Source organism: Halorubrum sp. DM2 (assembly GCF_901686465.1).
GTDB lineage: Archaea > Halobacteriota > Halobacteria > Halobacteriales > Haloferacaceae > Halorubrum.
The window spans coordinates 2,679,773-2,734,973 of record NZ_LR594487.1 but is presented as its reverse complement, the minus strand read 5'-3'; the positions used below and the strand labels follow the sequence as shown (position 1 = coordinate 2,734,973).

The 55,201-nt window shown below is 69.4% G+C and carries 57 protein-coding genes and 3 tRNA genes (2 of these 60 cut by a window edge); 30 read left to right on the top strand and 30 right to left on the bottom strand.

From position 1 onward, the window contains the following. The 3 genes from QOL69_RS13715 to QOL69_RS13705 form a co-directional block, all read left to right on the top strand. On the top strand, window positions 1-142 hold the 3' portion of the coding sequence (locus QOL69_RS13715; protein WP_283403615.1) for a glycine zipper domain-containing protein. 92 nt of this gene lie to the left of the window's left edge; the window shows 142 of its 234 coding nt (coding positions 93-234); its start codon lies off the left edge, out of view; it ends in the stop codon at window positions 140-142. 71 nt (window positions 143-213) lie between these two features. Further along, the gene (locus tag QOL69_RS13710) at window positions 214-1,167 is read left to right on the top strand and encodes an NOP5/NOP56 family protein (RefSeq protein ID WP_283403614.1); all 954 of its coding nucleotides are present in this window, start codon (window positions 214-216) and stop codon (window positions 1,165-1,167) included. Continuing rightward, on the top strand, window positions 1,160-1,798 hold the full coding sequence (locus QOL69_RS13705) for a fibrillarin-like rRNA/tRNA 2'-O-methyltransferase (protein ID WP_283403613.1): 639 nt from the start codon (window positions 1,160-1,162) through the stop codon (window positions 1,796-1,798). The genes QOL69_RS13710 and QOL69_RS13705 overlap by 8 nt, the downstream gene beginning before the upstream one ends. 18 nt (window positions 1,799-1,816) lie before the next feature. On the opposite strand, the gene QOL69_RS13700 is transcribed toward QOL69_RS13705, so the two are convergent. The 3 genes from QOL69_RS13700 to QOL69_RS13690 all read right to left on the bottom strand — a co-directional run bounded on the left by QOL69_RS13700 (window position 1,817) and on the right by QOL69_RS13690 (window position 2,905). Further along, entirely contained in the window at window positions 1,817-2,011 is a 195-nt protein-coding gene (locus QOL69_RS13700) for a helix-turn-helix transcriptional regulator (protein ID WP_283403612.1), read from the bottom strand. A gap of 7 nt (window positions 2,012-2,018) precedes the next feature. Continuing rightward, on the bottom strand, window positions 2,019-2,435 hold the full coding sequence (locus tag QOL69_RS13695) for a DUF2178 domain-containing protein (protein ID WP_048077364.1): 417 nt from the start codon (window positions 2,433-2,435) through the stop codon (window positions 2,019-2,021). Window positions 2,436-2,596: 161 nt separating this feature from the next. After that, window positions 2,597-2,905: a cyclin family protein gene (locus QOL69_RS13690; protein ID WP_283403611.1), complete on the bottom strand. Its 309-nt coding sequence runs from the start codon at window positions 2,903-2,905 to the stop codon at window positions 2,597-2,599. A gap of 113 nt (window positions 2,906-3,018) precedes the next feature. Here QOL69_RS13690 and nth point away from each other — a divergent pair, with 113 nt between their 5' ends. From nth to QOL69_RS13675, 3 genes are all read left to right on the top strand, one after another. Continuing rightward, window positions 3,019-3,717, top strand: coding sequence for an endonuclease III domain-containing protein (nth, locus tag QOL69_RS13685; RefSeq protein WP_283403610.1), 699 nt, complete (start codon window positions 3,019-3,021; stop codon window positions 3,715-3,717). A gap of 483 nt (window positions 3,718-4,200) precedes the next feature. Continuing rightward, window positions 4,201-4,285 (top strand) — tRNA-Leu (locus tag QOL69_RS13680). Window positions 4,286-4,475: 190 nt separating this feature from the next. Beyond that, window positions 4,476-5,402: a universal stress protein gene (locus tag QOL69_RS13675; RefSeq protein WP_283403609.1), complete on the top strand. Its 927-nt coding sequence runs from the start codon at window positions 4,476-4,478 to the stop codon at window positions 5,400-5,402. 381 nt (window positions 5,403-5,783) lie between these two features. Here QOL69_RS13675 and QOL69_RS13670 read toward each other — a convergent pair whose 3' ends face one another. The 4 genes from QOL69_RS13670 to QOL69_RS13655 form a co-directional block, all read right to left on the bottom strand. Continuing rightward, on the bottom strand, window positions 5,784-6,683 hold the full coding sequence (locus QOL69_RS13670; RefSeq protein WP_283403608.1) for a hypothetical protein: 900 nt from the start codon (window positions 6,681-6,683) through the stop codon (window positions 5,784-5,786). A gap of 383 nt (window positions 6,684-7,066) precedes the next feature. Beyond that, window positions 7,067-8,089, bottom strand: a complete 1,023-nt coding sequence (locus QOL69_RS13665; protein WP_283403607.1) for an NADP-dependent oxidoreductase — start codon at window positions 8,087-8,089, stop codon at window positions 7,067-7,069. Between the two features lie 101 nt (window positions 8,090-8,190). Then, window positions 8,191-9,327, bottom strand: coding sequence for a CapA family protein (locus QOL69_RS13660; protein WP_283403606.1), 1,137 nt, complete (start codon window positions 9,325-9,327; stop codon window positions 8,191-8,193). Between the two features lie 64 nt (window positions 9,328-9,391). Then, window positions 9,392-9,592, bottom strand: coding sequence for a VNG_1110C family protein (locus tag QOL69_RS13655; protein WP_283403605.1), 201 nt, complete (start codon window positions 9,590-9,592; stop codon window positions 9,392-9,394). 178 nt (window positions 9,593-9,770) lie between these two features. Between QOL69_RS13655 and QOL69_RS13650 the strand changes: the two genes are divergently transcribed. Both QOL69_RS13650 and QOL69_RS13645 read left to right on the top strand, forming a co-directional pair. Beyond that, window positions 9,771-10,880 carry an OBG GTPase family GTP-binding protein gene (locus QOL69_RS13650; protein WP_048077361.1) on the top strand — a complete coding sequence of 370 codons (1,110 nt, stop codon included), beginning with the start codon at window positions 9,771-9,773 and terminating at the stop codon, window positions 10,878-10,880. Between the two features lie 211 nt (window positions 10,881-11,091). Continuing rightward, window positions 11,092-11,280, top strand: coding sequence for a hypothetical protein (locus QOL69_RS13645; protein ID WP_048077360.1), 189 nt, complete (start codon window positions 11,092-11,094; stop codon window positions 11,278-11,280). Between the two features lie 139 nt (window positions 11,281-11,419). Here the strand turns inward: QOL69_RS13645 and QOL69_RS13640 are convergent, their stop codons facing one another. Then, window positions 11,420-11,782, bottom strand: a complete 363-nt coding sequence (locus QOL69_RS13640; protein WP_283403604.1) for a hypothetical protein — start codon at window positions 11,780-11,782, stop codon at window positions 11,420-11,422. 174 nt (window positions 11,783-11,956) lie between these two features. Here QOL69_RS13640 and QOL69_RS13635 point away from each other — a divergent pair, with 174 nt between their 5' ends. From QOL69_RS13635 to QOL69_RS13615, 5 genes are all read left to right on the top strand, one after another. Next, window positions 11,957-13,144 carry a redox-regulated ATPase YchF gene (locus QOL69_RS13635; protein ID WP_283403603.1) on the top strand — a complete coding sequence of 396 codons (1,188 nt, stop codon included), beginning with the start codon at window positions 11,957-11,959 and terminating at the stop codon, window positions 13,142-13,144. An 89-nt stretch (window positions 13,145-13,233) separates the two neighbouring features. After that, complete coding sequence (locus QOL69_RS13630; protein ID WP_283403602.1) at window positions 13,234-14,064, top strand: amidohydrolase family protein; 831 nt, start codon at window positions 13,234-13,236, stop codon at window positions 14,062-14,064. A gap of 76 nt (window positions 14,065-14,140) precedes the next feature. Then, window positions 14,141-14,635, top strand: a complete 495-nt coding sequence (locus QOL69_RS13625; protein ID WP_283403601.1) for a DUF371 domain-containing protein — start codon at window positions 14,141-14,143, stop codon at window positions 14,633-14,635. A 312-nt stretch (window positions 14,636-14,947) separates the two neighbouring features. Beyond that, window positions 14,948-15,139, top strand: a complete 192-nt coding sequence (locus tag QOL69_RS13620) for a hypothetical protein (RefSeq protein ID WP_283403600.1) — start codon at window positions 14,948-14,950, stop codon at window positions 15,137-15,139. Between the two features lie 647 nt (window positions 15,140-15,786). Further along, window positions 15,787-16,011, top strand: a complete 225-nt coding sequence (locus tag QOL69_RS13615; protein ID WP_283403599.1) for a hypothetical protein — start codon at window positions 15,787-15,789, stop codon at window positions 16,009-16,011. Between the two features lie 27 nt (window positions 16,012-16,038). Here QOL69_RS13615 and QOL69_RS13610 read toward each other — a convergent pair whose 3' ends face one another. Continuing rightward, entirely contained in the window at window positions 16,039-16,638 is a 600-nt protein-coding gene (locus QOL69_RS13610; protein WP_283403598.1) for an NUDIX hydrolase, read from the bottom strand. Window positions 16,639-16,795: 157 nt separating this feature from the next. On the opposite strand from QOL69_RS13610, the gene proS reads away from it, so the two are divergent. The 3 genes from proS to QOL69_RS13595 all read left to right on the top strand — a co-directional run bounded on the left by proS (window position 16,796) and on the right by QOL69_RS13595 (window position 20,885). After that, complete coding sequence (gene proS, locus QOL69_RS13605) at window positions 16,796-18,271, top strand: proline--tRNA ligase (protein ID WP_283403597.1); 1,476 nt, start codon at window positions 16,796-16,798, stop codon at window positions 18,269-18,271. Window positions 18,272-18,409: 138 nt separating this feature from the next. Beyond that, a complete protein-coding gene (locus QOL69_RS13600; protein ID WP_283403596.1) occupies window positions 18,410-19,525 on the top strand; it encodes a hypothetical protein in 1,116 nt (371 codons plus the stop codon). A 106-nt stretch (window positions 19,526-19,631) separates the two neighbouring features. Then, window positions 19,632-20,885, top strand: a complete 1,254-nt coding sequence (locus QOL69_RS13595) for a helix-turn-helix transcriptional regulator (RefSeq protein ID WP_283403595.1) — start codon at window positions 19,632-19,634, stop codon at window positions 20,883-20,885. 36 nt (window positions 20,886-20,921) lie between these two features. On the opposite strand, the gene QOL69_RS13590 is transcribed toward QOL69_RS13595, so the two are convergent. From QOL69_RS13590 to btuC, 7 genes are all read right to left on the bottom strand, one after another. Beyond that, window positions 20,922-21,020, bottom strand: a complete 99-nt coding sequence (locus tag QOL69_RS13590; RefSeq protein ID WP_283403594.1) for a rubrerythrin-like domain-containing protein — start codon at window positions 21,018-21,020, stop codon at window positions 20,922-20,924. A 335-nt stretch (window positions 21,021-21,355) separates the two neighbouring features. Then, window positions 21,356-21,428, bottom strand: a tRNA-Thr gene (locus QOL69_RS13585). Window positions 21,429-22,006: 578 nt separating this feature from the next. After that, entirely contained in the window at window positions 22,007-22,396 is a 390-nt protein-coding gene (locus tag QOL69_RS13580; RefSeq protein WP_283403593.1) for a peptide ABC transporter ATP-binding protein, read from the bottom strand. Further along, on the bottom strand, window positions 22,383-22,604 hold the full coding sequence (locus tag QOL69_RS13575) for a hypothetical protein (protein ID WP_048077354.1): 222 nt from the start codon (window positions 22,602-22,604) through the stop codon (window positions 22,383-22,385). Before QOL69_RS13575 ends, QOL69_RS13580 begins: the two co-directional genes overlap by 14 nt. Before the next feature lie 132 nt (window positions 22,605-22,736). Beyond that, window positions 22,737-23,732: a class I SAM-dependent methyltransferase gene (locus QOL69_RS13570; protein ID WP_283403592.1), complete on the bottom strand. Its 996-nt coding sequence runs from the start codon at window positions 23,730-23,732 to the stop codon at window positions 22,737-22,739. A gap of 65 nt (window positions 23,733-23,797) precedes the next feature. Further along, window positions 23,798-24,949, bottom strand: a complete 1,152-nt coding sequence (locus QOL69_RS13565; RefSeq protein WP_345782500.1) for an ATP-binding cassette domain-containing protein — start codon at window positions 24,947-24,949, stop codon at window positions 23,798-23,800. A gap of 104 nt (window positions 24,950-25,053) precedes the next feature. Further along, entirely contained in the window at window positions 25,054-26,217 is a 1,164-nt protein-coding gene (btuC, locus tag QOL69_RS13560; RefSeq protein WP_283403590.1) for a vitamin B12 ABC transporter permease BtuC, read from the bottom strand. A 62-nt stretch (window positions 26,218-26,279) separates the two neighbouring features. On the opposite strand from btuC, the gene QOL69_RS13555 reads away from it, so the two are divergent. Further along, window positions 26,280-27,503: a PGF-CTERM-anchored ABC transporter substrate-binding protein gene (locus QOL69_RS13555; RefSeq protein WP_283403589.1), complete on the top strand. Its 1,224-nt coding sequence runs from the start codon at window positions 26,280-26,282 to the stop codon at window positions 27,501-27,503. Between the two features lie 29 nt (window positions 27,504-27,532). Here the strand turns inward: QOL69_RS13555 and QOL69_RS13550 are convergent, their stop codons facing one another. Both QOL69_RS13550 and QOL69_RS13545 read right to left on the bottom strand, forming a co-directional pair. Then, window positions 27,533-28,780, bottom strand: coding sequence for a pyridoxal-phosphate dependent enzyme (locus tag QOL69_RS13550; protein ID WP_283403588.1), 1,248 nt, complete (start codon window positions 28,778-28,780; stop codon window positions 27,533-27,535). A gap of 205 nt (window positions 28,781-28,985) precedes the next feature. Further along, window positions 28,986-29,351: a hypothetical protein gene (locus QOL69_RS13545; RefSeq protein ID WP_283403587.1), complete on the bottom strand. Its 366-nt coding sequence runs from the start codon at window positions 29,349-29,351 to the stop codon at window positions 28,986-28,988. A gap of 201 nt (window positions 29,352-29,552) precedes the next feature. On the opposite strand from QOL69_RS13545, the gene QOL69_RS13540 reads away from it, so the two are divergent. Then, entirely contained in the window at window positions 29,553-29,969 is a 417-nt protein-coding gene (locus QOL69_RS13540) for a hypothetical protein (RefSeq protein WP_283403586.1), read from the top strand. 257 nt (window positions 29,970-30,226) lie between these two features. Further along, entirely contained in the window at window positions 30,227-31,549 is a 1,323-nt protein-coding gene (locus QOL69_RS13535; protein WP_283403585.1) for an NAD(P)/FAD-dependent oxidoreductase, read from the top strand. 16 nt (window positions 31,550-31,565) lie between these two features. On the opposite strand, the gene QOL69_RS13530 is transcribed toward QOL69_RS13535, so the two are convergent. The 4 genes from QOL69_RS13530 to QOL69_RS13515 form a co-directional block, all read right to left on the bottom strand. Further along, on the bottom strand, window positions 31,566-32,705 hold the full coding sequence (locus QOL69_RS13530; protein ID WP_283403584.1) for a thiamine pyrophosphate-dependent dehydrogenase E1 component subunit alpha: 1,140 nt from the start codon (window positions 32,703-32,705) through the stop codon (window positions 31,566-31,568). Window positions 32,706-32,756: 51 nt separating this feature from the next. Next, on the bottom strand, window positions 32,757-33,236 hold the full coding sequence (locus tag QOL69_RS13525) for a hypothetical protein (RefSeq protein ID WP_283403583.1): 480 nt from the start codon (window positions 33,234-33,236) through the stop codon (window positions 32,757-32,759). A 129-nt stretch (window positions 33,237-33,365) separates the two neighbouring features. Further along, on the bottom strand, window positions 33,366-34,763 hold the full coding sequence (locus QOL69_RS13520) for a hypothetical protein (protein ID WP_283403582.1): 1,398 nt from the start codon (window positions 34,761-34,763) through the stop codon (window positions 33,366-33,368). Window positions 34,764-34,833: 70 nt separating this feature from the next. Continuing rightward, on the bottom strand, window positions 34,834-35,874 hold the full coding sequence (locus QOL69_RS13515) for an NAD(P)-dependent alcohol dehydrogenase (protein ID WP_283403581.1): 1,041 nt from the start codon (window positions 35,872-35,874) through the stop codon (window positions 34,834-34,836). A 158-nt stretch (window positions 35,875-36,032) separates the two neighbouring features. Here QOL69_RS13515 and QOL69_RS13510 point away from each other — a divergent pair, with 158 nt between their 5' ends. After that, window positions 36,033-37,094: an amidohydrolase family protein gene (locus tag QOL69_RS13510; protein ID WP_283403580.1), complete on the top strand. Its 1,062-nt coding sequence runs from the start codon at window positions 36,033-36,035 to the stop codon at window positions 37,092-37,094. Further along, the gene (locus tag QOL69_RS13505) at window positions 37,094-37,999 is read left to right on the top strand and encodes an iron-sulfur cluster assembly protein (protein ID WP_283403579.1); all 906 of its coding nucleotides are present in this window, start codon (window positions 37,094-37,096) and stop codon (window positions 37,997-37,999) included. Before QOL69_RS13510 ends, QOL69_RS13505 begins: the two co-directional genes overlap by 1 nt. 7 nt (window positions 38,000-38,006) lie before the next feature. Here the strand turns inward: QOL69_RS13505 and QOL69_RS13500 are convergent, their stop codons facing one another. From QOL69_RS13500 to QOL69_RS13485, 4 genes are all read right to left on the bottom strand, one after another. Next, a complete protein-coding gene (locus QOL69_RS13500) occupies window positions 38,007-38,210 on the bottom strand; it encodes a hypothetical protein (RefSeq protein ID WP_283403578.1) in 204 nt (67 codons plus the stop codon). 32 nt (window positions 38,211-38,242) lie between these two features. After that, a complete protein-coding gene (locus tag QOL69_RS13495; RefSeq protein WP_283403577.1) occupies window positions 38,243-39,028 on the bottom strand; it encodes a metallophosphoesterase in 786 nt (261 codons plus the stop codon). After that, a complete protein-coding gene (locus tag QOL69_RS13490; RefSeq protein ID WP_283403576.1) occupies window positions 39,025-39,786 on the bottom strand; it encodes a J domain-containing protein in 762 nt (253 codons plus the stop codon). Before QOL69_RS13490 ends, QOL69_RS13495 begins: the two co-directional genes overlap by 4 nt. Window positions 39,787-39,893: 107 nt before the next feature. Continuing rightward, entirely contained in the window at window positions 39,894-40,151 is a 258-nt protein-coding gene (locus tag QOL69_RS13485; protein WP_048077348.1) for an MTH865 family protein, read from the bottom strand. Between the two features lie 1,130 nt (window positions 40,152-41,281). Here QOL69_RS13485 and QOL69_RS13480 point away from each other — a divergent pair. Further along, entirely contained in the window at window positions 41,282-42,340 is a 1,059-nt protein-coding gene (locus tag QOL69_RS13480) for a M42 family metallopeptidase (RefSeq protein ID WP_283403575.1), read from the top strand. A 27-nt stretch (window positions 42,341-42,367) separates the two neighbouring features. Here QOL69_RS13480 and QOL69_RS13475 read toward each other — a convergent pair whose 3' ends face one another. Next, window positions 42,368-43,669: an MFS transporter gene (locus QOL69_RS13475; protein WP_048077346.1), complete on the bottom strand. Its 1,302-nt coding sequence runs from the start codon at window positions 43,667-43,669 to the stop codon at window positions 42,368-42,370. A 220-nt stretch (window positions 43,670-43,889) separates the two neighbouring features. Between QOL69_RS13475 and QOL69_RS13470 the strand changes: the two genes are divergently transcribed. After that, window positions 43,890-44,930: a hypothetical protein gene (locus QOL69_RS13470; protein ID WP_283403574.1), complete on the top strand. Its 1,041-nt coding sequence runs from the start codon at window positions 43,890-43,892 to the stop codon at window positions 44,928-44,930. 38 nt (window positions 44,931-44,968) lie between these two features. Here the strand turns inward: QOL69_RS13470 and purN are convergent, their stop codons facing one another. Then, window positions 44,969-46,573, bottom strand: coding sequence for a phosphoribosylglycinamide formyltransferase (gene purN / locus QOL69_RS13465; RefSeq protein ID WP_283403573.1), 1,605 nt, complete (start codon window positions 46,571-46,573; stop codon window positions 44,969-44,971). 167 nt (window positions 46,574-46,740) lie between these two features. Between purN and purB the strand changes: the two genes are divergently transcribed. The 6 genes from purB (at window position 46,741) to crtI (ending at window position 52,768) form a co-directional block, all read left to right on the top strand. Then, on the top strand, window positions 46,741-48,240 hold the full coding sequence (gene purB / locus QOL69_RS13460) for an adenylosuccinate lyase (protein WP_283403572.1): 1,500 nt from the start codon (window positions 46,741-46,743) through the stop codon (window positions 48,238-48,240). A gap of 60 nt (window positions 48,241-48,300) precedes the next feature. Next, on the top strand, window positions 48,301-48,636 hold the full coding sequence (locus QOL69_RS13455; RefSeq protein WP_283403571.1) for a zinc ribbon domain-containing protein: 336 nt from the start codon (window positions 48,301-48,303) through the stop codon (window positions 48,634-48,636). A gap of 76 nt (window positions 48,637-48,712) precedes the next feature. Further along, a complete protein-coding gene (locus tag QOL69_RS13450) occupies window positions 48,713-49,621 on the top strand; it encodes a sensor domain-containing protein (RefSeq protein WP_283403570.1) in 909 nt (302 codons plus the stop codon). A 42-nt stretch (window positions 49,622-49,663) separates the two neighbouring features. Then, entirely contained in the window at window positions 49,664-50,326 is a 663-nt protein-coding gene (locus tag QOL69_RS13445) for a hypothetical protein (protein ID WP_283403569.1), read from the top strand. Continuing rightward, complete coding sequence (locus tag QOL69_RS13440; RefSeq protein WP_283403568.1) at window positions 50,327-51,007, top strand: metal-dependent hydrolase; 681 nt, start codon at window positions 50,327-50,329, stop codon at window positions 51,005-51,007. A gap of 135 nt (window positions 51,008-51,142) precedes the next feature. Then, window positions 51,143-52,768 (top strand): phytoene desaturase family protein, encoded by a 1,626-nt coding sequence (crtI, locus tag QOL69_RS13435; protein ID WP_283403567.1) that lies wholly within the window; start codon window positions 51,143-51,145, stop codon window positions 52,766-52,768. A gap of 103 nt (window positions 52,769-52,871) precedes the next feature. On the opposite strand, the gene QOL69_RS13430 is transcribed toward crtI, so the two are convergent. After that, entirely contained in the window at window positions 52,872-53,408 is a 537-nt protein-coding gene (locus tag QOL69_RS13430) for a PAS domain-containing protein (protein WP_283403566.1), read from the bottom strand. Between the two features lie 135 nt (window positions 53,409-53,543). On the opposite strand from QOL69_RS13430, the gene QOL69_RS13425 reads away from it, so the two are divergent. After that, window positions 53,544-55,106: a matrixin family metalloprotease gene (locus tag QOL69_RS13425; protein WP_283403565.1), complete on the top strand. Its 1,563-nt coding sequence runs from the start codon at window positions 53,544-53,546 to the stop codon at window positions 55,104-55,106. An 82-nt stretch (window positions 55,107-55,188) separates the two neighbouring features. Here QOL69_RS13425 and QOL69_RS13420 read toward each other — a convergent pair. Beyond that, window positions 55,189-55,201: transfer RNA gene (locus QOL69_RS13420), tRNA-Ala, on the bottom strand (it continues 129 nt past the right edge of the window).

Here is a 55,201-nt window from a genome sequence, read left to right as displayed (position 1 = left end):
GAACGCGGCGAGCACGGGCGGCGCGCTCGGCGGACTAGCCGGCGCGACGCTCGCCGAACTGAAGTCCGGCGCGGGCGGCGTGTTCGCGGACGACGAGGACGAGCCGGACGACGCGGGCGGCGAGGCCGACGCGGCCGCGTGAGCGGCCCGTCGACCGAGCGCCGTCAGCCGCATCGGGAACGTCTATACCGGCGGGCCGAGTAGCCGCCGGCAATGAGTGACACCGACGACCCGGACGCGAGCGGGGCGTCCGACGGCGGGGGCGGCTGGTTCGAGGCACATTCGTCGGAGGCGGCCGACGGCAACGTGGAAACGGCGAGCGACGACGCCGCGGCCGCCGCGTGGGTCCGCGACGGGAGCGCCGCGACACCCGCCGACTGGCCCGCGCGCGCGGTCGAGGCCGGGTTCGCCGGCGATGCGGACGAGTACTACGACCGGCTCAAGGCCGTGACGACGCGCGCGACGCGGGAGGCGGTCCGCGAGCGCGAGCGCGCCGACGACGCGCAGCTGATCCACGCGGTCCGGGCCATGGACGACTGCGAGCGCGTCGCCAACGAGCTCAGCGAACGCGCCGTCGAGTGGGCCGGAAGCCTCTTCGACGAGGTCGATCCCGGAATCGAGGGGGCCCGGGCGGTCGCCGCGCGCGAGCCGGAGAGAGAGGTCGAGCGGCGGGCCGTCTCCCTCGCCGAGCGCGCCGCGGAACTCGACGACGAGCGGGCGGCGCTCGCGGACACCATCGGTCGGATCGCGCCGGCCGTCGCGCCGAACCTCACCGAGATGGCTGGCCCGGAACTGGCCGCGCGTCTCATCGCGCTCGCCGGCGGACTGGAATCGCTCGCGAAGAAGCCGTCCGGGACCGTACAGGTACTCGGCGCTGAGGACGCGCTGTTCGCGCACCTCTCGGGGCGTGCCCCCTCGCCGAAACACGGGATCATCTACACCCACGAGTTCGTTCGGGGGACGCGGCCCGAGGACCGCGGCTCCGCGGCGCGGGCGCTGGCCGGGAAGCTCTCGCTCGGCGCGCGGGCGGACCACTACGCCGGCGAGCGTCGGGAGCGACTCCACGACGACCTCCGCGAGCGGATGGCGACGATCCGGGCGCGGGCGGACAGCGAGGAGAACGGAGCGGCGTCCGACGACGGAGCGGAGGTGACCGACGATGAGTGAGCCGACGCTTCCGAACGGGGTCGAGCGCCAAGAGATCGACGGCGAGCGGCGGCTGGCGACCCGCGGCGAGCCAGTATACGGCGAGCCGACCGCAGACGGCTGGCGCGCGTGGGACCCAAAGCGCTCGAAGCTCGGCGGCATGCTCGAACTCGGACTGGAGACGGGGCTCGCGGGCGGCGAGACCGTCCTCTATCTCGGTGCCGCGAGCGGGACCACGGTGAGTCACGTCGCCGACTTCGCGGGCCCGACGTACGCGGTCGAGTTCGCGCCGCGTCCGGCGCGGGACCTGCTCGACGCCGCGGAGCCACGCGACCGACTGTTCCCGCTGCTGAAGGACGCCCGGAAGCCGGAGACGTACGCGCACGTCGTCGAGAGCGACGTCGACGCGGTCGTTCAGGACGTCGCCACGCGCGGACAGGCCGAGGTGGCCGTGCGCAACGCCCGATTTCTGGCGGACGACGGCCGGCTACTGTTGGCGATCAAGGCGCGCAGCGAGGACGTGACCGCCGCGCCGGCGGACGTGTTCGACGGGGCGCTCGACCGGCTCCGCGATGCGTACGAGATTCTGGAGACGCGGCGGCTCGACCGCTACCACGAGGACCACCTCGGCGTCGTGGCGACGCCGAAGTAGTCGCACCGCGGCAGTCGGTCACTCTTCGGGGTCGAACAGGTCTTCGACGCGGCAGTCGAAGTGGGCGGCCAGATCGAAGGCGAGCTCCAGCGACGGGTCGTAGCGCTCGCGTTCGATCGCGTTGATAGTCTGGCGCGTCACGCCGACCGCAGCGGCGAGGTCGGCCTGACTCTCGCCGGTCTCGGCGCGCCGGTCGCTGAGGTCGTTTCTCATGTGCGGTTCACAGCCGATACTTGTAGTAGATCACGAACGCGCCGTACGCGACGAAGAGCGCGAACAGCGTCCACATCGAGCCGTAGAACTCGCCCGGGAGCGTGACGATCCCGCTCTCTTCTAACACCAGTCCGCCGGGTGCGCCGAGGACGAACACGTACGCGAACACCTTCATCGTGTAGTGGCCGGCCTCGCGCTCGATGGTCGTGTCTCGCTCGTCGTACAGGTCGACGGGGCTGAACCGCTGGACGAGCCCCATCCCGATACCGCCGGCCCAGTAGAGGGCGACGCCGAGGACGAACCGGTCGAGCGCGATGGCGATCCACAGCGCGAGGATGCCGACGCCGAGCAGTCCGTAGGCGATTCGCTTGTACCGTTTCCGCGTGGAGGGTCGAGTCGTCGCGGGGGTAGTGTGTTCGCTCATGGTGGTGGGTAAAGCGAGCGCGGACCGAGTGTAAAGCTCGCTTTACAGTAAAGGAGACTTTACACATCATTTTAAATCCATCGGCGACACCCACGGTCGGAGCCGTCGCTGGCGGAAACGGGTGCGAGGGGCAGTGAAAACGGATGGTGAGCGTCCGAGACTCACCACGACGGCGGCGAGAAGCCGGCGTCTTCGAGAATGGGTTTCCACCGCTTTTGAACCGAGAGCCGAGAGACGTCCATCACGTCAGCGACGGCGGACTGCGAGCGCTCTTCGCCGCGGATCAGCCCGGCAGCGTAGAGGCTGGCTGCGGCCGCGACGCGCTTGCCGCGGTCGTCGTCGGGGGCGCGAGAGAGGAACAGGTCGACCGCGGTCGAGCGCGTCTCCTCGTCGAGGTCGAGCGCGGCGCACGCTTCGTCGAGCAGTTCGATCCACGCCTCGTTGTCGACCCGGTCGCTCGCTCGGTACACGGGCACGGGTAGTCGGTGGGGGTACATAAGCGGCCGCGTCCGTCGAGTCGCGGGCGCACCGGGCTCGCCCGCGCATCCGCCGCCCTGAAGTCGCCCGCGCACGTAGCGCGCGTATGTCGACGCAGACGTGGGACGAGACGCGGGTCCGGGCGCTTCACGACGACCTCGTGTCGCTGTACGAGCCGGTCGACCGAGCCGCCGAACACGGGGCGGACCCGACCGCCGAGCCGGGGGAGGGCGTCCGCCAGCTGGTGACGACGATCCTCTCGCAGAACGTCGCCGACGAGAACACGGCCCGGGCCTCGGAGGCGCTGTTCGAGCGCTACGACGACTTCGCGGCCATCGAGGCCGCCGACCACGAGGAGCTGCGCGAGACGATCCGCGTGGCGGGGCTTCCCGACCAGAAGGCCGCCCGGATTCAGCGCGCGCTGGCCGCGATCCGCGAGGAGACGGGCGGCGCGTACTCGCTGGCGTTCCTCGACGCGATGGCGACCGACGACGCGAAGGCGTGGCTCACGGAGATCAAAGGCGTCGGCCCGAAGACCGCCAGCGTCGTCTTGAACTTCCACTTCGGGAAGCCGACGATGGCGGTCGACACCCACGTCGAGCGCGTCTCGAAGCGGTTCGGACTGGTCCCCGAGTCGGCGTCGAACCAGCGGGCCCACGAGGTGTTAGACAAGCAGATCCCGGACGAGCTGATATACCCGCTTCACGTCCTCCTGATCCGCCACGGCCGGGAGTTCTGTTCGGCCCGGAGCCCCGACTGCGACAACCCGGTTTGTGACGCGTACTGCGACTGCGAGGGCTGTTGAGACGTCGTTGGCGGAGCTGTGAGACGCTTCGAAGTATTGGCTGCCTATTTATAAGCGGTCGCTCGCGCCGTGACCACGACCAAATCCCCAGCCGCTCGGCTGTACGTGACTATTTTCGGTGTGACTGATTCCGTGACCGAGACCGCCGAAGCCCCAGCCGCGAGGACTCGGTGCGCTCGCTGTGCTCCTTGTCACTCGCTTCGCTCGTTCCTGCGGTGCTTGCGTCGCGCGCCTTCGTCCTCGCGACTGCCCCTTCGAGTCCCACCCCGCACAGCACCGCACAGCCTCACGCCTCCCCAGCCTCGTCGGCCGCGTCCGTCGGGCTCCCTCCGGTCGCCCTCGTCGCGGCCGACTCCCTCGCGCGGTGCTGTCTCGCGGTCGCCGGTGGCGACCGCTCGCAGGCACGCGCCACCGCATTTATAAATCACGTCGCGGCTGGTGGTTCGTCAGGTTCTTGAGTTGGTTTCGCCTACGCTGGGTTGCGCGCGGGTTGCCGAGCCAGGCCAAAGGCGTAGCGCTTAGGACGCTATCCCGTAGGGGTCCGCCGGTTCAAATCCGGTCCCGCGCACTGACTGAGTTTTCGAGCGAAGCGAGAAAACGAAGGAGGGGGCAGGAGCGGATTTGTAGCCCAGAGGACGAGCGAAGCGAGTCCTTGCGGTTCGAATCCGGTCCCGCACACTCGAAAGCGGTCGACGTCTTGTGGGTTTGCTTGCGTACTCAGCTACGACTACAAGAGCGACGGACGATCTCGCACGCGAATGCGCTCGGTCAGTTTCTGTCCGGGAAGTAGCTGGGTGAGTGTTAATATCTCTCACGGAGAAGTACGGGTCATGACCTCGAAGAATCGGACCGAGACGCTGTTGGTTCCCGTCGCGAATCCGGAGACCGCCGCACGATTACTCGACACGGTCATCGATATTGCGCGCGGCCAGTCGATGCGCGTCGTCGTGTTACACGTCGTCGAGGTGCCGCCCCAGATCCCTCTCTCTGCGGGTGACAGCCTTCTCGAAGACGACGGCGATGAGAGACGAGTCCTCGAAGACGCGGTCAAACGAGCCACGGACGCCGGCGTCCCGGTCGAATCGCGGATGCGGTACGCTCGAGACATCGCAACGGGAATCGTGGGAGCCGTCGATGTACACGACGCCGACGCTTTACTCGTGGGATGGCGCGGACGCCCTCGACGCCGCGACGTCATACTCGGGAGTTTCCTCGACCGGATCCTGAGCGAAGCACCGTGTGACGTCTTCGTTAAGCGCATCCGCACACCGTCGCGCGACATCGACTCGATCTTGGTCCCAGTCGCCGGTGGCCCACACTGTGAGCTGGCCGTCGAGCTCGCCGGCACGATCGCCTCACAGCGCGACGCGGCTGTCCGCCTTCTTCACGTCACTCACCCTGATGCGGATGACCCGGTGCGGGAGGAGACCGCCGCACTGCTCCGGAGCTACGATTCCTCTCTCAGCGGGATGGATATCAGCGTCAAGTCCACGACGCTCCGGAGTGACCACGTTGCAGGCGCAGTCACGGACGAAACGGCGAACCACGATCTCACCGTTCTCGGTGCGACGCGCGACCCGTTCCTCAAGCGAAAACTCGTCGGATCGGTCGCCGAAGGCGTCGGGCGAGCAGCCGCGAGTTCCGTCGTCCTGACGCGGAAGGCCCCGGAAGAGGACGACGACTGAGAGTGTGCGAGAGCGCGTGAACGGCCTCGGGGCTTGACCCCGAGGCGCTCGGCCCGCTCCGCCCGTGGAACCGTGAGAACGCCACGTGGATGATACTCGCTATTATACGGACGATCCTCGAACACGCACTACATAATCATTTACCCCCCGGTCGTAAACTGACTCAGCCTCAGCGGAGGTCGCTCGAAAGCGGTTCGCTGGTCTCGCTACCCGACAGCGGATCGGATTAGTTCCGGGGTCGGCACTGTTCGCTGGCTGTCTCTTGGTTTCACCGTTCGGTATCCCCTCGTCCGCGAATGCAGCGCTCGCGAGCACGCACCGGATCGCAGCCTGGTGGGTGACAGAGACGATCTCGACCGCCGAAGCACTCGGCAGTTCGATTCACCACACGCTGCCCCGATACTCGAACTGTATGTGGTCGATCGCGTCCGGCGGAATGCCCATCTCCTCGAACATCTGTCGGAAGACGGTGCGAACGTCCTGCTCCTCGAACGAACGCGTCGCGCGCGTCTGTGCGTCGACCTCCACGCCGCCGTGATAGTCGATGTGTACGCGGTACGTGTACCCGTCCGCCTCGTGCGTCACGGTCGCCCGAGGGAGAACGAACTCGATACTGCCGAGCTTGCCGTCCGCCGCGTAGTACTCGCGAACGTGTACGCCGGACCCGGCCGAAGACGTCGCGTTGACGGTCGTCGCACCGGCGGTCAGGCTGTCGTACGTGGCTCGGAAGGCCACCGGCTCGTCGATCTCGAGGCTTGGCGTGCCCGCTCCGGGTTCAGCGGGATCACTCGTCCGAACCTCCGTTTTGAGCTCCTCGACGTAGCCCTCTGCGGTCGCCGCGTCCATCTCGAACAGGAGTGTGAACCGGTCGACGAGCCACTCGTCGGGCGGAAGGTCGTCGACGGTGAACTCGCCTCGGTTGTCGTCCGCGAAGAGTGTCACGACGGTGACTCCTTCGTCCGCGTAGAAAGTGGCCCACAGTCGCTTCGTCTCCGAGCGGTCGAACGTAACCCTGAACGCCTCGTACTCCGGACCGAGTTCGGCGTCGAGTTCGTCGATACCCTCCGGGTGGAACCCGCTCGACCCGACTCGCTCGACCGCGTACCCCGCGGCCGCGGCGCGGTCGAGGGCGTCCTCGTACGCGAGATCCGACACGGTGACGCCGTCGGACGAGTACGACGCCACGTCGGACCCGATCAGTACCCCGGCGAAGACCGCATACGCGGCGGCGACGACGACGACGCCGATGAGGGCGACAGCGGCCAACCGTAATTTGTTCATACGTATTGATGCTTCTTCCGAGGAGATAGCTGTACCGTCGACACCGACGAGACCGACCCGCTCACGACCGGCGAAGGGCGGCCTCGATCGAACCGGACTCTGCTCAGTCGTCGCTCGCCTCACGCCGGCAAATCCGTTCGACCGACAGGAGCATCGAAGTAGCGATGTAATTCGGTGACCGACCTACGGACCGCACGCGTCGATCGACTGCGTCGAACGGGGCTCGATGGCCGGTCGGGAGAGATCGTCGGCAGTGCCTCCGCCGAGTCCCGGACCCGGACCGCTGTCGGACTCGCACTTGACGCGGCCGGCGGCGGCGGTAGGCGAGCGCGAGACACTCGCGTCGCTCCGTCCGGCGGTCCGGGTCGGAGGTCGGTGATTCGCTACTTCCCGTCCGCGCTCGACACCCGCACGACCTGCTTGCCGATGTTGTCGCCGGAGAAGAGACCGAGGAAGGCGTCGGGCGCGTTCTCCAGTCCCTCCACGACCGTCTCGCGGTGTTCGAGGTCGCCGGTCGCGACCCACCCGCCCAGCCGCTCGCTCGCCTCGCCGAACCGGGTCGCGAAGTCGCCGACGAGCAGCCCCTCGATTCTGGCTCGCACGGGGATGATCTGCGGGAGCTTTCGCGGGCCGGTCGGAACGCCCTCGTCGTTGTAGTGGGCGATCTGTCCGCAGACCGCGACGCGGGCGTCGAGGTTCAACTGGGTGAACACGGCGTCGGTGATCGGGCCGCCGACGTTGTCGAAGTACACGTCGACGCCGTCGGGCGCGGCCTCGTCGAGCGCGGCGCGGTAGTCGTCTGTCGCCTTGTAGTTGATCGCGGCATCGAAGCCCAGATCGTCGGTGAGCCAGTCGGTCTTCTCGTCGCTGCCGGCGAAGCCGACGACCCGGCAGCCGTTTCGCTTCGCGATCTGGCCGACGACGGAGCCGACCGCGCCCGCCGCGCCGGAGACGACGACCGTGTCGCCGGGCTTTGGCTGACCGACCTCCAGCAGGCCGAAGTAGGCGGTCCGGCCGGGCATGCCGAGCACGCCGAGGTACGCCTCGGGGTCGGCGACGGTCGGGTCGACGGGCGCGATGTCGTCGGCGTCGAGGGTCGCGTAGTCGGCCCACTTCCCCTCGCCGGTCACGAGGTCGCCGGCGTCGTACGCGTCGCTCTCGCTTTCGACCACTTCTCCGACGACGCCACCCTTGAGCGCGTCGCCGACGTCCCACGGCTCCGCGTAAGACTCGACGTCGCGCATCCGCCCGCGCATGTACGGGTCGACCGAGAGGAATCGGGTTCGGACGAGGAGTTCGCCGGGGTCGGGCGTCGGTACGTCGGTCTCGCGCAGTTCGAAGCTGTCCGTGTCCGGTTCGCCCTCGGGCCGTTCGGCGAGAAGCCACTCGCGGTTGGTGTTCGTCACGGTCCCCCTTGAGCCATCGAACCCAATAGGGTTTGGACCCCAGCAGCCGCGGTGGGGATTCGGAAGGAAGCCGAGGCCGTGGCGGGACCGACCCCGGCGGATTATTCGTCGCCGAGCGGAACCCGCAGTCGACCGTCGGCCAGCTCTCCGTCGGTTCCGTCGACCACGGTGCCGAACGCTTCGGAGCGCTCGGCGACCGTCTCGTGGACCCACGCCGCGACCTCGCCGTCCGCCAGCGCGGCGGTCTCGTCGTCGATGGCGGTCGGGACCACGTCGAGGGCGTCGAGGTCGCCGTCGCGGACGACGAGTTCGAAGAGCGCGCTCCGCTTGTTGCGGACGCCCTCGCGGTCGACGTAGTCGAGGTAGTCGTCGACGAAGTCGCCCGCGTCGTAGATGATCGGCCGCCCCTCGTACACCTCGACGCCCTGGAGGACGTGCGCGCTGTGGCCGTGGACGACGTCGACCCCCTGCTCGACAAGCCACCGACCGAACCGCTCGTGGACCGCACGGGGTTCGGTCTCCCAGTTCGCGCCCCAGTGGAGCGAGGCGACGACGAGATCCGGATCGAGGTCCGCAACGCGGTCGAGCACGTCGCCGACGAGGGCGCGAGTCTCGCGCACGGAGGGGTCGAGCCGCGCGAACGCGATGCCCGGGTCCGCGTCCGTCGCCGCGAACGCCGTCGACTGGTCGGTGAGTCCGAACGCGGCGACCGTCACGTCGCCCGCCTCGAAGGTCGCGGGTTCGAGCGCCTCGTCGAGGGTCACGCCGGCACCCGCGCGGGCGATGCCGGGGTCGGCGAGGTGCGTCCGGGTGTCGCGGAGCGCGGGCTCCCGGTAGTCGAGGATGTGGTTGTTGGCGAGCGAGACGAACGACGCGCCCGCCGCCTCCAGCGCGGGCACCGCGAACGACGGCGGCGACCGGAAGTAGTAGGTCTTGTCGGGCCACCGCTCGCCGCGGTCGGAGACGCAGCACTCCAAGTTCCCGACGAGGGCGTCGAGGTCGCGGAGCCGCGGGAGCGTCGTGCCCCAGACGCCAGCGGGGTCGTCGGCGTCGGCCCAGCGGTCGGCGACGCTGCGACCGAGCATCAGGTCGCCGACGAAGCCGATCCGCGTGGCGTCTCCGTCGGCCGCGTCGGCGTCGATCGCGCCGTCGTCGGAACCGGATGGAGACGCGGCGCAGCCGGCGATTCCGGTGGCTCCGGCGACACCCGAGGCGAGCAGCGCCCGACGAGAGACCATCGTCACGTGGTCTCGGCGAGCGGTGACTTCAAGGCTCCGAACGGGGACCGCCCTGACCGTCGCGTCACGCGAGCGCGACGCCGTTGCGCGTGAGGTAGTCGCTCGCGGCCTTGATCTCGACCGGGCTGCCGATGATCCGGTACCGCTCCGGCATCTCGATGATGGTGACCGTGAACCGGTCTTCGAGACACTCCCGGTGGCCCTCGAGCGCGCCGCGCGGGAGGACGATCTGCGTGCTGTCTCGAAGGCTCGACGGATCTGGCATTCGGCGTGTCTGAGAGTTGCTCGTCGCCGATATAACCGTGTCGAAGTATCGACGTGCCAACCACTCTCGCGGCGGAGATCCGGGGTTCGCGGTCGGCCGTCGTCGCGGCCGAACCTCGGGACCGCCCCGGCGACCCGAAGGAACACCTTTAACGACGCGACCGGCCGAGAAACGGGTAATGGGACTGGAGGAGGAGATCGAAGACCTCCGCGAGGAGATCGCCGAGACGCCCTACAACAAGTCAACGGAGGCGCACATCGGGCGGCTGAAGGCGAAGCTCGCGGAGAAAAAGGAGAAGCTGGAGAACCAGTCCTCCGCCGGCGGCGGCCACGGCTACGCGGTCGAGAAGCACGGCGACGCCACGGTCGCCTTAGTCGGGTTCCCGAGCGTCGGCAAGTCCACCCTCATCAACGCCCTCACCAACGCCGACAGCGAGGTCGGCTCCTACGAGTTCACCACCCTCGACGTCAACCCGGGAATGCTGAAGTACCGCGGCGCGAACATCCAGATCCTCGACGTTCCGGGCCTGATCGAGGGTGCCGCGGGCGGCCGGGGGGGCGGCAAGGAGGTTCTCTCCGTCGTCCGGACGGCGGACCTCGTCGTGTTCATGCTTTCGGTCTTCGAGATCGAGCAGTACGACCGGCTCCGCGAGGAGCTGTACGCGACCAACATCCGGCTGGACACGGAGCCGCCGAACATCAACATCCGCAAGACGCACAAGGACGGGCTCGGCGTGACGATGAGCGACGAGGTGAGCTTGGACGAGGAGACCGTCAAGCAGGTGCTCCGCGAGTACGGCTACGTCAACGCGAAGGTCACGATTCCCCACGACCTCACGATCGACGAACTCGTCGACGCCGTGATGGACAATCGTGAGTATCTCCCGTCGATGGTCACCGTCAACAAGGCGGACCTCATCGACAAGAGCTACCTCCCGACCGTGAAAGAGGAGCTCCGCGAGCGCGACCTCGACCCCGACGACGTGCTCTTCATCTCCGCCGAGAAGGGCCTCGGTCTCGACGGACTCAAGGAGCGCCTCTGGGAGGAACTCGGCGTTATCCGCATCTATATGGACAAGCCGGGACGCGGCGTCGACTACGAGGAGCCGCTCATCCTCTTCGAGGGCGACACCGTCGGCGACGCCTGTACGAAGATCGGCGGCGAGTTCGACGAGCGGTTCAAGTTCGCGCGGGTGTCCGGCGAGAGCGCCAAACACGACGACCAGCAGGTCGGGAAGAGCCACGAGTTGGCCGACGAGGACGTGCTCCGGATCGTCGCGCGGAAGTGAGTCGACATCGGTAGGTTCGGGCGCGGGTTTTCTGTTCAGAGCGGTGAACCGGCTGCCAGTCGCAGACAGAGGGGTTTACGCTGCGTCAGATCCGTTGAAACGCTATTCTTTGGACGTACTCCTGCTGGAACGGGCTGGTCGCTGAAGCGCGAGGAGTGGCCACGTTTCGGGCCGGGAGAAGACCTATCCTCGAAGAAGCGGTCGGTCGAATATGGTCCTCGCACCGGACGAGATCCCAGATCAGCTCTTGATCGACTACGAGAACGCGACCGTGTACGGCGATTTCGAACAGGAGCAGGTGCTTCACCGAGGCGAGGTTCGTGTTCTCCCGAACGGATGGGTTGCGTTGCCCACCGACCGACTCCTGTCCCCCGAAGCGGTACACCACATCGATCCGTAGAGGTCCCGTACTGAGCGGTTGCGGGGGTAAAACAGCAACTGCTGTCGATTTCAACAAAGCCGGCACCCGGTTTGTACGGTCCCGCCGGAGTCGGTATCGCGGAGTCTTCAGACCTGTCGGGTGTCCTTGACAGCGCGTTTCAGTGGACGCGTTCGGTCTGTCGCTGGGCCTCCGCCACGAAGAGCAGAAACGCGATGACGCCCATGAACAAGATTACGAACGGGAGCGTCGTCGCACCGTGTCGCCCGTAGAACTGTGCGAACGCCATCGGACTGACACACAGGCCGAACAGGCCGATCGCGTAGCCCAACCTGTCCGTCCGGTCGTCGAACTGGACGGCGGTACCGAGGAGCGAAACGTCGAACGCGAAGTAGAAGTACGCCGCTCCGGCGTAGACCGCCCCCGTCGCTCCCGAAACGAACCCGCCGGGCGAGAGGAACCGGTATATGCCGAACCCGACCAACAGACCACAGAGGGCGGCGAGCGGGAGGTCCCGATCCATGTGGGCGGATTATCTCAGTTGTGCTAAACGTTGTTGATTTCAGGGTGCGTCGCCCGCTGCCTCTTCGAGTCTCGCCCTACCGCGACCGCCGGAAGCGGATCCGCAGTGGCCGCCGTCGGTCGCTTCGCCGCGCCCGACCGAAAGGCGCTTTTCGCGTCGCCGCGAGGCTCCGGCATGATCACGGTCGCGCTCGCGGGCAAGCCGAACGCCGGCAAGTCCACCTTCTACACCGCCGCCACGGAGGCCGACGTCGACGTCGCGAACTACCCGTTCACGACCATCGACGCCAACCGCGGGGTGACCCACGTGCGGACGCGCTGCCCGTGTCTCGACCGCGAAGAGCGCTGCGGCTCGGAGAACTGCCGCGACGGGAAACGGTACGTCCCGATCGAACTGCTCGACGTGGCCGGGCTCGTCCCGGGCGCACACGAGGGGAAGGGCCTCGGCAACCAGTTCCTCGACGAACTGACGAACGCGGACGTGGTGGTGAACGTCGTCGACGCCTCCGGCGCGACGAACGCCGAGGGGGAGCCGGTCGAGGTCGGGAGCCACGACCCGCTCGACGACGTGGACTTCGTCGAGGAGGAGATGGACCTGTGGCTCGCGGGCATCGTCGACCGCAACTGGGAGGGCGTCGAGCGGAAGTCGCGCTCGCCCGACTTCGACCTCGAAGCCGCGCTGTCCGACATGCTCACCGGCTTCGGCGCGACCGAGGGCGACGTGGCGAGGGTCCTCCGCAGTCTGGAGTACCCGGACGACCCGAAGGCGTGGACCGACGACGACCGCGAGGCGCTCGCGCGGGCGGTCCGCCGCCGGACCAAGCCGATCGTCGTCGTCGCGAACAAGGTCGACGCGGCCCCCGACGGCGCGGTCGACCGGATCCGCGAGGGCACCGACAAGCCGGTGATCGCGGCCACCGCCGACGGCGAACTCGCCTTACGCCGCGCCGCGGACGCCGGCGTCGTCGACTACGATCCCGGCGACGAGTCGTTCGAGATCGTCGGCGACGTCTCCGACGACCAGCGCGCCGGTCTCGACGCGCTCCGCGAGTCGATGGACAAACACGAGGGAACGGGCGTCCAGACGGCGCTGAACGCCGCGGTCTACGACCTGCTCGACCGCATCACGGCCTACCCGGTTCAGGACGCCGGCAAGTGGACGGACGGGACCGGAAACGTCCTTCCGGACGCGTTCCTCCTACCCTCGGGGTCGACCCCGCCCGACCTCGCGTACGCGGTTCACTCGGACATCGGCGAGGGGTACCTCCACGCGGTCGACGCGCGCGCCTCACGGCGGATCGGCGAGGACCACGAGCTGACCGAGGGCGACGTTGTCAAGATCGTCTCGACCGCGGGGCCGTGACCGGTCTCGGGCGTCCGCGTCGCTCGCGCCCCACCGTGGGACCGACAGGCACATGCGGGTCGCCCGAGACGGACCGATAGAGAGCGGCCATGCTCGGGCTCGAACACGACTTCCGGATCGTCGACACCCGCGCGACCCTCGACCCCGACGAGTCGTCGGTCGCCACCCACGGGCGGGACATCTCCCCGGAGCGGCTGGAACGCGAGATGCTTCAGGCGGGGATCGTCCGCGCCGTCGCGAGCCCCGGCCAGCGCGCCCCCGGCCGGAGCTACCTCCGCGCGAACAACGCCGTCGCGCGCCTGTCGATCGACCGCCCGTTCGTCGCGTTCGCCCGCCTCAACGGACCGCGCGACGCCGGGACTGGCCCCGCGTCGGTTGTGCGGAACCTCCGCGCCGAGCGCGACGACCACCACACCCGCCCGGACGACGTCGAGCAGTACTCCTACGACGACCGCTTCCACGGCTTCACGCTCGCCCCCCACGTCGACGGCCTGCCGAACGAGGACGTGCTGTCCCGCCTCGAAGACGCCGACCTCCCCCTGTTCGTCCACGCGGGCCGAGAGTTCCCGCCCGAGGCAGTCGAGACGGAGCTGCTCGGCTACGACCTCCCGCTCGTCCTCGGGAGCTTCGGCGGGTACCCGCTGGACGCCGAACTGATGAACCGGACGCTCGACCTGCTCGACGAGCACGACCGCGTGTACGTCGACACGAGCGCGGTGCGCTACCGCGAGGTGCTCGAACGCGGCGTGTTGGAACACCCAGACCGCGTCCTGTTCGGGTCCGGCGCACCCGACGTCCACCCGAACGTCGGCGTGATGGAGGTGCTCACCCTCGATGTCTCCGAGGACCTGATGGCCCGCGTGCTGGCGAAGAACCCCGCTCGCCTCGTCCCCGCGCTCGCCGAAGGCGCGGACGTTTGAAGCGACGCCGCCGGGGTCAGCCTCGATCCGGTCGGAAGCGACGCGCACTTGTTCCGCCGCCGCCGACTCGACGCGTATGAGCGACGCAGCGGCGGACGACCTCGACAACGCGGGGTCGGACTCCGACGACCCCCTCGTCGAGGTCGTCCGCGCGGTCGGCCACGAGAACGTCACCGCCGAACACGCGAGCACGGTCGAACTCACGAGCGACGACTGGCTCACCCCCGCCGGCGACTGTATCGTCGGCGTCGAGGCGGACCGCACACCGCGAGATTTCGCCCCCGAGTTCCGCGAGGCGTGTCGCGACGCGAGCGCGACGATCGAGGCGACGTTCGTCGTCGACGACGGCGACGAGACCCATCGCGAGACGCTCACGGGCCGCGGCGACCCCGACCTCGCGCTCGTCGACGACCGCTCAATGGTCGGGCGCACGAGCGACTACACCGACGACGAGCGCACGATCTTCGTCGGGGGCGAGGGGGCCGCGGCCGACCTCGACCGCGACCTCGTGGCCGCGTTGGCCGACGGCGCGGACCTGACGCTCCGACTCGAAGTGACCCCCACCGAGTGACGGAACACGCCATGAGGGGCAATCTGCGGTGCGGTGGCGCGTGCCTGCGAGGCCGCCTCGTGCCCGAGAGTCGAGAGGGGCCGAAATGCCCCTGAAAGCCGGCGCTTCGCGCCGGCGACAGCACCGGCGAGGGACGCCGCGAGCGGCGGGGTTGGGTAGGCGTGAGGTGCGGTTGTAGTGCTGTGCGGGCGGGACGAATAGGTAGTTTCGAGGGCGAGCGCCCTACAGGAAGCACTGGAGAGAGCGAACGAGACGAACCCCGAACGTTTAGTACAGCAGACATATATGATCGCAGTTGTGAACCACGTTCGGATGCTCGAGAGCCCCGCCGTTCGATGGGCGGTCGCGTTTCTCTACCTCGGTACGTCGCTGTGGTTCCTGCTCGTGGCCGGTGACCTTCCGAGGATAGACCAGATAGTCGTGACGATCACCTGTGTGATAGGATTCTTCGTGGTCCCGATAGCGCTGAAAGGGTACGTGGATTCAGGGCCGGAAGAATACTGACGGACGTGACCGCGACCGCGACCTCGTTGCGGCGTTGGCCGATGCGCGAACCTGACGCTCCGACTCAAAGTGACCCCGGTCGAGTGACACCGTACGCGACGACCGACGATCTGCGGTGGGGTGGCGCGTGCCTGCGAGCGCCCGGAGGGCGCGAGACAGCACGCGCGAGGTCGCCGGCGCTACGCGCCGGCTGCCAGAGGGACCTTCGGTCCCTCGCTGGAGTCGCTGGCGGTCGGAGCGAAGCGAAGACCGCCACCGACGAGGCTGAGGAGGCGTGAGGTGCTGTGCGGTGCGGGGCGGGTAGGGCTCGAAGGGGCAGCCGCGAGGGCGAAGCACGGCGAAGCAAGCACTGGAGGGAGCGAACGAAGTGAGCGACCGAAGCGCGCAGCGAGTCGCGCGAGTCCTCGCGGCTGGGGCTTCGGCGGTGTTCGCGTCGATCGGCTATTTATAAAGAAAAACGCGGTCGTATCGCCGGGCGACCGGGGCCTCGATGGTTTCGGTTCGTGCGGCGATAGCTCCGTTTCAGATCTAGTATAAGTCGGCTCCGTTGGGATCCTGCCATCCAAACTAGCTCACCTAAAACGTCCACTCAGTGAGAGCCGCAGGTTCGCCAGTAGGCCTATGTGTTCGGTCGCTGAAGAGAGCGTATGAGCACGCTGTGGCAGGTCGGACACGTCATAGCTGTCGTCCTCGGCCTTGCCTACGTCGTCCTTCCGAAGAGCGTTCACGCGTTCGGATTCGAGTTCCTTCGACGCTCGTCTTCCGACCGATCCGAGGAGTCCGACCGATCCGAGGAGTCCGACACCCCTGTCCGGCTGTATCGCGGATTAGGCGTGCTGTTCCTGTTTATCGGCGTAACGGGACTGTTCTGAGCGGTGATTCGACGGAGCGGCTAACTCCTATATCGGCAGTTCCGCGTCCGCGCCGACGACGCGGTCGGGTTCCGCCGGCGCGCGCCAGTCGGTCGTGCGCTCCAACAGCTGGACGACCATCTGACCGGTCACGCCCCAGACCGTGTAGCCGTCGACGTGGAAGTAGTGAACGCGGTGGTCGCCGTACTCCGGGTGACCGATCCGACGCTCCGACTCGTAGTTCGCGGGGTCGGTGAGCGCGTCGACCGACAGGATCGCCACCTCCGCGACCTCCGACTCGTCTGGGACGTACTCGCGGTCGGGCGCGACGCCGACGAACGGGCGGACCGCGTACTTGCTCGACGTGCGCGTGTCGTCGATCCGCCCGACGACGTCGACCTCGTCCGATCGCATCCCGACTTCCTCGTCGGCCTCGCGCAGCGCGGTGTCCGTCAGTGTCCGGTCGATCGGTTCGCGGCCGCCGCCGGGGAAGCTCATCTGTCCGGGGTGTTCGCCGAGGTGCGCGGCTCGCTTGGTGAAGAGGAGGTGGGCGTCGCCGCGGCGGGCGATCACCGGTGCCAACACCGCCGCCTCCCGCCGCCCGGCGAGCGACCGCGGCTTGTGTCGGCGCAGCCCCGACAGGTCCATGGGCGAGGTAGGCGACGCGAGGCGGTTAACGTTTCCGCGAATTCCACCCAAGCGGGACGTGAACGTTCGACAGGAAGCGGACGGGTCGACCCGGCGACCGGCCGCGCGGCGGTCGGGTTCGGACCTTTTAAGCCCGCGACACCCGCTTTCGAAGGTAATGAGCGACGACGACCAAGAACTCGGGATCACCGAGTCCAAGACGCACAACACCGGCGAGTGGTACGCCGAGGTCGTACAGAAGGCGGGGTTAGCCGACTACGGGCCCGAGGGGATGAGCGGCTTCATCGTCACCCGACCGCGGGCGTACGCGGTCTGGGAGCGGCTTCAGGGCTTCCTCGACGCGAAGTTCAAGGAGACCGGCGTCCAGAACGCCTACTTCCCGTTGTTCATCCCCGAGTCGTACCTCGAACGGGAGAAGGACATCGTCGAGGGGTTCGACCCCGAGGTCGCGTGGGTCGACGAGGCCGGCAACAAGGAACTCGAAGAGCGGCTGGCGGTCCGGCCCACCTCCGAGTCGATCATCACCCCGTACATCAGCCAGTGGGTCCGGAGCCACCGCGACCTCCCGCTGCGCGTGAACCAGTGGTGCTCGGTCGTCCGGTGGGAGGCGACGGAGACGAAGCCGTTCTTCCGCACGAAGGAGTTCCTCTGGCAGGAGGGCCACACGGCGCACGCGACCCACGAGGACGCGTGGGAGGAGACGATGACGCGGCTCGACCAGTACGAGTCCGTCTACGAGGACCTGCTGGCGCTGCCCGTCCTGAAGGGTCAGAAGCCCGACCACGACAAGTTCCCGGGCGCGGACACGACGACGACCGTCGAGGCGCTGATGCCGGACGGGAAGTCGGTCCAGGCGGGCACCTCGCACCACCTCGGGCAGTCGTTCGCGGAGGCGTTCGACATCACCTACTCCGACGAGGACGAGGAGGAGCGGACCGCGCACACGACCTCGTGGGGGCTCTCGTGGCGCGCGCTCGGCGCGCTGATCATGACCCACTCCGACGAGCAGGGGCTCATCCTCCCGCACACGGTCGCGCCCACGCAGGTCGTCGTCGTCCCCATCTGGCAGGAGGACACGAAAGACGACGTGCTCGACTACGCCGAGGGCGTGGCCGACGACCTCGACGACGCCGGGATCCGCGTCGAACTCGACGACCGCGACGAGCGCAACCCCGGGTTCAAGTTCAACGAACACGAGCTGAACGGCGTCCCGCTCCGGATCGAGATCGGTCCCCACGAGGTCGACGACGAGGAGCTCACCTTGGTCCACCGCCCGGACGGCAAGAGCGTCGAGGTCGACCGCGACGGCGTCGCCGACACCGTTCGCGACGGGTTCGACGAGATATACGCCAAACTGTACGCGACCGCCGAAGAGACCCTCGACGACGGCGTGCGCGAGGCCGACGACCGCGCGGATATCCTCGGGACGCTCGGCCAGCACGGCGGCTACGTGAAGGCACCGTGGTGCGGCGACGAGGCCTGCGAGGAACCGATCAAGGAGCCGCTGGCCGCCGAGATCGTGATGGTCCCCTTCGAGGACGAGGACCCCCTCGCCGACGGCGACGGCGACGAGACGTGCGCGATGTGCGAGAACGACGCGGAACGGACCGCCTACTTCGCGAAGACGTACTGATCCCGCGACGCCTCCCCGCCGACTGCGGCGCGTCTTCGGGCGATCGCGTCCACCCCCGTCACGTCCGGCGATTAATCCGCGTTGATCCGATTTAACGGAGTTCCGGGTATATAGGTGTCGAGCGTGTACGGACTGGTGATGAACCGATGGATCGCGAGTCTCCTCGTCGCGGCCGTCGCCGCGGCGGTGGTCGCCGGGGCCGCCGCCGCCGCGCCGGGGGGCGTGGCGACCGCACAGACCGATCCGGGAGCGAACGGGACCGGGAACGAGAGCGGCGCGAACGCGACGGCCGACCTCAGCCCCGGCGAACGCCTCGCCGGAATGGTCGGGGTTCAGGGTGCCGAGATCGAGGGCGAGGTCGAGTCGCGCGCCTTCGAGGTCGCGCTCCGCGAGTCCGAGGGCAACGAGAGCCGCGCCGCCGTCGTTGCGGAGCGGCTGAACCGGACCGAAGAGCGCCTCGCGGAACTCGAACGAGAGCAGCGCGAACTCCGAGAGCGGCGCGCGGTCGGGGAGCTGAGCCAGGGGGCGTACGCCGCCCGGATGGCGACCACGACCGCCCGGATCGAGTCGCTCAGGCGCGGGCTGAACCGGAGTGCGTCGGCCGCCACGGAACTCCCGCCGGCTGTCCGCGCCGACCGCGGGATCGACGACGAGCGGCTGACGGAACTCCGCGAGCGCGTCGGGAACCTGAGCGGACCCGAGGTCGCCGCCATCGCCCGCGGCGTGGCCGGTCCGGGCGTCGGCGGTCCGGTGGGACCGAACCGTCGCGGGCCGCCGGGCAACGGGACCGAACGCGGGCCGCCGGAGGATCGCGGCCCGGACGCGGACGGACCGCCGGGCGACCGCGGTGACGGACCGCCAGACGACCGCGACCGCGGCGACGGACCGCCGGGCGACGACGCCGGACCGCCCGACGGGGAAGCGGGAGAAGCCCCCGACGGCGGTCCGTCCGAGAACGACTCCGAGAACGGACAGGCCGGACCGCCCGGCGGCGACGGCGACGGAGGCGGCAGCCCTCCGAACGGCACCGGACCCGCGGGGCCGCCGGAGCCACCCGGTGACGGCGACTCCGACGCGCCGCCGGGCGATCCGGGCGACGGCTCCGCCGGGGCTGGCACCGATTCCGGTGGGAACGGGTCGGACGGAGACAGCGCGGACGACGGCGAGGCGGACGGCGACGGGCGGTCGTCAGTCGGCGATGCGGCGGTGACGCCGCGGCAGATCGCTGCCGATCGCGCCGGTTTCGACGCGTGACGGACGTCACGCCGCGCGCGACCGCGACGCGTCTCGTGACACCTCCTGAGACCGACGGACGTTCCGGATGAGAAGGGATTTATCTGGCCGCTCTGTGCCCTACGTTGTGCAGCGAGCGTCGGTCGTTTTCGTGGTCGTCGCCCTTCTCGGAGCCGCCGGGCTGGCGTTCGGAGCCGGCGGCGCGGGCGCGGTTCCGTTCGAGGGCGGCTTCGCGCAGATGGACGTCGAGCCGGACGACGTGTCGATGGAGGTCGCGGTCGGGCCGGACGGCGACGCGCAGTGGACCGTCGAGTACCGGATCCGGCTCGGCACCGACGAGGAGGAGCAGGCGTTCGAGGAACTTCGCACGGACGTCGAGAACGACACCGAGGCGTACACGAGCCGCTTCCGCGACCGGATGGTCTCGACCGCGGCGACCGCCGAGGAGGCGACCGGCCGCAACATGACCGTGTCGAACGCGACCGTGACCGCCGAGCGCCGCGAGCTGCCGCAGTCGTACGGCGTGTTGACCTACCGGTTCGAGTGGACGAACTTCGCCGCCGTCGACGGGGACCGGCTGCGCGTCGGCGACGCCGTCGACGGCCTGTTCCTCGACGACTCCTCGTCGATCATCCTCTCGTGGCCGGACGGGTACCGCCTCGCGGAGACGACCCCGGATCCGAGTGAGGTCCGCGACCAGTCCGTCGTCTGGAACGGGCCGGTCGACTTCTCGGCCGGCCAGCCGCGGATCGCGGTCGCCCCCGCCGGGCCGCTCGCCGGGATTCCGACCGCCGGACTGCTCGCGCTCGTCGCGGTCCTCGTCGTCGCCGGCGGAGCCGTCGCCTACCGCCGGCGGAACGACGCCGGCGACGATACGGGCGTCCCGGCGGCCGGCGCGGCCGGAACGGACGACACGGCGACGGCGAGCGGAGCAGCAGGGAACGACGGGGCGGCGAGCGCCACGGACGCGGGCGGGAACGAGACGGTGGACGCGGGAGCGGCGGCCGCCACTACCGCGAGCGACGAGTCGGACGACTCGCCGCCCGTCGACAGCGACCTGCTGAGCAACGAGGAGCAGGTGCTTCAGCTCGTCGAATCGGAGGGTGGACGGATGAAACAGAAGCGCGTGGCGGAGGAGTTGGACTGGACCGCCGCGAAGACGAGTCAGGTGGTGACGGGGTTACGCGACGAGGGCGACCTCGACGGGTTCCGGCTCGGTCGCGAGAACGTCCTCTCGCTGCCGGAGTACGATCCCGAGAGAGATCCGAGCGCGAGCGGAGACGAGAGCGACGGAGACGGAAGCGATAGCGACGAGGGAGGCGACGAAGTCGAGAGCGGCGACGACGAACGCGACGAGGCCGGCGCTACCGGGACCGACTGAGCGGACCGGTCGCGGCTCGGCACCGATCGACGCTGGTCACAAGTCCCGCGACCGACCGATGTGGAGCAGTTCGCCGCCGCACTCGCACTGGCCGGGCGAATCGGTTCGCCGCCCGCATTCGAAACACTCGTACATTTCTTCTTCCGTGTGTTCAGACTGTGGTCGCATATCTGTCTCTACGCGCCCGTGCTACATAGACACACACCTAATATTCCTATGAGAGTATGATCACGTTCGGCCCGATCGGTGGATGAACGATCGGTTCTATCGGCAATAGGTGCGACCTGAACGGTGCGCAAAAGGCGAAACACGGGTGTACCCGTGTGAACATCCTCCAAGTGCCAGTCAGCGTCAGGAATTCGAAGAAGCAAGCCGGAGGAGGGGATTGTGAACCACGGTCACTCCGCTGCGCTCCGTTCCCTGGCACAAATCCCTCTCTCAGCTCTTCTCCTCACTTCGTTCGGCAGAAGAGCCGGAGGAGGGATTTGAACCCTCGACCTATTCCTTACGAAGGAATCGCTCTGCCAGCTGAGCTACCCCGGCGCATCGAATAATTCCCCGACGGAAAAATAAGGGTTCCGAAACGGGGACGGGGCGGGGATCGTTCCCACCGCCTTCGGAGCGAGAGTCTGGCGACTCGACCCAAAACTCGAACACGTTCGTCACGAGAACAACGATATTCTACGTCAATATACAAGAGAAGTCCGAATACAATAGTAGAATATAAGGAAAAAGACTAAATACGTGTTCGGACCCAAATTCAATTGTGATGACACCGCCCGCGTGCCGAGACGGCGGGGATCGAATCCCTCGGCGGTGCGTGCCCGGTCGAAGCCCGTGCCGGGCGAGAAAGGTCCAGCCGGTCGTCACCCCCACGGCGACCCGGCGCGGCCGTCATCCCCATCAGCGTTCCGTCGCGGCGACCGTGAATCGCGTCTCCGACGCGCCAAGCGCAGAATCGCCTCTGGCCCGACGACCCGTGCCGCGACCGCTTGTCATGTGACGGGCCCCCAGCCGCTCCGCCCCGACCCCCCTCGGGGCGGCGCGGCGTTTTCGCTGTCTCGATCCACTCGCGAGCGGCGACGCCGGTCGGTAACCGAACCGATCAGCCACCGAGTCGATCAGCCGAACAGTCGCTGCGTCCCACGCACCGCCGCCGAGAGGCCGCCGTAGCCCGCACCGACGACTCCCGCGAGCCGCAGCTCTGCCGGAGCGACGCCGAGGCGGTGCGAGAGCGGGCCGGGACGCGCGTCCGCTCCCGCGACGGCGACCGTGCGTCCGCGGACCCTGACCTCCGCGGTGAGGCCGCCGCGCACCAACTCCGCGACCCCGCGGTCCGAGACGGAGTCGTCGGGGAGCCGACGAGCGACGCGGAGCGCGTCGCGGACGCGCTCGACCTCGACGAAGATCCGCCGGTCCGTCGCGTGAACCGCGGCGTCGACGCCGTCGACCGACAGCGTCAGGTCCTCGGTCTCGACCGAGAGCCGGCGTCCTGCGTCACTCCCGTTCACTCGTCGTGACCCGGACGCCGCCGTCGATTCGCCACTCGGCGTGTTCGGCGTCGTCGCCCGTGCCGCTCGGCACCTCGACGGTCATGTCCTCGAACTGATAGTGAATCTCCGCGTTCCGGCCGGTCAGGCGGTCGTACAGACCGATCGCGAGGTCCGGCCAGGTGGTCGTTTCATCGATACGCTCTTCGGGAGTTTCGGCGTCACTCATACGACCACACGTTAGTGATTGATTCACATAAATAAACGGGCTAACACGCCGACGGTCGGATTCGCACCGCTCGGTTCGACGGCGTCGGCGGGTATCGGCCGGTCGTCGACGCGAATCGGCCGTCGACGCGGATCAGTCGTCGGTCCGCGTCAGCCGAACGTCGAGGCACACGTTGTGCTCGTGGGGGGCGTACGACCGGACGACGCGTTCGGTCTCGACGGTGACCGCATACTCGTCGCCCGCGGCGGCCTCTAACGCGCGGCGGCCCGGGCCGAACGGGTCGTCCTCGTGTTGGATGTCGTAGTAGTGGACCACGCAGTCGTCGCCGGCGAGCGCGACCGCCGTGTCCACGAACTCGTCCGCGGAGTGCGGGAGGTTCATCACGAGCCGGTCGGCGGTGTCGGCGTACGCGTCCGCGATAGCCCGCACGTCGCCCGCGATCGCGGTCACCCGGTCGGCGACGCCGTTCCGCTCGGCGTTCTCGCGGAGGTACTCGACCGCGCGCTCGTTGAGGTCGCAGGCGATCATGTCCGCGCCGCGAGCCGCCATCGGGACCGCGTACGGCCCCACGCCGGCGAACATGTCGACCGCCGACTCGCCGGCCGTCACCTGCTCCGCGACGCGGTGGCGCTCGGTCGCGAGCCGCGGCGAGAAGTACACCGCGGCCACGTCCAACAGGAACTCGTGGCCGTACTCGCGGTGGACCGTCTCGGTACCGTTCCCGGCCAGCACGTCCCACTGGCGGACGCGCAGTTCGCCCTCGATCGGCGAGGCGCGGTTGAGGACCGTCTCGCAGGGGACGTGCGAGGCCATCACGGCGTCGGCGATCGCCTGCGCGCGCTCGTCGTCGTCCTCGTCGACGATGACGATGTCGCCGAGCCGTTCCAGCGAGGGCTCGTAGCCGAGGATCGCCGCGGGCGTCGTGGGTCGGTCCCGCGTCTCTGCGTCGCGTTCGACGACCCGGTCCGCGAGGTCGGCGGGCACCCGCTCGCGGCCCACGACGGGGATGTAGATCGTGTCGCCGTCGACGGCGATCTCGTGGTCGCCGTCGAGGGCGTCCGCGTCGGCGAGGCGGCTCCGGACGGTCTCGCCGCGCTCGCGGGCGACGGCGACGCAGGGAACGCTCATCGTCGGGAGGAGGCGGGCGAGCGAATAAACGGTGACGCTTCGCGGGCCGCACCCGGGAACCGAGTTCACTCCTCGGTCGCGGCCACGACGGCGTCGAGCAGGGCCGCGTCGTCGACGTCGGCGGGGACGCGGACGAGACGGTCCGCCGCCGCGGCCACCTCGGCGTTCGGGCCGCGCGCGTCGGTAGGTCCCTCGAATCCGACCGCGACCGTCACCGCCGCGTCGGCGGCGAGGTCGCGCGCGGCCGCGATCGTTCCCCCGGTCGGTCCCTCGAAGGGGGGTGCCGTCACGGCTGTCACGCCCGCGTCCGCGGCAGCGCCGGCGGCCGCGTCGCCCGCGGGCACCACGCCGACCGACGGCTCGTGGCCCGCGGCGGCCAGTCGGGCGACGACGCGGGCGGCCGGGCGGCCCGTGCCGACCACGTGGACGCGGCGGGCGGCGACGTCGCTCTTCGGGAACGCCGTGACCGCGGGCGTCCCGGTCGCGGGGTTGCGCCCGACGAACGCCTCCGCGTCGAACGCGGAGCCGACTGTCGACGCGGACAGCACCGACTCGGGCGGTCCGGCGGCCTGGACGCCCCCGTTCGCGAGGACAACGACCTCGTCGCAGTACCGCGCGGCGGCGTCGAGGTCGTGGATCGCGGCGATAGCCCCGCGCGCGCCCTCGTCGACGAACGAACGCACCAGCTCTAAGGTCTCGACCGCGTGGTTCACGTCGAGGCTGGCGGTCGGCTCGTCCAAGAGCAGGAGCGGCGCGGCCTGCGCCAGCGCCCGCGCGAGCAGCACGCGCTGGCGCTCGCCGCCGGAGACGGCCGTGATCGACCGGTCGGCGAAGCGCTCGACGTTCGCGGCCGCCATCGCGGCGTCGACCGCGGCGTCGTCCTCGACGTCGTGGGCGTCGAACCGACCGAGGTGGGGCGTCCGTCCCATTTCGACGACGTGGCGCACGCGGAAGTCAAATGCGAGGTTCGTCGCCTGCGGGACGCTCGCGACTCGGCGGCCGACCTCGCGGGCCGACAGCGACGCGGCCGGGTCGCCGCCGATCCGGACCGTGCCCGCGTCCGGTTCGACCGCGCCGGTCGCCGCGCGCAACGCCGTGGTCTTGCCGGCACCGTTCGGCCCGACGAGCCCGACGAGCGAACCGGCCTCGACGCGGAGGTCGACGCCCGAGACCACGTCGACGTCGCCGAAGGAGACGGCCACGTCGGAGACCGACAGGAGCGGTGCGTCGCCGAACGAGAGCGACGTGTCGGGGAGCGACTCGGGATCATTAGCGAAGTCGTCCGCGGACCGCGAGGCGTCGTCGTCCGGACGGTCGGCGCTCACAGCTCCGACACCTCGCGGGTCACGAGCAGGTAGACGAAGAAGGGCGCGCCGACCGCGGCGGTGATGATGCCGACCGGGTACTCCGCGGCCGCCGAGCGCGCGACCGTGTCGGCGGCGACGAGGAACGTGCCGCCGGCCAGCGCCGCGGTCGGGAGCAGCACCCGGTGGTCGGGACCGACGACGAGCCGGAGCATGTGCGGGACGATGAGACCGACGAACCCGATCACGCCCGCGAACGCGACCCCCGCGGCCGTGATGAGCGCCGAGGCCGCGAGCAGCACCCGCTTGGTGCGCTCAACCGCGATGCCCAGCCCGCGGGCCTCCTCCTCCCCGAGCAGGAGGACGTTGAGGTCGCGGGCGTACGCGAGTAGCACGGCGAAAAGCGGCGGCACGACGACGGCGGTGACGGCGACCTCGCTCCACGCGGCCCCCGAGAGGTGGCCCATCAGCCACGCGACGATCTGCCGGAGCGACTCGCCCGCCTGTAGCTGGAGGTACGAGACGACCGCGCCGAGGAACGTCTGGACCGCGACCCCGGCCAGAAGGAGGGTCGCGACGGGCGTCCGCCCGTGGCGGGTCGCGATGGCGTACACGCCGAAGGCGGCGGCGAGCGCCCCGACGAACGCGAAGAGGCTGGTTCCCGCGCCACGGGAGAGCGCCACCTCGACGGACCCGACGAGCGGGAGCGCGACCGTCGTCGAGAGCGCGACCGGGAAGACGATGAACGCCACCGCGCCGACCGCCGCCCCGGAGGAGACGCCGATGATCGAGGGGTCGGCCATCGGGTTGCGGAAGAAGCCCTGCATCACGGTGCCGGCGGCGGCAAGCGCGAACCCGACGAGCGCGGCCAGCAGGATCCGGGGGAGCCGCACCCCGACGACGATCTGCTGGTGGACGGAGTCGACGGGGAACGCGAACGGCGACGCGAACGCGAGATCGAGACCGGGGAGCGTGAGCGGTCCGACGCCGGGCACCGACAGCGGGCCGACACCCCCGCTCGTTTCGATCCCCACCGGCACCGTGAGCGCGTTCAACACCGATTTCACGACGGTCTCTGGCGGGATTCTGACCGGACCGATCGCGGCGCTGACGACGACGACGACCGCCAACAGCGCCGCTATCGCCGCCGACCACGACGACGACCGAACCCAGGGTCGCATACGTTCTCCAACACAACTTGTAGTAGGTAAATACTTATTGGACGAGGCCGGTCGTCGATCCGATGCGAAACAGCTTCGCGATCGCAATGGCCGTGCTGGTGACGACCGCCCTGCTCGGCGGCGTCGCCGGGACCGCCGCGGGCGCACAGCCGACGATATCGACCGAGGGGCCGACCGCTGTCGGGGGATCAGCGGCCGGGGAGATCGGAACCGCGGACGCGCCGACGCAGACCGACGACGCCTGCGGCTTCCCGGTCGAGGTGACCGACGCGACGGGGACGACGATCACGCTCAACGAGTCCCCCGACCGGATCACGACGATCAACCCGTCGGCGGCACAGACGCTGTGGGAGCTCGGCGAGCAGGACCGCGTCGTCGGCGTGAGCCAGTTCGCGCTCTACCTCGACGGTGCCGACGAGCGCGCCAACGTCTCCGCCGAGTTCGGGGCGAGCGTCGAGCGCGTCGTCGACACCGAGCCCGACCTCGTGTTAGCGCCCAACTCCTCGTCGGCCGACGTCCAGCCGCTCCGCGAGCAGGGGCTGACCGTCTACCACTTCCAGGCGGCGACCTCCATCGACGACATCGCCGAGAAGACGGAGACGATCGGCCGGCTCGTCGGCGCGTGCGACGCCGCGAGCGAGACCAACGAGGAGATGTACGACGCCGTCGACGCCGCCGAGAACCGGACCGGCGACGTCGACCGCCCGGCAGCGCTGTACCCGCTGGGCGGCGGCTACGTCGCCGCGAACAACACCTTCATCGACGCGATCATGAACGCCGGCGGCACCGACAACGTCGCCGCCGAGTACGAGGCGTACCCGCAGCTCTCCGACGAGGTCATCCTCGAAACGAACCCCGAGCTGATGCTGGTCACCGACTCAGAGGCCACTATCCTCGATCAGGAGCCGTACGCCAGCACGACCGCGGGGGTCGAGGACAACTACGTCGTGATGAACCGGAACTACCTCAACCAGCCGGCACCGCGCAGCGTGATCGAGTCGACGACGACGCTCTCGAACGCGGTCGTCGAGATACAGGCCGACAGTGAGGGGTCGACCGACGGGTCGAGCGGCGACACGGACGACGACTCGTCGAGTGACGGCGACGACTCGTCAGGTGACGGTGAGGACGGTTCGAACGACGGCGACGCGGACAACGGGACCGACCTCACGACCGCGGACGGCAACGAGACCGACGGGAACACCGGCGCGGAGTCGCCCGGGTTCGGCGTCGTCGCGGCCGCCCTCGCGCTGCTCGCGACCGGTCTGCTCGCGCGGCGCGAGTGAACTGACTCCTTTCCGGACGGTCGGCCGTTTCAGATTCCCTGTCCCATCAGGTGACTGCGGAGGATGTCGGGCGTCTTCAGTCCGGCGTCGCTGTTGAGCAACACGACGGTCTCGTCGCCGTCGAAGAAGCCGTCCTCCGCGAGCGCCCACGCGCCGGCGGGGGCCGCGCCGCCCGTCGCGCCGGTCTCGACGACCTCGTTTTGCGCCACCGCGACCGCGCTGGCGAGGATGTCGTCGTCGTCGATGCCGACCGCGGTCCCGCCGCTCTCCTCGACCGCCTCGACGGCCGCGTCGCCGCCGGCGGGATCCGGGATCTCCAGTTCGCCGCAGATCGTGTCCGGTGTCTCCCACGGCTCCGGCTCCGCGAGCCCGCGCTCGACGGCGGCCGCGATCGGCGCGCAGCCGGACGCCTGCGCGGCGACGACGCGCGGGGTCCCGTCGATCGCGCCGATCCGGTCGAGTTCGACGAACCCCTTGTGAACGCCGGCGACGACCTCGCCCGAACCGGTCGGGACGACGACGACGTCCGGGGCGTCGCCGAGGTCGGCGACGAGTTCGAACGCGACCGTCTTCGCGCCCTCGTGGCGGTACGGGGTGACGAACTCCCCGAGGTCGGTGTACTCCGTCTCCAGCTGCTCGTCGACCGCGGCGGCCGCGTCGGGGAAGCGTCCGCCGACCACGCGCATCTCGCCGCCGTGGACGTTCGTCATCGCCTTGTTCGAGAACGCACAGCGCGAGGGGACGAACGCGTACGACCGCAGGTCCGCCCGACCCGCGTACGCCGCCATCGACTGCCCGGCGTTACCGGGGCTGGCGCAGACGAGCGGCTCGACGTCGGCCCCGTCCGCGGCCCGCTTCGCCACCGCCGTCATCGCGAGGGAGAAGCCGCGGTCGAGGACGGTGCCGGTGGGGTTCCGACCCTCGTCTTTGACGTACACCGCGTCGACGTCGAGCTCGTCCGCGAGCCGGTCGGTTGCGACGAGCGGCGTGCCGCCCTCGCCGGCGGTGAGCGCGTCCTCGACCGGGAACGGCAGCAGCGCGTCGAAGCGCCAGTGGCCGCGGGCGGTCGCGGGCGCAGTCCGGGCGTCGCCGCTCCCCCCGCGGGCCGCGGGGTCGAACAGCGCGTCCGGGTCGACCGCGTCGTAGTCGTAGACGGGGTCGAGTCCGCGCGCCCGCTCGTCGGCGTCGATGGTCGTCGCGTCGGCCGTCTCGTGGACCCGGCCCGACGCGCGGCTCTCCAGCCCGCAGAACGCCGGCGTGGTCTCGGTCGTCTCCATACCGAATCTTGCGGCGGCGGCGACTAATCGCTTCTCACTCGGGCGTAACGAAGCAGACAACCAGCCGGGATGGCGTGCGCCTGCGAGCGCCTACTTAGAGGCGCGAACAGCGCCGCGCGAGGGAGTCGCTGCCGACGTATACGCCGCTTCGATCTTGGCCTGCCGCGAGGGCGACGGTGGCCGGGGGACGGATCACAGGAGGCGGTCAGCGGTCCGCTTCGCTCGCCTCTTCGCCCGCGCCCCGCAGTTTCGCGTAAGCCGGGGCGAGCAGGTAATCCGCGATGCCGAATCCGACGAGCGTCGCGGCCAACGGGATGGGGTCGAACCCGGCGTCGACCGCCGCGCTCACCATCCCCACCACACCGGTAAAGCCGATCCCCAAGCCGATTCCGACGGTCCGCTTTCGTCGATACTCGACTCCCCACACGAGGAGCCCGGCGACGACCAACGCGACCCCGCTCACACTCGCGTTCGTGACGAACGACAGTCCGCCGAACGCGGTTCCGCCCAGTGCGAATCCGATCCCGAGGCGGCGGAGCTGTTCGACCTCGTCGATCTCCTGTTCGCTCATTCTGCTCGATAGTTCATCTCAGTTTATATATAACCACTCATGGGTACACGGATCCGGATCCGCTGCGTATCGTAGCTGTTTCGCTCTGTTGAATTACTATCCTTCAGATATATTCTCGCCTGAAACGTCTGGTCGCTGAAGAGTGCGAATCAATCACACTGTGGCTTCTTACTCTTCTAAGCCCACAAGAATAAATGAGGTATGGTCTCTATTGACATTCGAACCCTCCTACTGGGTGAGGATCAAAAACGAGCAAGACAGTGGAGTATCGGTGCTGGAATACTCTTTGTTGTGTCGCTGTTCTACTTCGCAGTAGTAAGGACAGTAGACGTTCCCCTGCTTGATACGGTGCTGTGGTGGCAGGTGTACGCTGTTCTACTCACGGGTTTCGTTGCGATCCAAGCGTACTCCAACAGTGGGATCGGAGTAAGTTGGTTGCTCGTGTTCGCTGCGGTTGCTGGAGTTATCCTGAACTTCGGTGGTATCGCATTAACTGGGGCCAAGCCCGGACTATTGCTGCTCATCGGATACGCATTTGTCGGAAGCACAGTTGTTGCGGCGATCGTGGGGACGCTCGGCTTTGGCATTGGAACTGCGGCCCGACGAATTACGGGATAGGTCCCTGTACTGAGCGGTTAGGAATATAAAACCATCAACAGATGAGGTTTCAACAAAGCCAGATATTTCTTAACTAGCGACCGTCAAACGAAAAATGGTCAAGATAAGAGTCCGCCCTCCGTGTATTTCGTATCGCCGCTGAGAGTTTATCGGAATCGTCGCGCCGAATTCAGTCCCGTCGACTTCAGTCTCATCAGTCGATCAGCGGGGAGCGGATCCCGCGGCCGCTTATAAACCGCCGGCCCGTTACCTCGGACATGAACGGAGACGCCACCGTGGTCGGCGGCGGCCTGAGCGGGCTCGTCGCCGCGGCCCGGCTCGCCGAGGCGGGCGCGGACGTGACGCTGTACGAGCGACGGCCCGAGGTCGGCGGCCGAGTACGGACCGAGACCGTCGACGGGTTCACGCTCGACCGTGGCTTCCAGGTCCTCTTTTCGAGCTATCCGGCTGTCGAGCGCGAACTCGGCCCGGGCCGCCTCGACGACCTCGACCTCCGGACGTTCGCGCCCGGCGCGACGATCTGCCGTCCGGGGTCGCGCTCGACGCTCTCGGATCCACTTCGAGACCCGCTCGGCGCGATCCCGTCGCTCCTGAACGACGAGGTCTCCTTCTCGGACAAGCTCCGCACGCTCGCGCTCCGGTACGACCTCGCTCAGCGGGACGAGGACGACTTCTTCTCGGGTCCGGACGCACCGATCCGCGAGTACCTCCGCGACTGGGGGTTCGCCGACGACTACCTGACGAACTTCGTCGAGCCGTTCTACGGCGGGATCACCCTCGACCGGACCCTGTCGACCTCGAAGCACGTCTTCGAGTACACGTTCCGCGCCATGGGCCGCGGGTCGATCGGCGTGCCCGCCGACGGGATGGCGGCGCTGCCCGCCGCGCTCGCCGACCGCGCCCGCGAGGCCGGCGTCGAGATCCGGACCGGTGAGGACGTGGAGTCGGTCAGGGTCGCGGGCGGGGGACGCATCCCGTTCCGGCGGAAGGCCGCGGACGACGACGGCGCGACCGTCGAACTGGCGGACGGTTCGACGCGCGAGACGGACGCGGTCGTCGTCGCGGCCTCGCCGCCGGAGGCCCGGCGGCTCACGGGCGTCGAGTCGGTCCCGACCGAGGGCGTGCCGAACGTGACCGGGTGGTACGCGGTTCCCGAGGACGAGGCCCCCGACGCCGGCGATCGGATCCTCCTCAACGCCGCGTCGGAGTCGCCGAACGCCGTGATCCCGATGTCCGAGGTCGCCCCCGAGTACGCGCCCGACGACCGCGCACTGCTCGCGGCGACGTTCCTGGGGGAGGGGTCGCTGGATCGGGACGACGCAGACCTTCGTGCGGACGTGCGCGACGCGCTGGAGTCGTGGTACCCCGACCGCGAGTTCGGCGGGCTAGAGACCGTCGACGTCCACCGGATCCGGTTCGCGCAGTTCGCGCAACCGCCCGGCGTCCACGCCGACCTCCCGGACTCGGACGACCCGGAGGGTCCGGTCGTCCTCGCCGGCGACTACACGGAGTGGTCGTCGATACAGGGCGCGTTAGAGAGCGGTCGGACGGCGGCCGCCGCTGCGACCGACCACCTGTAAGCGAGCGGCGGCCCGCTCACTCCTCGCGCAGGAACGCTTCCTCGCCGTGTTCCTCGACCGCCGCGAGGAGCTCGTCGCGCTGGCGGCGGACCTCCGGCGAGAGCTCGGCGTAGGCGTACTCGAACATGTTGCTCGGCTCGGCCTCGACGGACTCCGCGAAGTCGATCGCGTCGGCGACGACATCGTCGGCCTCGGTCCGGACCGCCTCGACCCCCTCGTCGTCGATCCGACCGGTCTCGCGGAGGAACGCCTCCATGCGGTCGATCGGGTCGAGCGCGCGCCACGGATCCACCTTGTCCGGGTCGCGGTAGGCGCTCGGGTCGTCGGCGGTGGTGTGCGCGCCGAACCGGTACTCGACGAACTCGATCAGGGTCGGGCGCGGCGCGTCTCCTCCCTCTCCGTCGCCGCCGTTCGATCTCGCCCGCTCGGCGGCCTTCCGCGTGACCGCGTAGCTCGCGAGCGGGTCCATGCCGTCGACGCGGACGCCGTCGAAACCGTAGGCGGTCGCTTTCGCCGCGAAGGTGTCGCTCGCGGTCTGGCGCGACTCGGGGATCGAGATGGCCCAGCCGTTGTTGTGACAACAGAAGAGCGTCGGCGTGTCGAACACGCCCGCGAAGTTCATCGCCTCGTGGAAGTCGCCCTCGCTGGTCGCGCCGTCCCCGAAGTGACAGGCGACGACCCGGCCTTCGTCCCGGTGGTCGAACGCCCACGCCGCGCCGACCGCGTGCGGGAGATGCGCCGCGATCCCGATGTTCAGCGGGAAGACGTTCCCGTCGGCGATCGCCTCCGTCCCGGACTCGTGTCCCATCCAGTAGGGGAGGTACTCGGAGAGCAGGTCGCGGACGACGACCGCGCCGTGTTCGCGGTACTGGTAGGAGATCAGGTCGTCGCCCGCGAGCGCATGCGTCGACCCGACCGCCGAGCCCTCCTGGCCCGCGCAGGGCGCGTACGTCCCGATCCGCCCCTGTCGCTGGAGGCTGACCGCGCGCTCGTCGAACCGGCGCGTGGTGACCAGATCGCGGTAGATATCGCGGAACTCGTCGTCCGAGAGGTCCGGCACCGTCGCGTCCGGCAGGGGTCGGCCGTCCGCGTCGAGGACGCGGTAGAGGTCCTCGTCGGCGAGGGGGTCGGCGTCGTCGGGACTGGATTCGCTCATGCGCGTCCGGTGTGTCCCGAACTCACAAGGAGGTAGCGGTCGCGGCCGCGCTCACGGGGCGTCGGCGATCGCGCTCGTCGCCGCGCCACCGACCCGTCGCCGGGCGTACGCGAGTGGGAGACCTACGAGAAGCCCGGCGACGGCGGCGAACCCGAGCGTGAACGCGACGATCAACAGCACGGGCCCGGCGGCGAGCATCTCGACGCCCCAGACCGTCACGAACCAGCCGGTCCAGAGGCCGCCGGTACAGAGCGCGGTGAGTAGTCCGTAGGCCGCCCCGGCCCGGTAGGAGAACGCCCGCCGTCGCTCGATCAGCCGCCACCAGCACGGCGGGCCGACGACGAGCGCCGGGGCCGCGAGCAGCGGGACCGGAAACCCGGCCGGGAGACCGGCCACGTCGACGAAGAGGCGGAGCACGTCCGAGAGGAGGACGGCGACGAGCGCGCCGCAGGCGAACGCGTAGCCGCCCGCGAGCAGCGCCCATCCCCGCGGCGACAGGAACCCCGACTCGGACCGGTGAGAGTCGTCCATGTCGGGCGGTCGTGGCCCCCGGACAAAGTGGTTGGCGTGGGTGAAACGCCGACTTGCGTCTTCCGTCGCCCCGTCTGTCCCGCCGAATTCGTCGACCCCGTGCCGAAGTCGCCGCCGACAGCGCCCGGCTCACTCGACGGCGATCGCCAGTTCGAACGGGTACGCCCCGTACTCGTCGGGGGTCTGCCCCGGAACGCCCCACGAGACACGGAACGTCCCTCGGCTCACGTACGTGTCCGCCGGGAGCGATTCCGGGACGGCGTACGTCGCGACCATCTCGTCGCTCGCGGTCAGCGACTCCAGCGCCTCGCCGTCGGATCGACGGGGCCGCGGCCCCTCGATCCCCTCGGTCTCAGCGATATCCAGCGACCGCCGCTTCCCGTCGTCGAACACCCAGAGAGCGCTCGGGAGCGCGCCCCGACTCGTGAACGTGTACGGCCCCTCGGCCTCGCCGTCGGCGCGCTCGGGGGCCGGTGCGACCGAGAGCGTGAACTCGCGGGCGGCGTCCTCGCTCGCGGCAACCGACACCGACACCGGAACTCGGTCGTACATCGACTCACCGACCCGGACGTCGTACACGGTGCCGTCGATCCGGTAATAGGGCGGCTCGTCGTACCCGGCCGCGAGGTCGCCGTAGGCGTCAGGCACCTCGGCGGCGAACAGTTGGCTGCGGTCGTCGCCCGGCAGCGCCGGCTTCCGGTGATCGGAGGCCAGCGCGCGCTCGAAGAACGTCACCACCGTGCCGTCGAGTTCGGACTCGTCGACGACCGGTCGGTCCCACATGTCGCCCTCGGTCAGCTCGCGCGCCGTGATCGCGTGTGGCGGCTCCGCGTTCTCGACCGCCGTCTCGATCCGAGAGAGTCCGCGTCCGTCCTCCAAGTAGTCGTACTCGTCGAGGAACTCGGCGACCGCCTCGGGGCGGTCACAGCGCCGGTACTCCCCTCGCGCCACGTTTGGCCCGTACGCCGTTAGCGCGTCGACGAACGTCTCGACCGCCGCCGAGTCGATGTCGTCGCGCTCCCGCGACTCCCGGAAGACCCGATCCTCGTCGTACTCGTCGGCTTCCTCGTCGGCAAGCTTCGCGGTGAACGTCGGCATCGCGTGTTCGAACACGTAGCGCGTCCCGTCGAGTTCGACGTACGGCTTTAGCTCGCCGCGGTCGTAGACGCGGAACTCGTCGACCGCCGAAAGGAGCGCGTTGTCGGGGTCGTCGGTCTCGAACCCGCCGTCGAGCGTCGCGTCGAGGGGGTCGCGCAGCGCGGCCGGGACCTCCGCCTCGGGGACCACGTGTTCCGGATCAACTCCCCGGCTCGGCGAGGGCTCGTACGCGGTGACGACGTGCGGGACGGTCCGGAGCTCGACGTCGAGAGACGCGGTCGACCCGTCGCCCGACTGACCGCCGTCAGTTCCAGTCGGTCCGCCGTCGGTGCCGTTCGTCGAGGGGGCCACGCCGAGGTCGTCGCCGACGCACCCCGAGAGCGGGACGAGGGACGCGCCGGCCGCGAAGAGGAGGGCTCTGCGGTCCATAGTCGGGATTTCGCGACGAGCGGTAAAACGTTTCCGCGGGGTTCTGGGTCTCGAGACGGCGACTCCGGGTTCAGGGCGTGATGACGGCTCGGCCGTCGATCTCCCGGTGTTCGAGCTTCTCGGCGACGGCGTTGATCTCGCCGAGGTCGTACCGGCTCGTGTGGAGGTCGACGTCGCCCTGCTCGACGAGCGCGACGAGTTCCTGAAGCTCCGCGTACCGGCCGACGATGTTGCCGACGAAGGAGAACTCGCCGTTCACCAGCGCCTGCGATGGCTCGTGGACGTGCCCGCCGTAGCCGATGATGTGGTGGTCGCCGCCGGCGGCGGTGATCTCGGGCGCGTAGGCGGTCGTCACGTCCTCGCCGACGAAGTCGAGCACCTGCGCCGCCCCCGTCCCGTCCGTGATCGCTTCTATCTCGGCGGCGACGTCGTCGTCGGTCGGGTTCACGAGGAAGTCGGCCCCGTACCCCTCCGCGAGGTCGAGTGCCGAGTCCTTCAGGTCGACCGCCGTGATCTGTGCCGCGCTCATCGCGTCGAGACACTGAAGGCCGATGTGACCCAGCCCGCCGACGCCGACGACGACCGCGTGGTCGCCGGGGTTCAGCTCCGCGGCCGCCTTCTTGACGGCGTGGTACGCGGTGATGCCGGCGTCGGCGTGGGGAGCGATGTCGACGGGGTCGACCCCGCTCGGCAGCGGGATCACCGAGCGCTCGCTGGTGTGGAGGTACTCGGCGAAGCCGCCGTCCGTGGTGAGCCCGTTGAACGCGTCGTTCTCGCAGTACATCGTCTCGCCGAGCCGGCAGGGGCGACACGTGCCGCAGGTCTGGACCGGATGGCAGATCACCGGGTCGCCCGGGGAGACGAGGTCGACGTCGTCGCCCGTCTCGACGACCGTTCCGGCGTTCTCGTGGCCCAGCGTCATCGGGAGCTCCTGCGGGACGTACTCCGCCCACATCCCCTCGATGATGTGGTTGTCAGTCTGACACCACCCAGCCCCCTCGACCTCGACGATCACGTCGTCCGGTCCGGTCGCCGCCGGGCGGTCGACCTCGTCGATGGCGAGCCCCTCGCTCATGTCGTCCGTGTACTCGTGGAGTCTGGCTGCTTCCATACGCGACACACACTCAGCCCGCCATCATAAACGTTCGTTACGGATTGGCACGGCCGCCGGGCGGCCGCGGGCCGTCGCAAAAGAAACTCGATTGTGTAACAGTAATAGTACTGAATAATCCTTATAGTTATGTGTTTACACACCACATGGTATTTCGTATGTACGAGATAGACGGCGAGGAGATATTCGTCATCGACGGGCACGTCCACATGTGGGACGCCCGGCAGGAGAACATCATTCACGAGGGGGGCGAGCAGTTCCTCCAGTGTTTCTACGACTACCATACCGGATTCACGCCCGAAGAAGAGCAGTGGGACATCGATACGTATCGACACTACGGTGCCGACAAGATGACCGACGACCTGTTCGGGAACGCGGCCGCCGACATGGCGATCTTCCAGCCGACGTACCTCGACGACTTCTACGACGAGGGGTTCAACACGACGGAGCAGAACGCCGAACTCGCCGAGGAGTACCCGGAGCGCTTCGTCTTGAACGGGAGCTTCGACCCGCGCGACGGCGAGGAGGGGCTCCGATACCTCGAACACCTCAAAGAGGAGTACGACATCCCCGGCGTGAAGCTGTACACCGCCGAGTGGCGCGGCGAATCGAAGGGGTGGCGGCTCGACAGCGACGACGCCTTCGAGTTCCTAGAGAAGTGTTCGGAACTCGGCATCGAGAACATCAACGCCCACAAGGGGCCGACGATCCGCCCACTCAACCGCGACGCGTTCGACGTGAAGGACATCGACGACGCCGCCTCGTCGTTCCCGGAGCTCAACTTCATCGTCAACCACGTCGGTCTTCCGCGGCTCGACGACTTCTGTTGGATCGCGGCGCAAGAACCGAACGTGTACGGCGGGCTCGCGGTCGCGTCGGCGATGTCGACGCACCGGGAGCGGAAGTTCGGCGAGATCATGGGCGAACTCCTCTTCTGGCTCGGCGAGGACCGGGTCCTGTTCGGCTCCGACTACGCCTTATGGAACCCGGACTGGCTCGTCGATCAGGTGATGAACGCGGAGCTCACCGACGAGCAGCGAGACGAGTACGGGGTGGAGCTCGACGTCGACACCATGAAGAAGATCATGGGCGAGAACGCCGCGGAGCTGTACGACATCGACATCGAGGAGAAGAAACGCCAGTTCCGGGACGACGACATCACCGAACGGTTCGACCTGGCCGACCACTACGGCGGCGACGCGGGGGCCGCGGCGGACTGATGTCCGGGAGCAGCGCAGACCCGACCGGCGACGCGGGTGCCGGTCCCGGAGGCGACGCCGAGAGCGAGGGGGACAGGAGCGGCGGTCCGACCGGCCGACCGGCGGGGGTCAGGAGCCGACTGGACCGCGTCGAGGACCCGGAACTCGCTCGGTCCATCGTCGAACTCGACTACGTCGACGCGATCGAGGTCGACGGCGGCCGCGTCGAGGTCCGGTTCACCCTCCCGACCGCGTGGTGTTCGCCCGCCTTCGCGTGGATGATGGCGACCGACGCCCGCGACGAGGTCGAGTCGCTCGACTGGGTCCGCGAGAGTCGGATCGTGCTGTGCGACCACATGCACGGCGAGGAGATAACCGCCGGCGTGAACGCCCGCGACGGGTTCGGCGAGACGTTCCCGGATGCGGACGGCGACGTTGCCTCGGTCCGGGCCGCCATCGCCGACAAGGCTCGGGTGTCCAGACAGCGCGAGGCGGTCCGGACGCTGCTCGACGCCGCCGTCGACCCCGGACAGGTCGTCTCGCTCGTCCGCGCCGACGTGACGGTCGCCGGCGACGAGGCGCACGTCGACCTCGGCGGGCTGTCCGTCGTCGTCGACGCCGAGCCGATCGCCGATTACCTCGACCGCGTCACGACGAGCGGGCGCGTGACTGACTCCGACGACACGCTGTTCCTGACGCCGGAAGGAGAGCCGATCCCGGTAGATCAGCTGGACGTGGTCCAGAAGCGGTCCCGGCTCGCGACCGTGAACATGGGCGGACAGGGGGCCGTGTGCGACGCGCTCCACCGCGCGCGCCACGGGTCCGAGGGCCCGGACGGCTCCGGGTCCCCGTCGTTCGACCGGTCGTCGTACGACGGCGACGTCGACGAGTTCACCTCGACGTGGACGGCCGGCGTCGACGACTGAGCCGCGGTCAGCGGATCGGTCCGAGACCGCCGAGCCCGCCGCCGGCCCCGCCGGTCGACTCGTCCGCCTCGGGCTCGCCGTGCCCCTCCTTCTCCAACCCGTGTCGGCCAGAGGCGGCCCACTCGTCGCGGTCCCAGCCGCACGCCGGGCACACCCCGTCGTCCCAGTCGAACGGTTCGCCGCAGCCGAGGCAGGCGTTCTCCGTGTTCATAGGTCACAATTGACACGGGCGGGTAAAAGCGTTCACAACAGGTCGCGGAACGCCCCGAGCGGCGGGAACCGGAGCGGCTCCCCGCCGTCGGGGTCGTACACGACGGGCGCGAGGGCGGCCGCGTCGTCGACGAGAGGAGAATCGAGGCCCGCGGTCGCCGCGTCGTTGACCGGGACGCCGGCGGCGAGCCGGGTGAACGCGGGCAACAGCAGCACGTCGGCACCGCGGTACGTCCCGGGACCGCGGAGGAAGCAGGGCCGGCGGTCGCCCTCTATCTCGATCGTCGGGTGGACGTGCCCGATCACGTACCGGTCGGCCGTGACCGACGGCGGTTCGTGGCCGTGACAGATCACGGTGGTGCGCGTTTCAGGTTCGCCCGCACTGGTGCGACTCTCCAACCCGGCCGCGGCGGCCTCCTCGACGACGTACGCCTCCCGGACGGTCCCGCCCCACGCGTCCGCGAGCGCGGTGTCGTGGTTGCCGGCGACGAGTTCGAGGTCCGCCCCTCGATCCGAACACGCCTCGCGGAGCGCCTCCAAGGTCTCGACGGCGCGGTCGGTGACCCGGTCGAACGCGTGAACGACATCGCCTGCGACGACCGCCGTCGCGGGGTCAAACCGGTCGAGGAGCGCGCCGAACCGGTCGCGGAGGTCGCCGCGCTCGCCGAGCGGGAACGAGACGGCGGACGCCTCGGCGCGGCCGACGTGGAGGTCGGCGACGACGAGCGCGTCGGCCGCGGGGAGGTAGACGCCCCGCTCCGCGAACGCGACATCCGGGAACGCGGGTCCGCCTCCGGCGTCGGCGTCCGACCGCGTCACCGTCCGTACCCGGTCGACCGCTCGCGGCGGCGGTCGGCGTCGCCGTCGGCGTGGTTGCGGGCGGTCGCGTACGCCTCGCGGACGCGCCGGAACGACTCCTCGTCGCCGCCTTGGTCCGGGTGAGTCTCCTTGACGCGCTCTCGGTAGGCACCCTTCACCGCGTCGAGGTCGGCGTCGCGGTCGAGACCGAGTTCGTCGAAGGCGTCGCCGACGGGGTCGGCTCGCCCGGGGGAACCGCGCCCGGTCGGTCCGCGTCCGGTCGGTCCGCGCCCGGCCGACCGTCCGGTTCCGAAGCGGTCGCCGCCGAAGCGTCCGGATCGGCCGCCGCCCGAATCCGTCGACTCGCCCGTCGCCCAGTCGGGTTCGTCGACGTCGAACGGAAGCCGGCGGCCGAGCCCGCGGCCCGGCATCTCGTGTTCACAGAGGACCGTGTAGACGCCCTCGCCCTCCAGCCGGAAGTAGTCGTGCGCGTCGAAGGTGATGGCGACGCCGCGCTCGGGGAGATAGAAGGGGACCGAAACGCCGCCGAACGCGTGGTCCTCATCGAAGCGTTCACCGGCCGCGTTCAGGTACGTCCGGATCTCGCGGCGGCGGCGCTCGTCGCCGGCGGCACCACGGCGGCCGGTCGCCGCGGCGCGGGGCGGAGCGAACCGGTCGCCGAGGTAGAACGCGACCGCGACGACTGCGGTGGCGACGCCCCCGAGACCGATCCCCCAGAGGACCCACCGCGGCAGCAGTCCGATGAGATCGGCGGACACACCCGCCGTAACGGCTCCGCGGTAATCAACTTCCCGCCGGCGTCGCGGCTACGAGACTTCGAGTGCCGCGGATCGCCGGCAAAAAAAGTGGTTCCGAACCGACCGACTCAGATCATCCCCTTCGCTTCCAGCCCGTCGAGGATGTCGTCGACGAGTTCCTCGGCGGTGTCGTAGGGGAACTCCTGTTCGCTGCCGAGCTTCGCCGCCATCTCCATGGCGGTGAGGCTCACGTCGCCGGCTTCGAACTTCGTCGCGGGGCCGTCCGGCAGCGCCGGGACGAGGTCCATCTGGTTCTCGACGGGGAAGTCTGCGCCGCCGAACGCCTCTAAGAACTGTTCGCGGAGTTCCGCTCTCACGTCGCTCATACACACTCCATCCCGCGAGCGCCCGCAAAAGGGTTGCGGAACAACGGTAAACTTATTTAGGGTTGTTATCTCGCGACGACGCTCGGAGTACGCGGCGTGGGTGGGCGAAAACGTCGCCGAAGCTCCGTCCGATCAGTTATAAGGGACAAAGAGCGGGTCCACGCTGGCCACCGCCGAATCCCCAGTTGCTCGGCCGTACGTGGCCGTTTCTGAGGCTCTGTCAAAGGAGATGGGTTCTGTGCCCCCAGCGGCCAATACAGGGAGAGGAACGACCGATCTGCGGTGCGGTGGCGCGTGCCTCCGAGCGGTCGCCGAAGGCGACCGTGAGGAGCACCGCGCGAGGGAGTCAGCGGCGACCAGCGGGAGCCGCTGACGAGGCTGGGGAGGTGTGAGGTGGTACGGTGCGGTCGGGTGGGACTCGAAGGGCCAGCCGCGAGGACGCTCCTCGGCGACGTAAGCACCGCAGGAGCGAACGCAGTGAGCGACGAGGAGCGCAACGAGCCGCGGGAGTCCTCGCGGCTGGGGCTTCGGAGGTGTTCACCGCGCTAGCAACGGCTCTGTTTTCATCACCGATAGGGCTCATGAAACACCCGTCCTATAAGCAGCTCTCATCAACTGGCTGTTTCAGACGGAAATATACCTAAAGAATAGGATTTCAACAGAGCCGTTTCTGGTTATAAATCGCAGATCAATACGGACACCACCGAAGCCCCAGTCGCGAGGCGGATGGACGCTCGCTGTGCTCCTCGTCACTCGCGCTGCTCGTTCCTGCGGTGCTTGCGTCGCCTCCATCCGCCTCGCGACTGCCCCTTCGAGTCCCGCCCCGCACAACACCGCGACCGCAGCCTCATGCCTCCCCAGCCTCGTCGACCGGCCTCCGCTTCGCTCCGACCGGTCGACTCCCTCGCGCGTGCTGACTCGCGGTCGCCGAGGGCGACCGCTCGCAGGCACGCGCCACCGCTGATGTTTATAAGTATATTTCGTGGCCGCTTACCGTATTTAAATATCGGAGTATCACCGTAGATCCGAATGACGGGGCCTCGCCGGCGTCGATGATTCGGCTTTCACTAAAGCCAGACGGCCGTGCCGGATCCTGCGGACCTTTGTCGCTGGCGCGGACAGTCACGGACATGGCACACGAGTTCGACTTCGAGTTCGACCTGCTCCGAGAGCTGACCGAGGCCCGCGGCGTCCCGGGCTACGAGGACGACGTCCGCGAGGTCGTCCGGCGCGAGTTCGCCGACAGGGTCGACCGCGTCCGAACCGACGCGATGGGCAACGTCGTCGGGACGATCGAGGGCGACGCGGACTACTCGGTCGCCGTGGCGGCCCACATGGACGAGATCGGGTTCATGGTCCGGCACGTCACCGACGACGGGTTCGTTCAGGTGGACCCCCTCGGCGGCTTCGACGCCCGCGTGCTGCGCGCGCAGCGCGTTACCGTCCACGGCGACGAGGACCTGACCGGCGTCATCGGCTCCGTCCCGCCGCACACGCTCACGGAGGAACAGCAGGAGACGGACGACGAGGTGAAAGACGTCTTCATCGACCTCGGGCGCGACGCCGAGGCGGTCGACGACCTCGTGAGCGTCGGCGACCTCGTCACCCTCGATCAGACCACGACGCGGATGGGAGACCGGATCACGGGCAAGGCGCTCGACGACCGGATCTGCCTGTTCGCGATGCTCGAAGCGGCCGACCGAATCGAGGAGCCCGACGCCACGATCCACTTCGCGGCGACGGTTCAGGAGGAGGTCGGCATTCGGGGGGCGACCGCGCTCGGCGTCGACATCGACCCCGACCTCGCGATCGCCTTAGACGTCACCGTCGCCAACGACGTGCCCCAGATCGGCGACGAGGCCGACGCCGTCACCGAACTCGGCGAGGGCGCGGCCGTCAAGCTGAAGGACTCCTCGGTGATCACCAGCCCGAAGGTCCACGGTCGCCTCACCGACGTGGCTGAAGCGGAGGACATCGACCACCAACACGAGGTGCTGCCCGCGGGCGGCACCGACACGGCCGGGTTCCAGAACACGGCGGGGGCGAAGCCCGTCGGCGCGATCTCGATCCCGACGCGGTACCTCCACACTGTCACCGAAACCGCCGACGGCGGCGACGTGGAGGCGACGATCAACCTTCTGACGGCGTTCTTGGAGTCCGAGACGGGCGAAGACGACTACACCCTCTGAGCCGGAGTTCGCGTCGGACCCCGCGACTCAGTCGTCGCCGGGGACCGCGGGTCCGGGATCCCGGGCGGCGCGGTGGGCGTTCCGCGCCTGCCACGCGAAGCCGGTCGTCGCGAACGCGATGAACGCGGCCGCGAGCAGGAACCCGGTCTCGGTGCTCGTCCCGTCCATCGTGGTGCCGACCAGCACCGGACCGACGACCTGCCCGACCTTCCACGAGACGGACCGCAGGCTCATCGCGCTGGCGACGGAGTCGTACGCCTCCCCCTCGCTGACGAACAGCGACATGCTCGCCGGCAGCCGGATCGAGTCCGCGATCCCCAGAAGCGAGTAGGCCCCGAACAGCGCGAAGAAGGCCCCGCCGAGCGTCTGGGAGTCGCCGAGGTACGAGACGGTGACCGGCGAGACGGTCCCCTCGAAGTACGCGGCGAGGGGGATCGTCGCCGTGCCGACGCCGTACAGGAGCGCGCCGACCGCGACGAACAGGTAGGTGCGCTCGTAGCGGTCGGTGAGGTCGCCGACGAACCCCTGCGTGAGCGCCTTCGTCGCCTTCCCGCCGGCCATGATCCAGCCGATGGCGAACGCGGAGATGCCGAACGACGTCCGCGCGTAGATGGGGAGGAAGATGATCACCGCCATCTTCCCGACGCTGAAGGTGAACCGGAAGAAGACGAGGGCGCGCAGCATTGGGAGTCCGAGAAGCGACCGGAACGTCTCGATCCCGCCCGCGTCCTCGGGGTCCTTCCGGCCGCCGGGGTTGTCGCGGAGGAAGGCGTACACTAAGGCGAAGGCGGCGAGCGTGACGAGCGTCAAGACGAGGTACGTCTCGGAGAAGCCGTAGGCGTACAGCAGGTAGCCGCCGACGAGGTCGCCCGCGAGCGACGAGAAGGAGGCGAACTGGTTGTACGAGCCGAGCCAGCGCCCCCGCTCGTCGTCCGGGCTGATCTCGCCGATCACCGTCGCGCCCGTGATCCAGAGGACGCTCGCGCCGAGCCCCTGGACCATCCGCACGAGGATCACGTGGACCGAGCTGTCGACCAAGGCGAACCCGACGAAGACGGCGACGTTGACCAGAAAGCCGCCGAGCAGCCACCGCTTCGCGTTCCCGGTGTCGACCCACCGGCCGAGCGGGAGGACGATGACGAGTTGGACGACCGCGAAGGCGGTGCCAAAGAGTCCCTCGACGAACCCGGTAGTGCCGAACAGATCCGCGTACAGCGCGAGGGCGATGAGGATCGTCGAGTACGCCTGACTGCGCGCGAACGCGGTCCCGGCGAGCGCCGCGAACTCCCGGTCCCCGAGCAGCCGTACCGAGTTGCCGAACTGCGCCACGGTCGTCTCGGCTCGGCCTCAGTGCGTCCCGAGACAAAAGGCCCGCAGATCCGGCGGTCCGCGTGGGGTTATCGTTTCAATCGAACGAGAGTCGGATCGGACGACGCCGACAGAGAGATTCGCGCGAATAGGGTGCTTTCGGCCGATTCCGGGCGTCAGAAACGGTGATCGCGGATCCAACCACAAAACTGATTTGTCGCGGTCGTGTCCCGAGTTCCGTATGCCCTCCCGCTCTCGTCGCGCCCTCCTCGCGGCAGTCGGTACCGGATTCGCCGGCGGTCTCGCCGGCTGTAGCGCCCGGCTCGGAAACTTGACATCACAGACCGGTCCGAACGAGTTCAGCGTAGGTCCGCTCTACGTCGCCGACGGCGTTCCGCTCCCGGACGGTGCCGACCCGCAGACCGTCGATGACCCCGCGGCCGCACGCGTCGCGCTGTTCCCGTCCGACGGGTTCGACCGACTGGAGCCGGGGACTGCGCTTCGGGAGTCGACTCCGGTGGTGGTCGTCGGCCGCAACGCACAGGTGCTTCCCATGGACCTCTGTGCGGCCGACGGTCGGCCGTACGGCTTCGCCAGCGACGGTTGGGGGTCAGATACGCGCGTCGCGGCCGCCGTCCCGTCCGAAGACGGGCTGGTCACGCACGTGTTCGAGGGGATCGAGGTCCCGGGCGGCCTCGCCGGAGCGGTCGACACCGTGCTGAATCCGCCGCGAACCGCGTGCGCGGTCGACGCGGAGCTGTCGGACCGCCCGCCCGGGTTCGACGAGGAGGCGAGGACGCTCGGCCCCTCGTACGTCCACGGTCGCAACGACGTGGCCGCATTCACCCGTCGGGACGCGGTTCGAGTTGTCAGCGACGCGGACGGGACCCACGTCGAACTCGAACTGCGGGGGACGATACGCGGCGGCGACGGGGCGTACGACGCCGATCAGGTGCGGCTCGTGGCCTCGTTTGACGACCGCTTGCGCGCGACCGCCCCGCCGGCGAGCGAGACCGGAGGGCTGGCGGTCCGGCGTGTTGCGGAGGAGACCGGCGACACCGTCGACCATCGATTCACGCAGGCGGGCGACGGGGTGCGTCCGGAGTTCACTGCCTGTCAGCGCTCGCTCGTGACGGCGGCGGAGACGCCCGATCCGTTCTCGTACGTGGGCAACGCCCGGTTCCGGTGGCGGGATCAGCGGCTCATCCGCGAGGACGACCTGTGGCACCACCACACCCCGGGTCAGGGGGTGTGGTATCCCGACGGCGGCCGGTCGGTGTAAACCGCCGCCGGCGAGGTCGACGGACGCGACAGCGCCCGTCAGTCGTGCCGGAAGCAACGCGTCCCGGTGAACGCCATCGCCATGTCGCGCTCGTCGGCGGCGGCGATCACGTCCTCGTCGTTGACGGAGCCGCCGGGCTGGATCACGGCCTCGATCCCCGCGTCGGCCGCCTCCTCGATCGCGTCCGGGAACGGGAAGAAGGCGTCCGAGGCCATCACCGCGCCCTCGGCGGACTTGCCCTCCGCGTCCTTCTCGGCTTTCATCGCCGCGAGCGTGACGGCGTCGACCCGCGAGACCTGTCCCATCCCGACGCCGACCGTCTCGGTGCCGGTCGCGAAGAGGATGCCGTTCGATTTCACGTGCTTGAGGGTCTGCCACGCGAACAGCATCGTCTCGACCTGCTCGTCGGTCGGCTCGCGCTCGGTGACGACCTCCAAGTCCTCTGCGGTCGGCGACTGTCGGTCGCGCGCCTGAACGAGGCGGCCGCCGACGATCGGTTTCTCGGTGAACCGCTCCGAGAACCGGTCGTCGCCCTCGCCGAGCGGGCCCACGTCGAGGACGCGGAGGTTCTTCTTCTCCGTGAGGACGTCGAGCGCGCTGTCGGTGTAGCCGGGCGCGACGACGACCTCCTTGAACGAGTCGGCGACCGCGGTCGCGGTGTCGGCGTCGCACTCGCAGTTCAGCGCGACGATGCCGCCGAACGCCGACTTCGCGTCGGTTCGCAGCGCGCGGTCGTACGCGTCCGCGAGGTCGTCTCCGACCGCACAGCCCGCGGGGTTAGTGTGTTTGATCACCGCGGCCGCGGGGTCGTCGAACTCCTTCACGAGGTCCAGCGCGGCGTCGGCGTCGTTGTAGTTGTTGTACCCCATGCCCTTCGCACCGGGGTTCAGCTGGTCGGCGTCGACGACGCTCGCCTCCTCGCAGCCGTCGTCGACGTACAAGGCGGCGTCCTGATGCGGGTTCTCGCCGTACCGGAGCGTGGCGGTCCGCTCCTCGGAGACGAACCGCCGCTCGGGGAAGTCGCCGCCCACGTCGCCCTCGACCGCGACATCGACCGGGCTACCGTCCGCGTCGCGCTCGACGGTCACGCGGTCCTCGGCGAACCACCGGACCGCCCGCGGGTACGCAGTGAACTCGGCCTCGCGGAGGACGCGCGCCTTCAGCGAGTCGGCGTCGTCGTCCTCGTAGACGGGGATCGGCTCCTGCGTGACGACCGGGCCGGCGTCGACCTCCTCGGTGACGACGTGGACCGTACAGCCGGTCGTTCGAACGCCGGCGGCCAGCACCTGCTCGTGGGCGTCGGTGCCGGGGAACGACGGGAGCAGCGAGGGGTGGACGTTCAGCGTCGTCGGGACCGCGTCGAGGAACTCGTCGGTCAGCACGCGCATGTAGCCGTCCAGACAGACCAGATCGAAGTCGTAGTCGGAGAGACGTTCGACGATCCGGCGCTCGTGTGCCTCCCGCGACTCCCCCTCGTCGCGCTCGACGACCTCGGTCGGGACGCGGCGCTCCGTCGCGGCCTCCAGAACGGGTGCCTGCTCGCGGTTCGTCAGGACGACCGACAGCTCCGCGCCGCCGGGCGCGGCGTCGGCGATGTGTCTGAGGTTCCGTCCCCGGTTGCTCGCGAGTCCGGCGATCTTCATGTGTGAGGGTCCGACCGATCGGGTATATCGATTGCGGTCCGCGCCGGTCTAATAGGCACGATTGCGGATCGAGACGGGGGTTCGACGCGTCGAGAACGCGAGACGGATCCACGTCCGTGGTTCGTCCCATCGACACGCTTTTGCTGGCTCCGGCGGCAGTCGCGACCATGACCGACGATGCCGACGAGGACGCCGGCGACGCGATAGCCGGACTGGACCGATCGGACCCGCTCGCGGCCGTCTCGCCGCTCGACGGGCGATACGCCGGCCGGACGGCACCGCTGTCGCCGTACGCGAGCGAGGCCGCGCTGATGCGCGCCCGGACCCGCGTCGAGGTCGAGTACCTGCTCGCGCTCGCGGAACTGGACGCGACGCCGATCGGGTTCGACGAGGCGACCGAAACGGCGCTCCGAGGCGTCTACGAGGACTTTTCGGCCGAGGACGCGCGGCTGATAAAGCGGCTGGAGACCGAGGGGGCCGCAGGGTACGACGCGACCAACCACGACGTGAAGGCGGTCGAGTACTTCCTCCGCGTCCGGCTGGCGGAGCTCGCGGGCGGGGGCGACTCGGCGCTCGACGACGCCGACGGCTCCCCGCTCGACGACGCGGAGTCGCTGTACCCGTGGATCCACTTCGGACTGACGAGCGAGGACGTGAACAACCTCGCGCACCGGCTCCTCGTCAAGCCCGCGGTGGGAGACGTGATCGTCCCCGCGGTCCGCGAGGTGCGCGACGCCTTGGTCGAGTTGGCACAGGAGTACCGCGACGCGCCGATGCTGGCCCGCACCCACGGCCAGCCGGCGACGCCGACCACGTTCGGCAAGGAGATGGCGGTGTACGCCGCCCGGCTCGGCCGCGCGCTGGGCCGGGTCGTCGTCGTGAACGAGGACCTCTCCGGGAAGCTCGCGGGCGCGTCGGGCACCTTCGCGGCGCACCGGGCCGCCTACCCCGACGTCGACTGGCGGGGATTCTCGGAGTCGTTCGTGCGCGGACTCGACCTCGAACACACCGCGCTCGCGACGCAGGTGAACCCCTGCGACGACCTTGCGGCGCTGTTCGACGCGCTGCGCGGCGTCAACAACGTCCTCCTCGATCTGGACCTCGACGCGTGGCTGTACGTCTCCGACCGCTACCTCGGACAGGAGGCCGTCGAGGGCGAGACGGGCTCGTCGACGATGCCTCACAAGGTGAACCCGATCGACTTCGAGAACAGCGAGGGGAACCTCTCGAAGGCGAACGGCGACCTCACGTTCCTCGCCGACTACGTGACGAGCTCCCGGCTCCAGCGCGACCTCTCGGACTCGACGGTCAAGCGCAACGTCGGCGCGGCGCTGGCGCACTGTCTCATCGGCTACTCGAAGGCCGCCGACGGACTCGGCAAGGTCGTCCCGAACGAGACCGTCATGCGCGAGGAGCTGGACGCGACCCCCGAGGTGATCGGCGAGGCGGTCCAGACGATCCTGCGGCGCGAGGGCGACACCGAGGCGTACGAGCGCGTGAAGGCCCTCTCCCGGGGTCGGTCGGTGACGCTCGACGACTTCCGCGAGCTGTTCGACGACCTCGACGTCGACGACGCGGTCCGCGCGGAGCTGAAGGCGCTGACGCCCGCCGGCTACACCGGCTTCGCCGACGAGCTCGTCGACGAGATCGACGGGGGCGACGAGTAGGGCAGACCCCGAGACGAGACGCCACAAGAGGTTTGTCCCTCGGCGCGAGAGACGCGATCGATGCCCTCCCAGAACGACGAGACGGAGTACTCCGTCTTCGACGACGACGAGCGCGACGACCGCCACGACGGACGAGACGGGTCCGCCGAGCGAGGCCGCGACGCCCAGACCGACGACCGTCCGGCCTCGCTCGGCGGCGACGGCGAGGACGGCTGTCCGAAGTGCGGCGGGATCGAGACCGAGACCGACGAGATCGCCACCAGCGGCACGGGACTCACCAAGATGTTCGACGTCCAGAACCGCAGGTTCCTCGTGGTCTCGTGTGCGGACTGCGGCTACTCCGAGCTGTACAAGGGGCAGTCGTCCGGGGACGCGATCGACTTCTTCCTCGGGTAAGCAGGGACCGAGATTCCCCGGAGAACCGCGCGACGCGGAGCGACCGATTTTTGTCGGAGAACGAACCAGTCGTGGTATGGTCTCCCTCCGACCGCTCGCAGCCCTCCCGGTCGTCGGCGTCCTCGCCGACGGCCGCACGTATCGCCACCTGCTGTACCTGCTAGTCGCGCTCCCGCTCGCCTTCGTCTACTCGGGCGTGTTCTCGTTCGGGCTCGCCTTCGGGCTCCTCCTCACGCCGGTGCTCGTCGGCCTCGTCGTGCTGCTCGTGACCCTGATCGCCACGCGGCTGTTCGCCGCGTTCGAACGCTGGCTCGCCGACGCGCTGCTCGGGACCGACCTCGCGAAGCCGGACGACATCGCCGACGCCGACGGCGCGCTCGGCGGCGCGAGGAAGTACGTGGACGCCGCCTCGACGTGGCGGGGACTCGGGTTCCTCATGGCGAAGTTCTGGGTCGCCCTGTTCGGGTTCGTCCCGCTGCTCCTAATCGCCCGCGGGCTCCCGCTCGTCACCGCGCCGCTCCGGTACCCCCTCGTGGTCGAGTTCGGCGAGGTCAACGGCGAGCCGGCGACGTGGGCGATCGGGACGCAGCCGGAGGCGCTGGCGGCGGTCCCGCTGGGAATCGCCGCCGTCCTCGTCGGCCTCCACCTCGCCAACGCCGCCGGGTACGCCGCCCGCCGGATGGCGGTCGCCCTGCTCGACGGGCCGACCGGGGGCGGCGTCGACCGCGAGAGCGAGGGCGAGCGCGTGACCGTCGACCGCGAACGCGGAGTCTCCGGTGCCGGCGGCAACGTCGCCCGCGGGACCGACGGCGACGTCGACGGCGTCGAGATCGATGACGACGCCGACCGCGAGATCGACGACCACGACGACCGTGAAATCGGCGACCGTGAAACCGACGCCGACCGAGGCAAAGAGCCGACGGCCGGCGAGTTCGAGTTCGTCGAGGATCGCGACGACGCGGACGACTCCGGCGACCGGACCTGACCCGCCCGGAGCGCTTATTCGCCTCCGAGCGTCAGGACGAGTATGGCACCGACGCTCGTGACCGCGGCCGTGGGGGCGCTGCTCGCGGCCGCGCTGCTGGGCTTCGCGTTCGACCGGCGCGCGGTCGCGGTGGTCGTCGGGGCCGCACTCTGCCCCGGTCTCGACGCGGTCGCGAGCCTCGTCGTCCCGGGCGCGACGAACGCCCTCCTCCACGCCGTCTGGCTCCCCCTGCTCGCGGGCGGCCTGCTGTACTGGGACACGACCCTGCGCGGGGAGTCCGCGCTTCGCGAGCGGGGCGGGCGGCGCGCGGTGCGGACCGGATGGGTCGCGCTCGCCGCGTTCGTCGTCGGAGGGGTCGGCTCGGCGCTGTTCGCCGGCGAGGGCGCGGCCCTCCTGTACCCGCTGGAGGACGCGCGCTACGTCCTCCGGGGGCGGCTCGTGTTCTCGACGCAGGAGGGACTCGTCCAGACGTTCCTGACGCTCGGCGCGGAGGGGCCGGGGATCCTCCCGATCCAGAGCGTCGCCGGAGGGGTCGCCGACCCGGTCGCCTCGTGGGTCAACCACGACGGCCGCCCCGGACTCGGTCCCAGCGCCGACCGCGAGTTCCGGGTCGTCGAGAGCGGGTGGCAGCTGGTCGTCGTCGCCGCGGCGGCCGCGACGCTCGCGGTTCGGGCCGGCTCGGAGAGACTGGGGGTGCGCCGCTGAATGCCGTCGACGATAGTCCACGCCGGGTTCGCGCTCCTGCTCGCGGCCGCGCTGCTCGACGACCGCCTCCTCGACCGGCGGGCGCTCGCGGTCCTGCTCGTCGTCGTCGTGATCCCCGAGGCGGACAGCTTCCTCGGGTTCGTCATGTCCGGCGCGCATCGAACGATCGGCCACACCTTCGTGATCCCGGCGGTCGCCGCGCTGGCGCTGTACTACGACACCCGCGTCCGGGAGGCGTCGGCGGTCCGCGAGCGACTCTCGGACCGGTGGATCGCGGTCGCGTGGGTCGCGCTCTTCGTCCACGTCTTCGCCCACGTCGCGCTCGACTGGACGCACCTCGACGGCGTGAACGCGTTCTGGCCGCTCCGCGACCGCTTCTTCCACCTCGACGGGGAGATCCTCTACTCGACGGCCGACGGGTTCGTCCAGACGTTCGTCGACATTCGGATCGACCCCGAGACGGGAACGCGGACCGTCGACGCGGGCGGCGGCGGCACCAGCGAGACGGTCCACGTCAGCAACCCCGTCGAGCCGCGCGACCCCGACCTCGACGTCGAGGAGCCGGTCGACCGGCGGTTCCCGGTCGCGAACACCGGCTGGCGGCTCTACCTGATCGGGATCGGGCTGTTCGCGCTCGGCGCGCGGCGGCTTCAGGGGGACGGCGAGCCGACCGAGAAGTGACCGGTCCGTGGGGGTCGGGCGACGGGATGAGAGGTGGCTGCGAGCGCCGGAGGACGGGCATGAGAGAGGGCGGCGACGCACCCCCGACATGGTATGACCGCAGGATAAACCCCTTCGGAGCCGTAGCCTCTCTCGATGACCACCCAACCGGACCCGGACCTGTCGGACGCGGACGAGCCGCTCGCCGGGGAGTCGATCGCGGTCGTCGGTGCCGGCTTCGGCGGGCTCTCGGCGGCCGCCTACCTCGCCGACGCGGGGGCGGACGTGACGATATTCGAGCGGAACGAACACCCCGGCGGGTACGCCGGGCGGATCGAGCGCGACGGGTTCCGGATCGACACCGGCCCGTCGTGGTACCTCATGCCGGAGGTGTTCGACCGGTTCTTCGAACACTTCGGGCGGTCGACGGACGAGTACTACGACCTGATCGAACTGGACCCGCTGTACGACGTGGTCTGGAAGGACGGCGACCGCGCGTCGATGCCGGCCGACCGCGCCGGACAGAAGGCGCTGTTCGAATCGTACGAGTCGGGCGCGGGAGAGATCTTGGACGACTACCTCGCGGACGCCGCGGAGGCGTACGAGCTTGGGATGGACCGGTTCGTCTACCCGAGCCGGTCGCGGCTGCGGGACATGGTCGACGCCGACGTGTTCCGGTCGGGCCGCGCGCTCCCGAAGCTCCGCGAGATGGACGAGTACGTCGGCGGCTACTTCGACAACGAGAAGCTCCGCCAGATCGCGGAGTACAAGCTCGTCTTCCTCGGCGGCTCGCCGTACAACACGCCCGCGATCTACACGCTGATGAGCCACGTCGACATGAATCTCGGCGTCTACCACCCGACCGGCGGGATCGCGAGCGTCGTCGACGCGATGGCGGACCTCTCGCGCGAACTCGGCGTCGAGATCCGGACGAACGAGCCGGTGACCGCGATCGAGCCGTCGGTCCCGGCGTCGACGCCGACGTTCGCCGTGGAGACGGAGCGGCGCGGGAACGGGAAGACGGAGCGGCGCGGGAACGGGAGCGCCGCCGCGGGGGCGGGTTCGAGCGGCCGGTTCGACCGCGTCGTGGCGAACGCGCCCCCGCCGCACGTCGAGCGAGACCTCCTCCCCGCGGGGACGGTCGACCGCGAGTCGTACTGGGAGTCCCGGACGTATGCCCCCTCCGCGTACCTCTCGTACATCGGGGTCGAGGGCGACGTCGACTTGGAGCACCACACGCTCGTGTTCCCGACCGACTGGCGGCCCCACTTCGCCGACATCTTCGACGAGCCGGGGTGGCCGGACGACCCCGCCTACTACGTCCACGTCCCGTCGAAGACGGACCCGGAGGCGGCCCCGGACGGCCACGAGGCCGTCTTCCTGCTCGTCCCGCTGGCGGCAGGACTGGAGGACGACCCGGAGACCCGCGAGCGGTTCCGCGAGCTGGTGTTCGACGACCTGGCCGAGCACGCCGGCGTCGACTTCCGCGACCGAATCGTCTTCGAGGAGACCGCCTGCGTCTCCGACTTCCGGCAGCGGTTCAACGCCCCCCGCGGCACGGCGCTGGCGCTGTCGCACACGCTCGAACAGACGGGGCCGCTCCGCCCCGCGCACCGTGCGCCCGGCGTGGACGGCCTCTACTACGTCGGGGCGTACACCAACCCCGGCATCGGGATGCCGATGTGCCTGCTCAGCGGCGAACACGTCGCCGAGGCGGTCGTCGAGGACGCGACCGGCAGCGGCGTGTTCCCGTCGGTCGTGCCGACCTCGACGCTGCGGTGAGATTGCGGGCCGATCGACTCTCGGAGCGGTCGATTCCCGGGGCGATCGGTTCCCGGAACGGCCGCCGTCTCACCCGGAACCTCCTTCCGGACTCGCCGTCGCCTCACTCGGAGCCGTCTTCCGACCGGTCGATCGGTTCCGGTTCCTGTGCGGCGATCCAGTGCGTGATCGTCCCCGCGTCGCCGGACAGCGGCCGCAGCGAGACGCGGTTCGCGAACGGGGTGCCGTCGCGGCGTCGATTTCTGAGTTCGACGGTGACCGCCGACCACGTCGACAGCGCCTCGCGGAAGTCCGCGCGAGCGTCGGGGTCGGGATTCGGTCCCTGAAACAGCCGCGGGTTTCGCCCCCGGAGGTCGTCGAGCGCGTAGCCGGTCCACTCGCGGAACCAGCGGTTGACGTAGACGATGGGCGTGTCGCGGTACGCCGGCCCGGTGAGCGTGAGACCGATCGGGAGGTCGTCGAACGCCCGGACGCGGTCGACGAGGACCGCCTCTCGCTCCGACCGGTCGTCGGGGTGATCGGAGTGTGAGGGCGGGGACGCGAGGGCAAGTCCGTGCTCGTCGAGCAGCGCCGAGAACCGAGATCGGAAGGCACCGCGGTCGGCGTCGATCGCCGCGAGAACGTCGCGTCGAAGCGTCACGTTCGGGTTACGGGACACGACAACAAGGCGGTGTCGCTCCGAAGCGACCCGTTCCGGCGTCCGACTTCAGTCAGTCACGTGACCGACGGCTGAAACGAATGTTATCCGTGCCCGTCTCCGAGAGGTGGACGACAGATGCGCCGCACCACCGTCGTCCTCGCGCTCGCCGTGCTCGTCGCGCTCGCCGGCTGCGGCGGGCTGGGGAGCGACACCGCCGGAGCGCCGTCGCCGTCGATCGAGTCCGTCTCCGCGCCGGAGTCACTCGGTCACGACGAGCGCGGGACGGTCGAGGCGACCGTGCGGTGGGAGGGTCTCACGGGCGACGGTTCCGCGGGCGACGTTTCTACGGGCGGCGACGGATCCGCGGGCGAGGACGAGTCGGCGGGCGAGGACAGAGCGAACGCGACGCTCGACCCGGTGCGGGTTACGGTCCGGGTGGGCGACCGGACGCTGCGCGACGAGAACCGGTCCGTGCCGGCGAACGGGTCGATGACCGTGACGGCCGCGATCGACGCCGCGACGCTGGACCCGGGCGACCACGAGATCGCGGTGACGGTCGGCGAGGCGAGCGCGACCCGCCGGATCACGATCGAGGAGGCGCGGGCGGCGACGTTCGCCGTCTCGGAGATCGAGGCCCCGGAGAGCGTGGCGTACGGCGAGGATCTGACCGTCGCCGCGACCGTGACCAACGGCGGCGACGTGGCGGGCACCCAGACGGTCAGCGTCCGGTACGGGAGCGGGGCGACCGCGAACCGGACGGTCGCGCTCGACGGCGGCACGGAGACGCGGCTGTCCGTCACGTTCGCCGACGTGCGGCTGGACGGGGGGTCCCACCGGGTGGTCGTCGCGACCGCGAACCGGACGCGGGAGCGGGCCGTGACGCTGACTCACCCGAGTCCGTACGGGAAGACGACCCTCCGGCTCTACGTCGATGACGAGGCGGTCGACCGCAACGTCTCCGGCGTCGTCGCGGCCGCGACGGGCTACTGGGAGCGCACCGACGAGCGCTACCTCGGCTACCCGGTCACCTACGAGCGCGTGAGCGACGAGGAGCGGGCGGACGTAATCCTGCGGTTCGACCGCGTGGAGCGGTGCGGCGTCGAGGACGGCGACGCGCGCTACTTCGGCTGCGCGGACCTCCTCGTCGACGAGTCCCGGACGCCGATGACCGCGACCGTCGAGCCGAACATCTCGGACGCGGAGATGAACGCGACGATCATCCACGAACTCGGCCACGTCCAGGGCCTCGAACACGGCGAGGAGCCCGCCGACCTGATGGCCCCGACCAGCAACCTCACGACCCATCGGCCGGTGAAGGTCCACCTCCGCGCCGAGAGCGGCGACGTTCCGCGGCGCGTCGAGGACGAGGTCGCGGCGGGACTCGACTACTTCGCGGACAGCGAGGATATCGTCGGGAGCGACGGGTTCGCGTGGGAGTTCGTCGACAGCGCGCGCGAGGCGCACGTCCAGATCACCTACGACGACCGCGGGAACATCTGCTTCGCCGACGGCGGCGGCGGGTCCTGTACGGTTGAGGGCGAATACTACGGGCAGCAGGACGTGCGACTGGAGGAGATAGACGACGAGGTCGTCGCGTGGCACGTCGGCGCGTCGTTCGCCCCGGTGCTCTTGGAGGAGGTGCCCCCGGAGCTCATGCGCGACGCGGACCGACGGGAGCGGGAGGAGTGGCCGGAGTAGGGTGGAACGGGCAGCGAGGGGGACTCGGTGCGTGCGGCACTCGATTGGCGCGGTTCCGAGGCTCGCTTGCGGCGCAAAAACACGGACTCGCGGGG

Coding starts and splice junctions, on each gene's coding strand:
- QOL69_RS13710 (WP_283403614.1), top strand. CDS start 214: ATGAGTGACACCGACGACCCGGACGCGAGCGGGGCGTCCGACGGCGGG.
- QOL69_RS13705 (WP_283403613.1), top strand. CDS start 1,160: ATGAGTGAGCCGACGCTTCCGAACGGGGTCGAGCGCCAAGAGATCGAC.
- QOL69_RS13700 (WP_283403612.1), bottom strand. CDS start 2,011: ATGAGAAACGACCTCAGCGACCGGCGCGCCGAGACCGGCGAGAGTCAG.
- QOL69_RS13695 (WP_048077364.1), bottom strand. CDS start 2,435: ATGAGCGAACACACTACCCCCGCGACGACTCGACCCTCCACGCGGAAA.
- nth (WP_283403610.1), top strand. CDS start 3,019: ATGTCGACGCAGACGTGGGACGAGACGCGGGTCCGGGCGCTTCACGAC.
- QOL69_RS13675 (WP_283403609.1), top strand. CDS start 4,476: ATGCGCTCGGTCAGTTTCTGTCCGGGAAGTAGCTGGGTGAGTGTTAAT.
- QOL69_RS13670 (WP_283403608.1), bottom strand. CDS start 6,683: ATGAACAAATTACGGTTGGCCGCTGTCGCCCTCATCGGCGTCGTCGTC.
- QOL69_RS13660 (WP_283403606.1), bottom strand. CDS start 9,327: ATGGTCTCTCGTCGGGCGCTGCTCGCCTCGGGTGTCGCCGGAGCCACC.
- QOL69_RS13655 (WP_283403605.1), bottom strand. CDS start 9,592: ATGCCAGATCCGTCGAGCCTTCGAGACAGCACGCAGATCGTCCTCCCG.
- QOL69_RS13650 (WP_048077361.1), top strand. CDS start 9,771: ATGGGACTGGAGGAGGAGATCGAAGACCTCCGCGAGGAGATCGCCGAG.
- QOL69_RS13645 (WP_048077360.1), top strand. CDS start 11,092: ATGGTCCTCGCACCGGACGAGATCCCAGATCAGCTCTTGATCGACTAC.
- QOL69_RS13640 (WP_283403604.1), bottom strand. CDS start 11,782: ATGGATCGGGACCTCCCGCTCGCCGCCCTCTGTGGTCTGTTGGTCGGG.
- QOL69_RS13635 (WP_283403603.1), top strand. CDS start 11,957: ATGATCACGGTCGCGCTCGCGGGCAAGCCGAACGCCGGCAAGTCCACC.
- QOL69_RS13630 (WP_283403602.1), top strand. CDS start 13,234: ATGCTCGGGCTCGAACACGACTTCCGGATCGTCGACACCCGCGCGACC.
- QOL69_RS13625 (WP_283403601.1), top strand. CDS start 14,141: ATGAGCGACGCAGCGGCGGACGACCTCGACAACGCGGGGTCGGACTCC.
- QOL69_RS13620 (WP_283403600.1), top strand. CDS start 14,948: ATGCTCGAGAGCCCCGCCGTTCGATGGGCGGTCGCGTTTCTCTACCTC.
- QOL69_RS13615 (WP_283403599.1), top strand. CDS start 15,787: ATGAGCACGCTGTGGCAGGTCGGACACGTCATAGCTGTCGTCCTCGGC.
- QOL69_RS13610 (WP_283403598.1), bottom strand. CDS start 16,638: ATGGACCTGTCGGGGCTGCGCCGACACAAGCCGCGGTCGCTCGCCGGG.
- proS (WP_283403597.1), top strand. CDS start 16,796: ATGAGCGACGACGACCAAGAACTCGGGATCACCGAGTCCAAGACGCAC.
- QOL69_RS13600 (WP_283403596.1), top strand. CDS start 18,410: ATGAACCGATGGATCGCGAGTCTCCTCGTCGCGGCCGTCGCCGCGGCG.
- QOL69_RS13590 (WP_283403594.1), bottom strand. CDS start 21,020: ATGTACGAGTGTTTCGAATGCGGGCGGCGAACCGATTCGCCCGGCCAG.
- QOL69_RS13575 (WP_048077354.1), bottom strand. CDS start 22,604: ATGAGTGACGCCGAAACTCCCGAAGAGCGTATCGATGAAACGACCACC.
- QOL69_RS13570 (WP_283403592.1), bottom strand. CDS start 23,732: ATGAGCGTTCCCTGCGTCGCCGTCGCCCGCGAGCGCGGCGAGACCGTC.
- btuC (WP_283403590.1), bottom strand. CDS start 26,217: ATGCGACCCTGGGTTCGGTCGTCGTCGTGGTCGGCGGCGATAGCGGCG.
- QOL69_RS13555 (WP_283403589.1), top strand. CDS start 26,280: ATGCGAAACAGCTTCGCGATCGCAATGGCCGTGCTGGTGACGACCGCC.
- QOL69_RS13550 (WP_283403588.1), bottom strand. CDS start 28,780: ATGGAGACGACCGAGACCACGCCGGCGTTCTGCGGGCTGGAGAGCCGC.
- QOL69_RS13545 (WP_283403587.1), bottom strand. CDS start 29,351: ATGAGCGAACAGGAGATCGACGAGGTCGAACAGCTCCGCCGCCTCGGG.
- QOL69_RS13540 (WP_283403586.1), top strand. CDS start 29,553: ATGGTCTCTATTGACATTCGAACCCTCCTACTGGGTGAGGATCAAAAA.
- QOL69_RS13535 (WP_283403585.1), top strand. CDS start 30,227: ATGAACGGAGACGCCACCGTGGTCGGCGGCGGCCTGAGCGGGCTCGTC.
- QOL69_RS13530 (WP_283403584.1), bottom strand. CDS start 32,705: ATGAGCGAATCCAGTCCCGACGACGCCGACCCCCTCGCCGACGAGGAC.
- QOL69_RS13525 (WP_283403583.1), bottom strand. CDS start 33,236: ATGGACGACTCTCACCGGTCCGAGTCGGGGTTCCTGTCGCCGCGGGGA.
- QOL69_RS13520 (WP_283403582.1), bottom strand. CDS start 34,763: ATGGACCGCAGAGCCCTCCTCTTCGCGGCCGGCGCGTCCCTCGTCCCG.
- QOL69_RS13515 (WP_283403581.1), bottom strand. CDS start 35,874: ATGGAAGCAGCCAGACTCCACGAGTACACGGACGACATGAGCGAGGGG.
- QOL69_RS13510 (WP_283403580.1), top strand. CDS start 36,033: ATGTACGAGATAGACGGCGAGGAGATATTCGTCATCGACGGGCACGTC.
- QOL69_RS13505 (WP_283403579.1), top strand. CDS start 37,094: ATGTCCGGGAGCAGCGCAGACCCGACCGGCGACGCGGGTGCCGGTCCC.
- QOL69_RS13500 (WP_283403578.1), bottom strand. CDS start 38,210: ATGAACACGGAGAACGCCTGCCTCGGCTGCGGCGAACCGTTCGACTGG.
- QOL69_RS13485 (WP_048077348.1), bottom strand. CDS start 40,151: ATGAGCGACGTGAGAGCGGAACTCCGCGAACAGTTCTTAGAGGCGTTC.
- QOL69_RS13480 (WP_283403575.1), top strand. CDS start 41,282: ATGGCACACGAGTTCGACTTCGAGTTCGACCTGCTCCGAGAGCTGACC.
- QOL69_RS13470 (WP_283403574.1), top strand. CDS start 43,890: ATGCCCTCCCGCTCTCGTCGCGCCCTCCTCGCGGCAGTCGGTACCGGA.
- purN (WP_283403573.1), bottom strand. CDS start 46,573: ATGAAGATCGCCGGACTCGCGAGCAACCGGGGACGGAACCTCAGACAC.
- purB (WP_283403572.1), top strand. CDS start 46,741: ATGACCGACGATGCCGACGAGGACGCCGGCGACGCGATAGCCGGACTG.
- QOL69_RS13455 (WP_283403571.1), top strand. CDS start 48,301: ATGCCCTCCCAGAACGACGAGACGGAGTACTCCGTCTTCGACGACGAC.
- QOL69_RS13450 (WP_283403570.1), top strand. CDS start 48,713: ATGGTCTCCCTCCGACCGCTCGCAGCCCTCCCGGTCGTCGGCGTCCTC.
- QOL69_RS13445 (WP_283403569.1), top strand. CDS start 49,664: ATGGCACCGACGCTCGTGACCGCGGCCGTGGGGGCGCTGCTCGCGGCC.
- QOL69_RS13440 (WP_283403568.1), top strand. CDS start 50,327: ATGCCGTCGACGATAGTCCACGCCGGGTTCGCGCTCCTGCTCGCGGCC.
- crtI (WP_283403567.1), top strand. CDS start 51,143: ATGACCACCCAACCGGACCCGGACCTGTCGGACGCGGACGAGCCGCTC.
- QOL69_RS13425 (WP_283403565.1), top strand. CDS start 53,544: ATGCGCCGCACCACCGTCGTCCTCGCGCTCGCCGTGCTCGTCGCGCTC.